The sequence below is a fragment of the Streptomyces sp. NPDC127100 genome (genome assembly GCF_042724095.1).
Classification (GTDB): Bacteria; Actinomycetota; Actinomycetes; order Streptomycetales; family Streptomycetaceae; genus Streptomyces.
The window spans coordinates 1,912-42,864 of the sequence record NZ_JBHXFL010000056.1; the positions used below are offsets into that span (position 1 = coordinate 1,912).

Below are 40,953 nucleotides of genomic sequence, written 5' to 3' on the forward strand. Positions count from 1 at the left end.
GGGGCCCCGGTTTTTTCTTCGCCCCCGCCCCCCCCCCGCTGTGTTCGCGGGGGGCCGGCCGGGGGGGGGCGGGCGGGCCCCCGCCCCCCCCCCCCGCCCCGGCTCTCAGCCGGCGGCCGAGGAGGCCCGCGTCGTACCGGGACCCGGATGGCCCTGGTGGATGAACGCGGCCCAGGCCGCCGGGCGGTCCAGCACCGGGCCCTTGCGCAGCTCGGCGAGCAGGTCGCCGCCGAGCGACGCCGGGGCGGTGCGCCTCGGGTCCAGCATCCACATCTGCGCGGCCCGGAGCGCGTCGACCGGACTGCGGCCCTCGACCGCCAGGTGGTGGTGGAACACGGCCATCATCAGCGCCGAGGCCGAGTCCCGGGTGGCCCAGCGCGAGCCCACCACGTCCCGCGCACCGCCGGCCACGAACGCGGTCGTCAGGGTGAGCGCCTCGTCATGGTCGCGCCGGCTCAGGTCCGTCTCGCAGGCACTGAGCACGACCAGCGGGCCGTCCGGGGCGTCCCGTACCCCCGCCCGGCGGCCGAGCAGCCGGGACACCGTCAGCAGGCCGGGGTTCGGCGACGCCGGTGACCCGTCCCCGTCCGGCGCCGGCTCGGCGCGGCCCTCCGGGTACGCCAGTTGCAGCGCGGACGCCGTCGGGCTCGGGCCGGCCGAGCCGTGGCAGGCGACGTGGAGCAGCGACGGTGTGCCGGCGAGCAGCGCCAGGACCTCGTCGGGCGTGCCGGCGGCCAGGCGCTCCGGGGGCTCGTCGAAGATCTCCCCGCACAGCCGTGCCCGGGGGTAGAAGACGTCCCGCAGCGCCCTGACCTCGACGTCGGCGTGGACGAGGTCCATGGTCGGGTCGGCCACCAGGACGGGATCGTCCCCCGGGACCCGCCGGGCGCGGCGGACCGCGTCCAGGAACTGCCGGCCGGACGCCGCGTAGCTGAACACGATCGCCTGGCAGGCGTACGCGTGCGGTGCCCCGGCCGGGAGCCGTGCCGCGTGCCAGGGGACGATGCCGAGGCGCCCGCACGGCACCAGGACGATCCTGGGCGGGCCGGGGCGGTCCCGGCGCCGGTTCTCGTTGGCGGCGAGACGTTCCGCCAGGCCGGTCATGACGGGCACCACCACCGCTCCGGTCGCCCAGTCGCACAGCTCGGACAGGGCCTCCTCCCACGCGGCGGTGGCCGCGGGATCCCGGGGCTCCGCCTGGTGCCGGGCGGCCGCGTCCAGGTACCGCTCCAGCGGGCCGCTGTGCTCGCCGGAGAGCAGGGGCAGCGCGCGTACGCCCGTGCCGGTGTCCGGCCCGACCACGATCGCCATGCCCGGCACGGTGCCCTCGCCGGCCAGCAGGTAGACCAGCGCGTCCGCGTCGCCCTCCGCGACACCGGCCTTGAGGTCCTCGACCGTCGGCGTGCGGAACAGCGCGCCGCCCGGCTCGCGGTGGCCGAGGGCCTCCAGCGCGCGGCGCCGCAGCGAGCTGGGCAGCTCGCGGGGAAGCACGCCGGACCGCCCGGCGGACGCGGTGTCCGCCTCCCGCCACTCCCGGGCGAGGTCGTGGTGCCCGCGGGACTCCAGCAGGTCGGGCACGGCCCGCGAGGTGGACGCCGCCTGCAGCACCAGGGCCCGGCCCAGCTCCAGCGCGGCCACGGCCTCCTCGACCCGGCCCTGCGACGCGGCCCAGATCGCGGCCCGGATGCCGCGGTCGGCGCCGGACCGGGCGGTGAGCAGACCGTGGTCGGGGCCGTCCTGCAGGACGACGTCGCCGGCCAGTGCCTGGAGGGACTCCAGCGCCGCGTCCGTGGCGGCGTCCCGGTCCGCGGGATCCTGGGTGCGTTCCAGACGGAGTCGGTGGTTCTCCGCGAGCTGCCACAGGGCGGGGGCGGCGATCTGCGGCGACCGGCCCTGCCGGACGCGGTCGCGGACCCGCCCCAGTTCGTCGATGGCGGCGTCCAGGTCGGCCGGATCCCCGGTCGCGGAGTGCCGCATCGTCGCCGCCAGGGCGGAGAGGAAACGGGTCTCCGTGGAGGCGTCCGCGGCGGGAGGGACGTACGCGGGCATCTCGTCCGGCGTACCGCTCACGACGGCCCGGGCCGTGCGCAGCGTGTCCCGGAACGTCGAGGCCAGCGCGTCCGGGAGCCCGAGGGACGTGGTGGGCACGCTCGCCAGGATCTCCTCCTGGTGGGCGAACCCGCGCATGAGTGCCCCGGTGTCGTGGGTGAGCGAACCGAGGCTGGTCAGCGCGGCGCCGAGTGCCAGCCGCACCACCGGGCGGAACGGGTGACCGTCCGGGGCGGACCGCTCGAGGTCCTCGAGTTCGGCCACCAGCGCCGTGAGGTCCGCCGCGGACTCCGCCTCCTCCGCCTCACGCACCCGGGTGAGCAGGTTCATCGCCCGGTTGCCGATCAGGAGTCCGGCGGCGGCGGGGTCGGACGCCGCCTGCCGTTCGAAGTGCTCGGTGACCCGGCTCGCGTGCTCGCGGGCGACGTCCGTGTCCTGGTGGCCGCCGCCCAGCGGCTGCCCGGCCTGGAGCACCAGGCGCATCAGGTTCTCGATCTCGGGGGCCCGGTCGTGGCCCTCCGGCAGCCGGTCCAGGTCCGTGCCCAGCCGCCGGAGCAGCCGGCTGACCTGTTCCGGGTCGCCCGTGCGCAGGGCGTCCGTGGTGCCGAAGATCGCGGCCAGCCAGGAGCCGGCGATCGTGCTTCCGGCATCGTCGTCGGCCTCGGGGTCCGTGGGCGTGGCGGCGTCCGGGGGAGGCTCGGGCAGGTCCTTCGCCAGGTCCACGAGCATCCGGAGCTGATCGGCGAACGGGAAGCCGTCGGGCAGCATGGCCAGCAGCCCCTCCGGGTCGGAGAAGTCGTTCATCGCCGGATGGCCCAGCAGGTTCCGCATCAGCGTGAGCTGCTCCAGCAGTTCCGGCGGCAACGGCAGCTGCCCGGCGTCCGCGGCCTCGCCGGCCAGCGCGGCGAGCCTCGCCGCTTCCTCGGCCGCCGCCCCCGGCCCGAACTGCTGGGCCCGGTCGAAGACGTGCCAGAAGTCCGGAGCGGCCCCCGGCGTGCCGACCGGCATGGAGGACTCGGAGACGGTCATCAGGAGCAGCGCCGCCATCTGCCTGTCCTGCGCCGTCACCGCCTCGCCCGCGGGCGTCGAGGGGTCCCGTGCCTCGGTCAGCAGGTGCCGCGCGCGCTCGCGGTCCTCCGGCGTGCCGTTCCCGGTGGCGTACCGGACGGCCAGCAGCCAGCCGAGCCGTACCGTGACCAGGCCGAGGAGCGGCCGGTCGTGGTCCAGGAGGTCGCGCAGACCCGACAGTTCGGCCACCGGCCCGTCGAAGTCGCCCGGGGACACCGTCCCCTCGCCCGTCCGGACGGCCAGCCGGGCCGCCCGTCCGACCGCGTCCTGCGCCCAGAGCCGCAGCCCCCGGACGCCCCCGTCCGCCTCGTCGTTCACCATGCTCGCGTGCCCCCTGTCCGCCGCGGGACCGTACCCGCCGGCTCACCGGCCCCCGTGGCCCCATGATGGCTCCGCCGGGGTTCCCGCGGAACGGCGATCGCCCCAACTCCCGCGAGACGCCCGGAAATCGGCCAGGAGGCGCCCTGCCCCGCCCGTCGGCGGCCGCGGTGGTCGGCGGCGGGGCGAACACCGGTCGTCGTCCGGGCCGGGGCTTCCCGACGCCGGTGACCTGCTGCTTCGCTGGTCCCGGCGGAACAGCGGAGCGAGTACGGGGGAGGCGGCGGCGTGGATCTCGGGGGAGCGGCCGCACCGGTCGCCGCGGTCGTCGGAGTCGTCGGGACGCTGCTGTCCGCGCTGCTGACCCAGCGCGCGGCGGACCGCGGCCGGCAGCGCGAGCAGGAGCGGGCCGAGGCGCTGCGGGAACGGCGCGGCGAGGAGCGGGAGCGGCGGGCCTGCTACGTGGCGCTCAACACCGCCGGCCGGCAGTATCTCGCCGCGCTCACGGACCAGTTGCACGCCCTGGACCGCGCCGAGGAGCTGCCCTCCGCGCGGCAGCGGCTGACCGGGGCCCGCGACCAGTACCGGGACGTGTACGCGGAGGCGCAGATGCGGCTGCCGCAGCGGGTGCTCGGGCACGCGGCGGAGGTCAGCCGTCACCTGGGCATCGTGTACGGCATGGTCCGGCGGCTGGACGACGGCGTACCGCGGCCGGGGGAGTCGTCCGCCGCCGCGCAGGCGGGCATCGACGCGCTGTGGGAGCGGCTGCGGGAGATGCGGCGCGAGATGCGCGCCGATCTGGGCGCTTCCCGGGCGGATCCCGGGCGCCGTACCCGGGAATCGGGCGGAACGGACCACCGGGCGCCCGGCGGGTCGGCATAGTACGGACCGGCACGCTGGAGCCGGACCCGGCCGGGACCGGGGCGGCCCGACGAGGCGGACGGCCGGGAGGCGCGTCGACGCCCCGGCACGCCCAGGGGCGGCGCCCGGACACGGAGGGAAGCGAGGACGCGGACATGAGGGACGGCACGGCACACGGCACGACGGAGAGGGGGAGCGCGTGAACGGCGACGACACCGGCGGGAACCGCGGCGGCGCGGCGGACCGGCTGCTCGCCCTGATCGGCGAACACCGGGACACCGTCCGGGACGGACTCGACGACGAGCAGTACGCGCTGCTGCTGACCAGGCTGGCCGCGCTCGCCGACGCGCCGTCCGACGACATCCGGGCGGTCCGCAGGGCTTTCCAGGGCGTGCGCCTGGCGCTGCTGCCGCTGCCGCTGGACCATCCGGTGCGCGCCGCGCTGGACCCCGTGCGCCTGGTCACGGCGCCGCCCGGGCCGTCCACGGTGACCGGAGCGCGGGAGCTGATGGCCCGGCTGGTGATCCCGGCACCCTCCACCGGTACGGAGCCCGGCGGCGGTGGCGCGGCCGGCGACCCCGCGCAGGACGAGCTGCTGAGGACGCCGGCCCTGTCCGCCGACGAGGCGCGGGCCCGGTGCGGCGGCACGGCACCGCCGCCCGAGCTGATCAGACTGACGGACGCCCGGGGCGGTGACCGCTACCCGGAGTTCCAGTTCGGCGCGGGCGACGGCAGCCCGTACGAGGTGGTCCTCGAGGTCAACCGCGTGCTCCTCGCCGACGTCGACCCCTGGGGCGCCGCCGCCTGGTGGCTCAGCGGGAACAGCTGGCTGGGCGGGACACCCGCGTCGCTCCTCGGCCGGCTGCCCGACGGCGAGCTGGTCGGCGCGGCCACGGCACTGGCGGAGGGGGACTGATGAGCGGCTTCTTCCCCACCACGCCGTTGGAGCTGCGCCCCAACCGGCAGGTGGTCCCGGCCGGCACGGAGCTGTGGCGGGTGCACAAGTCCCGCTACGCGCCGGACCAGTTCAACCCCAACCTCGCGGACGTCCACGACCACATGGTGGGCAGCCGCTTCGACGGCACGGTGCTGGACCCGTACCACTCCCTGTACCTGGCGGCCGACCCGACGACGGCCCTGGCCGAGAGCGTGCTGCGCTCGCGGCCCTACGACCCGCGGTTCAGCATGCGGTACATCCCCTGGATCACCGTCCGGGGACGGTCGTTGAGCGCCCTGCGCACCAGGTGCGACCTGTGCCTCGTCTCGCTGGTCGGGGAACGGGACCTGGCCGCCGTCTGCCAGGACTCCACGCTGCTCGAGGACGAGCGGAACTATCCGCAGGCCAGGCGCTGGGCGAGCGAGATCCGCGCGCAGGCCCCCGACATCGTCGGTCTGGTCTGGCAGTCGCGGCGCAACCGGCCCGAGCAGGCGCTGGTGCTCTTCCACGACCGGGTCGGGGGCTGCGCGGGCTGCGACGGCAAGCCGCTGGAGGTGCTGCCGGACGCCGGCATCGCGGACCTCGGCTCCGACGCGGGCATCGACCGGGCGAACGAGCTGCTCGCACAGCTCCGTTCGGAGATCTCCCGGCCGGAGCGCCGCTAACGACCGGGGCGGCGCGGCCCCGCCCCCGGGGCCGGTCGTCCCGCTTGTCCGGGTGTGAAACCCGGTGCCATCGTGAGCGCATGGTTTCGACTCCTCCTGACCACGCGTCACTTCACAGCGACCTCAGGGAGGTCAGACGCGCGGGCCTGGTCCGGCTGCGCGGGCGTGCGCTGCCCGCGCTGGAGCCGGCCGCCGAGGCGGTCGGCGCGGGCGCCGCCCGCACCCCGGGTGCCGCCGTCGAGGCGCTGCTGCGGCTCGCCGTGTCGCGCCTGGACGCGGGCACCCTGCGCACCGCCGCCGAGTACACCCTCGGCCTGGCGCAGGGCACCAGGGACTGGCCCGCGTCCTCCCGCCGCGCCAGGGCGGCCGCGGTGTACGGGGTGAGCGTCGAGCGGTTCCGCAAGGACCACGAGGTGATGGTGCTCGGACAGATCGCCGAGCACATCGTGCTGCTGATGGCGGAGGCGGCCGGGGCCCCCGCCGCCGCGCCCGCCGCCGACGGCGGCACCGGCACCCACCGTTCCGTGGCGGCCAGGGTCGCCGGCCGGGACGTGCGGCTCACCCTCCACGTGCACCCCGCGGACCTGCTGCGCGACGTGGACGTGATCGTCTCCCCGGCCAACGTCTACTTCGCGCTGCCCGAGTCGTACAAGTCGTCGGTCGCCGCGTCGCTGCGCCGGGCGGCCGCCGTGCGCGGCGTGACCGGCGAGGTCCTGGACGACCCGGTGCGCGACGAGTTGCGGGCCTGGGCGGACCGGCAGGGCACGTCGGGCCGCGCGGTGCTGCCCGGCACGGTGGTCGCCACCGGCCCGGGCGCCCTGGCGGAACAGGGCGTGCGGCGGATCTACCACGCCGCCGTCGCCGTACCGCGGGCCGGCACCAACGACTACGACGTGCTGCCGGCCGACGTCACCCGGGCCGCGTCCCGGGCGCTCGCCGTGCTGGCCCGGGAGCACGACCGCCACGACCCCCCGCTGCGCTCGGTGTGCTTCCCGCTGCTCGGATCGGGGCGCGGCGGACTGCCGTACCACGTCAGTCTCGCCGCCGTGTGGGCGGCGCTCGAGGCGGAACTGGCGCGCGGGGCGCGGTGGGACGTCCACTTCCTGGTGCGCACCGCGGAGGCGGCGGCGGTGGTGGAACGGATCCAGGCCAGGATCCGCCCGGCCCGCGACCAGCGGCCGACCGGGTGACCCGGTGCAATGGAAGGGTGCCCCGGTCCGCACGGGAAGGTGTGGGAGGCGCCGGCGAGGGCGCGTGAGCGCACAGGGGAGTGCACGGGGATCTTCGGGGGCGCACGGGGAGCACTGGGAGGTGTCGGAGGATGTCAGCACCACTTATTTCCGTCGTGCCAGGGACAGTTGACGGTCCGACACCTAACGTGGGCGCATGAGCGGCGGGATGCGGGAGTGGGCTCTCGGGGCGCCGGGCCGGATCGTCACCTGGCCGATGCCCGACACGTACGTACTGGTCGAAGGTGTGCTGCTGTGCATGCGCCCGGACCCCCCGGGAATGCCGCCGGGAACGGAGGTCGTCGTGGGCACCGACACCGCGGGGCACCGCCTCGTCGCCCGAGGGGCCGCGCCGGGGACCGGGGACGGGCGGCCCGCGCATGAGTGAGTACGGCTTCGGGTTCGCGGAGGGCTTGGACGAACGGCAGCCCGTCGTCCTGCTCCTCGACACGTCCGCCTCCATGGGGCGGCCGGCCGGCAGCCCCCGCATCGACGAACTCAACGACGCGCTGACCCGCTGGTTCGCCGAGGTCAGGAGGGAGCCGAGACTGCGCACCCGGGTGGAGGTCTGCCTGATCGCGTTCGACTCGCGGGTGCGGGTCTTCGATCCGGTCCGCGGCACGATGGCGCCGGCCGGGGAGACCACGGCGGACCGGCTCTTCGTGCCGGTGGACCGGATGCGTCCGCCCCGGCTGGAGGCGTCCGGGCTCACCCGCATGACGGAGGCAGTCGAGACGGCGCTCGACCTCGCCCGGGAGCGCTACCGGTCGCTCCAGGCACAGTGCGTCCAGGTGCGGCGCCCCATCCTGTGGGTGCTGACGGACGGCGCGCCGAGCGACGCCGAGGGGCGGCGGATGGACCCCGCCGCCCTGGCCGGCACGGCGGAGAAGGTGCGCCGCGGCGAGGAGCGGGGCGAGTGCGTGTTCCAGGCCGTCGGAGTGAGCGGCGCCGACCTGGAACTCCTCGAGGTCCTCGCACCCGAGGGCACGCTGATGCTGGACGGCCTGAGCCTCGAGCGGATCCTCGAGCTGATGTTCCTGAGCTCGGACCGCAGCACCCCCCACCAGACCCCCGACGACATGCGCAGGGAAGCGGCCAGGCTGGCGGAACGGCAGCGGCGTATGCAACTGCTCGAGGAGCGGTTCCAGTGATCGTCGCCGGGGCCGTCGTCCAGGGCACCGGACACCTGGCCGCGGGACGGGGATGCCAGGACGCCTTCAAGGCGGTCGACCTGGGGGACGCGGCGGTCCTCGCCGTCGCGGACGGCGCCGGCGGCCGTGAACGCAGCGCGCTCGGCGCCCACATCGCCGCGGACACGGCCTGCCGGGTGCTGGCCGAGGACGCCCCCGGCCCGGCGGACTCCCCGGAGACCTGGACCCGGTGGACCGCCGCGGCCGGCGCCCGGGTGGTCGCGGAGTACGTGCGGTCGGTGACGGCCGTCCTGCGGGCGACGGCTCCGGCGCACCGGCCGGACCCGCCGGACCCGCCGGACGCCGGCACGGTGGACACCGGCGCCCTCGCCGCCACCCTGGCCGCCGCCCTCGTCCGGCCGCCGTGGGCGGCGTTCGTCTCGGTCGGCGACTGCTTCGGCACGCTCCTCACCCGGGAGGCCGCCACCGCCGCGGAGCCGGAACCGGCCGAGCGCTGCCACCTCGTCCTGCCGCCGCCCGGACCCGGCGCACCGGAGCCGGTCTTCCTCTCCTCGCCCGGGGCCGCGCTGCGGGCACGGACGTTCGTGGTCTGGGAGCCGGACCTCAGCGGCGTCGTCCTCGCCACGGACGGCTGCGCCGCGCTGACCCTCGACCACCCCTCCGTACGCGGACTGCCGCCGGAGGCCGGGCCGTTGCCGTCGGAGCGGTTCTTCTGCGGGCTCGCCGCCACCCTCCGCGCCAACGGCGGGGACGCCGAGCCCCTGCGGGCCCTGCTCTCCGGGCCGGGGGCGGCCCGAACCGGCGACGACCTGACCGTGCTGTGCGCCCTGGCCGGCGGGAGGTGACGATGCCCCTCACGGTGGTGTCCGGCACCGGACACGAATGGCGCCTCACCGAGCGGATCGGCAGCGGCTCGGAAGGAGTCGTGTACGGCGTCGACGACGCGCGGCCGCTGGTGGCCAAGCTCGTCCCCGACCCGCCCGACCCGGCCGCCTACCGCCGCCGCATAGCCCGGCTGGTGCGCCAGCGCCGCGAGCCCCGCACGGTCCGGCTGCTCTCCGCGACGCCGGCCCGGCTCGCCTGGCCCATGGTGGGGGTGCGCACCGGAGGTCCGGGCGCCGACGGCGTCGACGGCTACGTGATGGCCGACATGCGCCACGCCCACCGGCCGTTCACGCACCTGCTGACCCCGGCCGCCCGCCGCGCTCTGCTGCCCCGGGCCACCTGGGCGACCGCGCTGACCGCCGCGCACTCGCTGGCCCGCCTGCTGGCCGACCTGCACGCCGAGGGCTATGTGGTCGGCGACCTCAAGCCCGACAACCTGTGGGTCGACGACCGGGGCGGGGTCGGGATGGCCGACGTGGACTCCTGGCAGTTCACGGACGGCGGCGAACTCTTCCCCGGGCGGATGGGCACCACCGGCTACCTCGCGCCCGAACGGATCGGCGCGCCCGCCGGCACTCCGCCGCAGCGGGCCTCGGACGACTTCGTGCTCGCCGTCCTGGTCCACCAGCTGCTGATGGACGGACTGCACCCCTTCGCCGGGTATCCCGCGGACGGCGGCGAATACCGCTCCTACGACGACAACGTCCTGCACGGCCGGTGCCGCCTCCTCGACCGCACGTCGGTGCTGCTGCCCCGTTCCGCGCCGCCCGCCGACCTGCTGCCCCGGCGGCTCGCGGACCTGCTGCGGGCCGCGTTCGGCGGCGTACGGCCCCCCGCGTCGGCCTGGGCCGAGGCGCTGGCCGCCGAGTCGGCCCCCGCGCGGCTGCGGACCTGCCGGACGGACCCGCGGCACGTGCACACGGTGGAGCGGCCCTGGTGCCCCTGGTGCGACCTGGCCGAACGGTCCGGCGACGGGAAGGACACGGAGGAGAACACCGCATGAGCGAGACGACCCGGCTCTCCGTGGCCCGCAGGCTCGGCCACTGCACCGTCCTCGGCCCGGGCACCCGCGCCGTGATCTGGGTGCAGGGCTGCCCCCTGCGCTGCCACGGCTGCGTGGCGGCCGAGACACTGCCCTTTGAGGGCGGCACCGCGTACACCGTGGGCGAACTCGCCGACTGGCTCTGCGCGCTGCCCGACGTGGAGGGCGTCACCCTCTCCGGAGGGGAACCCTTCAGCCAGGCGGCCCCGCTGGCCGCGCTGCTCGACGAGGTGCGCGCCCGCAGGCCCGGCCTCAGCGCGATGGCTTACTCGGGATTCCGGTACGAGGCCCTGCGCCGGGGCGGTCCGGACCGGCAGGCCCTGCTGCGGCGCCTCGACCTCCTCGTCGACGGCCCCTATGTCGCCGCGCGCCACGCCGGCCTGCGCTGGCGGGGCTCGGCCAACCAGCGCATCGTCGCCCTCACCGGCCGCTACGCCCACCTGGCGGACCAGCCCGACACCAGCGCGGGCGTCGAACTCTCGCTGGAGGCAGACGGATCGCTCTCCTGGGCCGGGGTGCCACCGACCCCCGGCTTCCGGGAGGGACTCGAGGAACAACTCGCGGCGCGGGGCTTCGTGCTGCACACCCAGGCACGGAGGGAAGCATGAGCGGATCACCGAAGTACAGCACCGTCAGGGTCACTCCCGCCTACCGGCAGCGCGAGGAACGGCGGCGCCGGGAACAGCAGGCGGCACGCCGCCGCCGCGAGGCCCAACGCGCCCGGGAGCGCGCCGAACTCGCCGCCCGGCGGGCCCAGGAGGCCGCCGCCCGCCGGGAGCGGGCACAGGCCGCGGCCGAGCACCGGCGGCACGAGCTCGCCGCCCGGCGCGCCGCCGAACAGCAGGCCCACGCCTCCCGGCTCGGCCGGGAGGAGGCGGGCGCCGAAGCACGCCGCCTCGACGAGGTGCGCGACCTGCTCGTCCGCGTCCGGACGTCCGGCACGGGCGTCCCGGCCGGTGAACTGGACGAGCTGGAACGGCAGGTGCGCACGCTGCGGGACCGGATCGGCCACGAGGAGCGGCTCGGCGGGGCGATCGAGGAGCTGCGCGGCCGCATCGTCCTGCTGGACCGGCGGCAGGACGACTCCGGCCGGGCGGCCGACCCCGGCGCGGTCCTGGCCGGCTTCGAACGCAGGCTCGCCGGGATCGGGCCGGACGCCGCGGAGCACGACGCGGAGGGCCGGCAGCGGTGCCTGGAACTGCTCGGCCGGCTGCGCGCCTCGGCCGGCCCGGAGGGCCGGACCCGCTTCGAGGCCCTGCTCGGCACGATGGAGCACGCGCTGGCCCGGCACGCCGCGACCGCCGAGGGACGCGTCGAGGCGGAGCGGCAGCGCGAGCAGCAGGTGCGGGAGGCACGGCGGCAGGCCGAGGAACGCGCGGCGGCCGAGGCCGCGGCCGAGGAAGCGGCCGAGGAGGCGGAACGCGAGCGTCTGACGGCCGCGCTCGGTGAGGCGGCGGACCGGCTCGACGTCGTGCGGCGATCCGCGCGGGACGCGGCGGAGGACGCCCGGGAACTCGCCGACCCGGACCTCGCGGCGCGGATCGAGGAGGCTCTGCGCGCCGTCACCGGGCCGCTCGCGGCGGGCGAGGCGGCCGAGGCCCTCGCCGCGGTCACCGCGCTGGAGGAGCTGCTCCCCGAGGCCGAGGCGCGGCTGGACGAACTCCAGCTGGCCCACACCCGGCGGATGGACCTCGGCCAGGCCCTCCAGGACGCCATGCTCGGCGAGGGCTTCGCCTTCCTGGGCGGCGAGGACCAGGGCGAGCGGCTCGTCCTGCGCTTCGAACGCCCCAGCGGCGCGAGCTACGAGACCACGGTCGCCACGGACTCCGGAGGCACGCCCGTCCTCGTCTACCACGTGGACGGCGAGCCGGACGTGGCCGTGGAGCCGGCGCCCGAGGGCGCGGTGTGCGACACGACGGAGGACCTCCTGGAGCGGGTGCACGAGGCGGTCGGCGGACAGGACGGCTTCGTCCCCGACGAGCTCACCTGGCAGGGCAAGCCGCCCTCGCGGCAGGCCCGGCAGCTGCCCGGCACCGAGGAATGGACGTGGAGCCGGTGAGCACGGTCGACTGGGGGAAGCGGGCGAACGGCGTCGGCACGGCCCGGCCCGGCGCGGGCGCCGGCGCCCCGGGCGGTGCCGGACGGGACGGGGAACCGGCCGCCGCGGACGGCATGATGCCGCTGTGGGCGATATCCCTCGGGTGGGAGCTGCGGCGCGGACGCCAGGTGATCCTCAACGGGCAGATCAGGGACCGCTGGTGGTTCCACGACCGGCCCGCGTCCTTCCGCAGGGTCGTCGCGGAGGTGCTGGTGGTGCGCGGCGCGGAGACGGTGGGCTGGTGGGACCCGGTCGGCGGGCTCACGTTCCCGATCCCGGAGCACGCCGAGCACTTCGACCGCCTGGCCGCGGGACTCCCGCCGGGCGACACACCCGGCACCCACGCCGCCACGCCGGGCGGCGCGGCACCGCAGGCGCGGCCCGGCGCGCCGGACGGCCGGGACCGGACACCGCCGGACGGCCGGACGGCACGGCCCTGGGACAACCGCGGCGACGACGGCGGCGACAACGGCGCCGCGTCCGGCGACGGCGAGGCCCCCGCCGCGCGCACCCGGCGCGGCGACGAACGGCAGCGCGGCCGGGACCGCCTGCTGACCCCGCGGACGCCGGGACGGCCCCGGACCTTCGACGACGTCGTCGCCGTCGTGCAGCGCCTCGTCGCCTCGCCCGACGCGGCCACGGCGTTCGTCTTCGAGGACGTCGACCATCACCTCCCGCCCGGCCAGCCCGCCTCGCACCTCGGCTACCTGCGGCTGCGGGCCGCGATGACGGACGCCGTGACCCCGCACTCCGCCGCGGGACCCGCCCCGCACGCCCGCAACGCCGTCCTCTGCGCGGTCGGCGACGTCGGACGCCTGCCCGGCTGGTTCCACCTGGAGGACCCCCGCATCGCCGCCCTCCACATCGGCCCGCCCGACCCCAGCGAGCGCCGGCTCTGGCTGAGCTGGCTGCACCGGCACTTCAACGGCGGGCAGGACGCCTCGCGCGCCGACCTCGAGGGCCTCGTGGGCGCCACCGACGGCATGACCGGCTGGGACATCGACTCCCTCGCCCGGACCTCGTGGCTGCGCGACGTCCCCCTGCACAAACCCGACAAGCTCCTGGAGCAGCACCGGCTCAACGTGAGCGTCGACCCGTGGACCCAGCTCGACCGGGAGACCGTCGCCGGCGCCGCCGGCGTGCTGGGGACGCGGGTGGTCGGCCAGTCCAAGGCCGTGGACGCGGTCGCCTCGGCCCTGCAGTCCGCCTTCGTCGGCGTCGACTTCGGCAACTCCGGGAACGCGCGGCCCCGGGGCGCGTTCTTCTTCGTCGGGCCCACCGGCGTCGGCAAGACGGAACTGGCCAAGTCGGTGGCCGAGCTGATGTTCGGCGACCAGAGCGCCTACGCCCGCTTCGACATGAGCGAGTACCAGCAGGAGCACGCGGCCGAACGCCTCGCCGGCGCCCCGCCGGGCTACATCGGCCACGAGCAGGGCGGCGAGCTGACCCGGCGGGTGCAGGAACGGCCGTTCAGCGTGCTGCTCTTCGACGAGATCGAGAAGGCCCACCCCAAGGTGCTGGACAAGTTCCTGCAGATCCTGGAGGACGGCCGGCTCACCGACGGACGCGGCCAGACCGCCTACTTCTCCCAGTGCCTGATCATCTTCACCTCCAACACGGGGGCGGAAGCGGTGCAGGACCTGCTGGGCGAGCGCGGCGACCGGCTCACCTACGCCGAGCTCGAGGCGCACTTCACCCGGGCCGTGGAGGAGAAGTTCCGGCAGATCGGCAGGCCGGAGATCTACGGGCGGCTCAAGCCCGGCGTGGTCGTCTTCGACATGCTGCGCCGCGAGCACATCGTGCGGATCGCCGACCGGCTCCTCGGACAGCTCACCGAGTCGGTCCGCGAACGGCACCGGGTCGAGCTGGACTTCGACAGGGACACCCTGCATCCGTGGATCACCGAGCGGATGTCGGACCCCGAGCACCAGGCGTACGGCGGACGGCAGATCCGCAACGAGCTGGAGCGGGTACGGGCGGCCGTCGTCCGCCACCTGCTGGAGCACCGGCCGGCCCCGGGCAGCCGGATCCGGGCCGGCATCGCGGCCGACGGCACCGCCCGCGTCACGGCCGACGGGACCGCGCCCCGCGCGTGGGAGGGGGGCGAGGACACGTGATCGGCATCGACCTCGGGCACCGTTTCGGACGCCTCGGACGGATCGGCCCCGACGGCGGACCGGTCGTGACCACCACCGGACTGGACGGCGCGGACGGCGTCCTGGAGCCCCGGCGGGCGCTGCCCCTGCTGTTCGGACCCGCCCCGGCCGGCACGGCCCCCGCGGCCGCGGAACCGGACCGGCAGGCGGTCCTCGGCATACAGGCGTCCGGCGGCCGTGAGGACGAGCTGCGGCGCGCGGCCGAGAGCGCCGGACTGGACGTCGCGCGCGTCGTGCCGGACCCGGTGGCGGTGGCGCTGCACTACGGGGCCGTCGACGAGGGCGTGGACCGCACGGTGCTGGTCTGCGACCAGGGGGCGACGACCCTGGACCTGACCGTCCTCGCCGTCACGCCCGACCTCACGGTGCACCTCGTGCGGACCCGCACGCACCGGCTCGGCGGCGACGACTGGGACGCGGCACTCGCCGGCGTCCTCGCCGGGCGGCTGCCGGACGGGGTGGACCCGCTCCGGGCGGCGGAGCTGCTGCGGCGCGCCCTCGGCGCCTCGGACTCCGCCGACGAGACCGTCGAGGACCCGGCGGGCGGCCGGCACCGGCTGACCCTGGACCGCGCCGGCTTCGAGCGGGCGGTGGCGCCCCTGCGGCAGCGGACGCTGGACGCCGTGGCGGAGCAACTGACCGCGCCCGGACCGGAGGTGGACACGGTCCTGCTGGCCGGCGGCCTGTGCGCGGCGCCCGGCCGGCGGGCCGAGATCGAGGCGCTGCCGGCCGCCCAGGGCCTCACGGTCCGCGGCCACCTGCCCGAACTGGCCGTCGTACGGGGGCTGCTGGCGCTGGGGGACTTCCCCGTCCTGCGCATCGTCGACGGCCCCGCCCCGGGACCGGGCCGGGTCGGCGACCGGTACCCCGTGCCGGAGCGCGTCACCGCCCCTCTCCCGGACCTGAGCGCGGACCGCCCCGGCGCTCCCGCGAGGGACCCGGACTCCGCCGCCGTACCGCCACCGGAGCTGGACCCGGACCCCCTGCCCCGGCGCCCACTGCCGGAGGACCCCGAACCGGCGGTGTCCCGCGACGCACCCCGGACCGCTCCCGGCGGCCCACGGACCACCACGGACGTCCGGCGGCCGCCGGACGGCCCGACGCCACCGCAGCCGCAGCCGCAGCCGCAACGACAGCCGCGGCCACCGGCCCCGGACGCCGGGCCCGTGCCCGAGCCTCCCACCGTCACCGTCCCGGGCCCCCGCCGTGCACCGGAGCCGGCGCCGGTCCCCGAGCCGCCCGAGCCGCCACCGGCCGCGCGCGCCCCCCGAGCCCCGGAGACCCCGGACGCCCCGGCCACCGCCCCCGGCGCCCCGGCGGCGGGCACCGCCGAGCCCGTCACCGACCCGGGGGACCACCTCGCCGTCCCCGTCGGGCAGCTCCAGGCCCTGCGCCGCGGCGACCACCTCCTCGTCCTGTGGGCCTGGCCCGACGGCGCCCTCAGCGCCCGCGTCCGCTGGCGCCGCGAGACGGGACCCGCGGGCGAGGGACCGCACCACGGCGTCCCCGCGGAGGGCGACCTGCTCTGCCGGCGCCGGGTCTACGAACACGACGGCGGTCTCGACCTGGCCGTCGGACGGGGCGCGGTCACCCTGACCGTCGAGGCCCTCGTGACCGGCCCCGTGGCGGACTGCGAGGGCGCCTCGTCCCTCCAGGTGCCCGCCGAGGCACCGGTCGTGGAGTACGAGCCGACCGTGCGCCGGCGCCTCAGGGGCCGGGTCGCCTCGGTCGCCTTCACCTCCGCCACCGGCTGCGACCTGCCCGCGCTGCGCATCGTCCACAGCCTCGGCCGTTTCCGCCCCACCAGCACCGCCGAGGGCACCGTGCTGCACGAGGTGCCCGCGCAGCGGCTGCCCGCCGGCACCCCGCTGACCGTGGAGTTCCCGCTGCCCGCCACCCGGGGCCCCTCCTGGCTGGTCTGCTTCCCCGCGGACGCCAACACCGCCACCGACGCGCCCGTCGACATCCGCCCGACGGCACTGCACAGACTGCGAGTGACCTGATGGCCAGACGACTCACCTGCCCCTACTGCTACGAGAACTTCGCGCCGCGCGAGATCCGCTTCCGCTGCAACAGCCGCCTCAGCCGCACGGGGAAACAGTGCCCACGCCGCCGCGACCAGGTGCTCGACGAGCGCCGTGGCCCGCGCCCGAGCCACGACCTCGGCCCGGACTTCGCCGCCGACGGCCGCAGACCGACCGCCGTGTGCTCCGGCTGCGACGGCGAGACCACCTACCGGATCTGCCCGGTGTGCCACTCCGAACTGCCCGTCCAGTTCGGCCGGGTGGACAACCGCCTGATCGCCATGGTCGGCGCGAAGGCGTCCGGCAAGACCGTCTACATGACGGTGCTGCTGCACGAGATGAGGAACAGGGTGGGCGAGGCGTTCGGGGCCGCCCTGATGGGCCTGGACGACGCGACGATGCGCCGCTACAGCTCCGACTACGAGGACCGCCTCTACCGCGACAACCAGATGTTCCCCGGCACCCAGACCGCCTCCACCAACCTCAACCGGGTCGACCCGCTGGTCTTCCGGTTCAGCCTGGGCCGGCGCACCTTCCTCGGCGAACGCCCCCAGCACACCGTCCTGTCCTTCTTCGACACCGCCGGCGAGGACTTCAGCTCCCGGGAGAGCGTGGAGCTCAACACCCGCTATCTCACCGGCGCCGACGGCATCATCCTGCTCCTCGACCCGCTCCAGATGTCCGACGCCCGGGCCGGCGCCCTGCCGGGCACGCCGCTGCCGGGCACCGAGGGACTCGACGCGCCCGTCAACGTCCTGTCCCGGGTCACCGGTCTGCTGCTCGCCCCGCGCGGCGGCCGCTCCGCCCAGAAGATCGACACGCCGATCGCGGTGGTCTTCTCCAAGATGGACGCCTTCTGGCACCAGCTGGACGCCGGCAGCCCCCTGCGCGACTACGCCCCACGGGGCGGCCGGTTCGACGTGAGCGACAGCCTCAGCGTCCACGAGGAGGTGCGCCGGCTCCTCAAGGACTGGGACGGCGTCCAGATCGACCAGCTCCTGGACAACCACTACTCCCGCTACCGCTACTTCGGCGTCTCCGCCCTCGGCCGCAACCCCACCCCCGAGGCCCGGGTCGCCGACACCGGCATCCAGCCCTACCGGGTGGCCGACCCGCTGCTGTGGCTGCTCGCCGAGTTCGGGTCGGTACCGAAGGCGGGACGCGGATGACCGGCCGGGCCGCGTCCGGGCCGGCCGGCCCCGGGGCGCACTTCCAGCAGCTCTACTACACCTCCTGCGAGCACGGCCTCACCGGCTTCTCCGGGTTCCAGTTCAACGCCGTCAGCGCGGGGGTCAGCCTCGAGACACGGCAGGCCGTGGAGGCCCTCGCCGGATACGAACCACCGCGCGCCCTGGTGGAGTCGGACACCCCGGAACTGCTCGCACGCTGCCCGGTCAACCTCTGCTACCGGCCGTACGACCCGCAGGGCCGGACCGCCACCGCGCTGTGCGTGGCCTACGTGGGCCGGGACTCGGCCCGCCGCTTCGGCAACTACTTCGCCCACGCCCTGCACAGCGACGACTTCCCCGCGGCCGGCGGCGGGGCGCTCGCGATCGAGCTGTGGGACTCGCCGGTGTGGACCCGCTCGGCGTCCCCGGACACCGAGATCCCGGTGCTCGCGGCGCCCCCGCGCGGCCCGCTCGACGCCCGCGCGGTCCGCGACTTCCTCCGCGCCCACCCGCACGCGGCGCGGCTGCCGGACCTGCTGGCCGCCGTGTTCGCGACGCTCACCGACCACGGCTCGGTCGTGGTCGTCGACGACTCGACCGACCGGATCGCGCACTGGTTCGCCGCCGTCTCCTACCTGCTGCCGCCCCCGCTGGCCCGCCGCCTCTCCTTCGCCACCTACGTCTTCCGGCCCGCCCGCAGCCGGCTGCACCTGATCGGCACGGTGCCCGGGGCGCAGCTCGACTTCGGCACGGACGACGAGGCCGCCTACACCGTCTTCGACTTCTCCCGGGGCCACTTCCCGGAGGTGGCCGTCCCCGGCCTGGTGTCCCTGCTGACCCGGATCGGGGTGGGCTCCGTCCGCCCCGTCTGGTCCTGGACGGCGGACTACACCCGCGGTGGGGAGGAGCGACCGGCCGACTGGCACGCCCCGGTCGCCGCCGCGGCGGCCTCGGGCGGCATCGCGCTCACCGGCGCCGACGTGCGCGCGGTGATCGGCTGGCTGGCCGGCGCCGACCACCTGGGGCCGCGCCGGGCCGCCGTCGCCGCCGATCTGCACCGCAAGCACCGCGACCTGGACGACGCGCAGCTGGCGGCGCTCAGCGACGCGGCGAAGGCCGGCGGCGACGCGGCCGTGCACCAGGAGATCGAGGGCAAGCTGCACGAGTCCCGGATGCGGGCGTACATGACCGGCGCCGAGGACGCGGCCGCGCCGGTGCCGCTCACCGACCCGGCGGAACGCGAGCGGGCCACCGCCCTGTGGGAACGGCTGCTGGGCGGCGAGGCGGCCACGGCCCGGCAGCGGGTGCGGCTCCTGCTGTGGGCGCTCGGCGCCCGACTCGCCCCGGAACCCGGCCTCGTCGAACGCGAGACCCTCGCCGTGGCCCGCACCCTGCTCGGCGTCGCGAGCCCCGGACCCGGTCTGCGGCGCGAGGTGGTGGAGCTCGTCGCCGGCATGCCGCGGATGCGCGAGGCCCTGGCGGAGGCGGTGCAGGAGGCCCTCGAAGGGCGGGACGGACAGGAGCAGCTCTTCGCGCAGTTCCCCGCCGAACTGCTCGGGGAACGGGACCTCCGGGACCACCCGCTGCTCCTGGAGTACCACTGGCGGGCCCGGGCCGAACGGGAGCCCTCGCGCACGGTCGACATCATGTTCGCGATCCTCGAGGTCCGCGGCCGGACGTCCCCCGACGCCGAACTGCTGCGCGGCCTGTGGCGGCACCCCTCACGGACCTGGACCCACCGGGAGGCCCTGCGGATCGCCGCCCGGCTCGCGGACGCCGGGCAGGTGGACGAGGCGGTCGGCGCGTGGCTCGACCGGGCGGTCAACCAGCGGATCGACGACGAGGAGGGGCTGTCGGCCTGCCTGGCGCTGTGCGCGGAGCTCGCAGCGCCCGGCCGCACCGCCTGGCTGCCGCCGGCCGCGCGGGAACGGGTGCGCATCGTCCTGGAACTGGACAGGGCGCTGCGCACGGAACGGGAGGCCGTCGCGCTCGCCGGCGCGTTCCGGGTGTCGGGCACCGCCACCTGGACGGCGGTGCAGGCGCTGAAGCGGTACCGCCTGGTGCCGGCCATGCTGGCCCTGCCCGTCGACGCCGGCCGGCTCCGCGACGAGCTGCCGGAGTTCGGCCACTCCCTGGCGGAGCACTACCTGGCGGCCGTACGCCGCGCCGCGATCGGCGCCGAGCGGTGCGACGACGTCACGCTCGGCCACGTCGCCGCCGTGGCCGCGCTGCCCACGGCCGGCGGGCGGCTCTCCCAGGCCCAGCAGGACCTCGTCCTGCTGATCCGGGGGCACACCGCCGCGTACTGGCGGACCGCCGACCTCAGACGGCTGGAGGGCGCGGTACGCCCCCACCACCCGCAGCTCGCCGACCACTACCGGGACGCCGCGGAGGCCCGTCGCAGCGGTGCGCAGAAGCTGGCCGGGAAGGTGCGGCTGTCCCTGCGCCGCGGCCGGGGCGGCTCCCCGGACGAGGTCCCGCCGGGCGAGGGTCCCCGGCGAGAGAAGAAGGGACGGTGACGTCCGGTGGCCGAGATCGTCGCCTGGGTCCTCATACCCGTGCTCTACCTCGCCGCGCTCACGGCCTACCTGGTCGTCGTCCCGGCCGTCGTGCTGCTGCGGGGCCTCGCGCTGACCATGGAACTCCTGTGGGGCCACGTCCGGTTGCTGATCGGCGTCCTGTACCGGCGCACCCCCGAGTTCCGCACGATGCCGCCCTACCGTCCGCAGGACGAGGCGGTGAAGGCGTACCGCAACTACTTCTTCGGCCCGGGCTACCGGGACCTGCGCCAGCTCCTCACGCTGGAACGCCGGTCGTACCTGAGGACGGCCGGCGACTCCTTCCGGGCCGTGACCTCACGGCAGTTCACGGCCCCGTCCCGGCACCGGGCGTTCACGGTGCCGTACGGGGTGACGCTGTACCTGGGCCTCTGCCTGGGCGTGGTGCTGGCGGTGCCGCCGCTCGCCGTGCTGCTGGCGGCGCACGCCCTCGTCCTCGTCCTGCTGACGGGCGGGGCGCGGACGGTCGCCGGGACCCTGCGGGCGGCCGACCGGGCGGTGCTGAGGGTGAGGCGGCTGCGCACCGGGATGCTCTGCCCGCACTGCTTCGAACGCGTCCCCTACCCGGCGTACGACTGTCCCCGCGCGACCTGCCGGCGCCGGCACGCGGACATCCGGCCCGGCACCTACGGCATCTTCCGGCGCCGCTGCGAGTGCGGGCAGCGCATGCCGACCCTGCTGATGCTGATGAGCAGGGACGCGCGGCTCCAGGCGTACTGCGTGCACCCGCACTGCGAGAAGCCGATGAACACGGACGCGGGGCACATGCCCGAGGTGGTCCTGCCGCTCATCGGCGGACGGGCCGCGGGCAAGACGCAGTTGATGGCGGCGATGCTCCTCGCGCTGGAGAACGCGGCGGCCGACGGCGGACCGGCGATCACGCTCGCCGACGAGGACTCGACCTCCAACTACCAGGTGCTGCGCGAGGTCCTGCGCATGCAGGGCCACACCCGGGCCACCCAGAAGGAGCTGCCCCGGGCGCACTCCTTCGTCCTCGGCAGCGGCCGCTCCGAGCGGCTGGTCCACCTCTTCGACACGGCCGGCGAGCGGTTCGTCGACCGCGACGAGACGGACGCGCTGCGCTACGCCCGGGCCGCGCGGACCTTCCTCTTCGTCCTCGACCCCATGTCGGTGAAGGCGTTCTGGACCTCGCTGGAACCCGCGCCGGGACCACTGCTGGACCGCACCCTCGCCTCGACGGTCGACCCGGAGGAGGTCTTCGGCCGGTCGGTCCAGGCGATCGCCGCGATGGACGCCCCGCTGCAGCGCTCGCGGCTGGCCGTCGCCATCAGCAAGACCGACCTGCTGGCCGGGCACGGCCTGGTGCCCGACCGCCTCGACGACAGCGACGGCGCCCGCGCCTGGCTCTGCGAGGGCCTCGGCCTGCGCACTCTGGTCCAGGCGATGGAGCTGGACTTCCAGGAGGTCCGCTACTTCTGCACGGCGGCGGTGGCCGACGAGGACGCCCGGGTGGACGGCAGCATCACCCGCTTCGTCGACTGGTGCCTGCGGGACTGAGGGCGGCGACCGGGCCGGGGGAGCCCCCCGTGCCAGAATGGGCGTCCCGCCGTCCGACCCGCGTCCCTCCGCACCGATGCACCGAGGTTCTCCCGTGTCCAAGCCCGTGGCCCGTGAGCCGCAGCGACGCAACGCGCGCTCCAACCGCGCGCGCATCCTGGCCACGGCCCGCCGGGAGCTCGGCCGGAACCCGGACACCACCCTGGAGGAACTGGCCCGGGCCGCCGGTGTCGTGCGGCGCACCCTCTTCGGTCACTTCCCGGGGCGGGCGGCGCTGCTGGAGGCCCTCGCCGAGGAGGCCTCCGAGGTGCTGCGGAGCACGATGGCGTCGGCCGGGGAGGGGGCGGGGCCGGCCGAACCGGCCGACCGCGCGCTCGCGTACTTCCTGCTGCTGATGTGGCCCGTCGGCGACCGCTACCGGATGCTGCTGGCGCTGGCCCGGCACGACCTGGGCGCGGAGCGCGTGGCCGAGATCCTCACACCGGCCCGCGCCGAGGTCACCGCCATCCTGGAGCGCGGCCAGCGCGACGGCACCTTCCCCGCCCACCTGCCGCCCGCCGTGCTGAGCGCCGGGCTGGAGGCGATGACGGTCGCCCTGCTGGAGCAGGTCAACACGGGCGCGCTGGAGGACGACGGCACCCGGGCCGCCGTCGCCTCGCTCGTCGCGGCCGGCGTGCCGCAGGACCGGGCCCGCACGGTCGTCGAGTCGGTGGCCCCGACGGTCCCGGCGCACCCGTCGGCCGACGACTGACCCCACCACCCCGCAGGCACCCGCCCCGCCCAGGCAGCAGCGCCGGGGCGGGCGAAGCCGTGCCGTGCCGCCTCTGCGGCGGACCCCCTCGACCGGCGCCGCCGCCGTGAAGTGACCGTGCGCGGACGCGTGGGCCGGCCGGCAGCGGGTACCCCGAGGACTGTTTGCACATCGGTGGGCAAGAATCTAACCTGAAAGTAGTCTGCACACCGATGGGCAATTAAGTCGCCCTCGTACCCGGGAGCCCTCATGCCCCTACTGGCCACCACACCCGTCGAGAAGATGGCCGGGCCGTACCCACGGCGCGGGTGGGCCCTGATCGTGCTGTGCCTCAGCCTGCTCATCGTCGTCATGGCCAACACGTCCCTGATCGTGGCCGCCCCGGCCATGACCACCGACCTGGGCCTGAGCAGCAGCGACCTCCAGTGGGTCATCGACGGCTACACCGTCCCGTACGCGGCGCTGATGCTGGTGCTGGGCGCGATCGGCGACAAGTACAGCCGTCGCGGCGCCCTGGTCACCGGCCTGGTGATCTTCGCGGGCGGTTCGGTGATGGGGAGCCTGGTCCACGAGACGGGCCTGGTCATCACCGCCCGGGCGGTGATGGGCGTCGGCGCCGCCGTCGTCATGCCGGCCACGCTGTCGCTGCTCGTCGCGATCTTCCCGAGGGGCGAGCGGGCCCGCGCCATCACGGCCTGGACCGCCACGTCCGGACTCGCCATCGCCGTCGGCCCGCTGGTCGCCGGCTGGCTGCTCGGCGACCACGCCTGGGGCTCGACCTTCCTGGTCAACGTGCCCGTCGCGGTCCTCGCCGTCGTCGGCGCGCTGCTCCTCGTGCCCCCGTCCAGGGCGGCCGGCATGGGCCGCATCGACTACGTGGGCGGCCTGCTCTCCATCGTCTCCGTCGGCAGCCTGGTCTACGCGACCATCGAGGGCCCGCACTTCGGCTGGGGCGCCGGTCCCGTCACCGCGGCCGTCGTGGCGGGCGCCGGCCTGGTGGCCTTCGTCGCCTGGGAGCTGCGGCACCCGCAGCCCATGCTGGACGTGCGCAGGTTCCTCCAGCGGCCGTTCAGCGGCTCGATGCTCGCCGTGCTGTTCTTCTTCTTCGGCACCTACGGCGCCATCTACTACTCCACGCAGTTCCTGCAGTTCGTCCTCGGCTACGGCGCTCTGGAGACCGGCGTACGGCTGCTGCCGCTGGCCGGGGCCGTGTTCGTCGGCGCCGCCGTCACCGGGCACCTCACCCCGAAGCTGGGCGTCAAGGCCATGATCGGGTCCGGCATGGTGATCGGCACCGCAGGCGTCTTCCTGCTGGTCCTCGTCGACAAGGACTCGACGTACTCCGGCTTCCTGGCCCCGATGCTGCTGCTCGGCCTCGCGATCGGCCTCAGCGTCTCCCCGGCCACCGACACCATCATGGGCTCCTTCCCGGAGAGCGAACTGGGCGTCGGCGGCGGCGCCAACGACACCGCGCTGGAACTCGGCGGCTCGCTCGGCATCGCCGTCCTGGGCTCCCTGCTCGGCACCGCCTACCGCGACGAAGTGGCCGACCTGGCGGGCGACCGGCTCCCGGCCGCCGCGCTGCACACCGCTCAGGACTCCGTCGGCGGCGGCCTCGCGGTCGCCGAGCAGATCGCGAGGACGCCCTCCGCCGGACCCCAGCAGGCCCAGGCCCTGGCCGACGCCGTCCACCAGGCCTTCGCCCACGGCGTGGCCACGACCAGCCTGATCGGCGGGATCATCATGGCCGCCGGCACCCTGATCGTCGTCGCCGTCCTGCCCGGCCGCCGCGGCGGCGCACAGCGGCGGACCGAGGAGCAGCCGGCACCCGCCCGCGACGCGGAGTACAGCGACTCCACGAGCTGACCGGCGCTGCGGCGGTCAGTCGGCCGGCCCGGCCAGGGCCGCCAGCTCCTCCGCCGTGCGCGGGCCCCCGGCCGGGTCCGCCAGCAGTCCCCGGGCGCACAGCAGCCGCGCCGCCGCCACCCCCCACGGCAGCCGCAGTCCCGCCGGGCCGAGCAGGTCGGTGCGGGCCAGCGTCGGCGCCGTGGGGCCGGTGTGCACCCCGGACGGGGTGAGCAGGGCGGCGTCGTCGGACCAGCGCAGCGCGAGATCCACGTCGTGGGTCGCCATCACCACCGTGGTGCCGCCCGCCCGCAGCCGGTCGAGGGTGTCGAGCAGCCGCTCCTGCCCGTCCGGGTCGAGCCCGGCGGTCGGCTCGTCGAGGACCAGTACCCGGGGCCGCATCGCGACCGCGCCGGCGATCGCGGCCCGCTTGCGCTGCCCGTACGACAGCAGGTGCGTGGGCCGGTCGGCCAGCCCGGCGATGTCCAGCGCGGCGAGCGCCTCCCCGACCCGGGAGCGGACCTCCGGATCCGGCAGCCCGAGGTTCAGCGGCCCGAACGACACGTCCTGGGCGACGGACGCGGCGAACAGCTGGTCGTCCGGGTCCTGCACCACCAGCTGCACGGTGGTCCGCAACCGGGTCAGCCCGGCCCGGTCGTACGTCACGGGCCGCCCGTCGACCGTCAACCGCCCGGCGCCCGGCCGCAGTCCGCCGCTGAGCAGCCGCATCAGCGTCGTCTTGCCGCTGCCGTTGCGGCCCAGCAGCGCGAGCGCGCGCCCCTCGCGCACCTCGAAGTCCAGGCCGGTCAGCACCTGAGGCCCCTCCTCGTACCCGAAGGACACACCCCGCAGGGCGACGAGGGCCGGTTCGGTGGGCTCGTTCACGTCAACGGCCTTTCCAGTACGAAGGTGAGCACGGCCAGCGCCGCCAGCAGCGCGACGCTCGCCGCCGTGAACGGCACGGAGACCCGGGCCTCGGGCACCAGGACGCGCAACGTGCCGTCGTAGCCGCGCCCGGCGAGCCCGGCCTGCAGCCGCGTCGCCCGGTCGAAGGCCCGCACGAACGCCGTGGCGCCGAGCCCGCCGAGCGAACGCCAGGCCGCGGCCCGGGTGGTGTGCCCCAGCCGCGCGGCCTGCGCCTCGCGGATCCGGCGCACGGAGTCCAGCAGCAGGAAACTCATGCGGTACGTCACCAGCGCCACGTCCACCACCGGCGCGGGCACCCCGGCCCGCACCAGCCGGGGCAGCAGGTCGGACATCGGCGTGGTGAACGCGAACAGCAGCACCCCGAGGGACGCCGCCGACGTGCGCAGCAGCAGCTCCCCGGCACGCACCGCGCCGCCGTCCGCCGCACCCACGAAGCCGCCCGGACCCCCGACCCGCACCAGCAGCGGCAGGGCACCGGTCACGCAGAACCCCAGCGGCACCCGGTACGCCCGCCACAGCCGCCGCCGGGGCACACCCGCCGGGCCGAGCAGCACCGCCAGCGCCGCGACCAGGACCAGTGCCGCGCCCGGCCAGGGCGGCAGCGAGATCGCGAGCACGGTCAGACCCAGCCCGAGCACCGCCTTGTCCACCGGGTGCCGGTGGCGCCACCGGCTGCTGTGCGCCGCCGCGTCGATCGGCAGCACTCAGTTCCCTTCGGGTGCGTTCGCGTCCTGCCGGGCGGCCGCCCGTTCCTCACCCTGCCGCCGGCCCCGGCGCAGACCGAAGTAGTAGGCCAGCACCCCCGCGCCGAGCGCCGCCTGCGCGGCGAACAGCGCGGACTCGATCTCCCCGGACGGCGGCTCGTACAGCGGCGAGAACCACGGCTCGTAGTCCGGCTCGATCTCCGTGATGGCCGTCTCCGCCTCGGCGTCGGCCCCGGTGAACGGCTCCTCCTTGTGGTCGCCGAGACCGAGCGCCAGCGGCAGCACCGCCAGCGCGGCCACGGCGAGCAGCAGCAGGAGGTTGATCTTCGTGTTGCGGTTCATCGGACGACGGCCTCCTCACGCTCGCCGGCCTTCGCCGGCAGCACGCCCAGACGGGTCAGCTCTCCCTTGCTGGACTGCACCAGGAGCCGCATCACGACCACCGTGAGCAGGCCCTCGCTCACCGCGAGCGGGACCTGTGTGACGGCGAAGATGGATCCGAACTTGCCGAGCGCGCCCAGGAACCCGCTCGCCGGGTCGGGGAAGGCCAGCGCGAGCTGCACGCTGGTGACGCAGTAGGTGGACAGGTCGGCGACGAACGCCGCGCAGAACACCGTGACCATCAGCGGCGCCCCGTACCGGCGCAGCAGGCGGTAGGTGCCGTAGCCCGCCCAGGGGCCGGCGATCGCCATCGAGAAGGCGTTGGCGCCGAGCGTGGTCAGCCCGCCGTGGGCGAGCAGCAGTGCCTGGAAGAGCAGGGTGATCGTGCCCAGGACCGCCATGACGGGCGGCCGGAACAGGACGGCGCCCAGACCGGTCCCGGTGGGGTGCGAACAACTCCCGGTGACGGAAGGCAGTTTCAGGGCCGACAGCACGAACGTGAAGGCTCCGGACGCCCCGAGCAGCAGCGTGCTCTCGGGATGCTCCCTGACCTCACGGGTGAGTGACCGTACTCCGTGGACGACGAACGGCGCGGACGCGACACCCCAGGCGATCGCGTGCGCCGGAGGCAGAAAGCCCTCGGCTATGTGCATGGCTCAGCAGACCCTCTCCAGCACCTCGTGGATGGACGACGCGCCTTGGCCGGTCTCCTGGCTGACGGGTACCACCGCCCGAACTCCGCCTTCCCGGGTCACAAGGACCCAGTGGCTGCCCGCGAGGGCCGGAGCCGGACTTCCCGATCACAGTGGCGAGGGCCGCACCGGTACTTCACCGGATTTCCCGTTCACCAAGGCGTGGCGACAGTAGTGCGCCCACGAGGGTGGTGACAAGCGGGCCTCCCGGCGGCCGGCACCGGGGGCCGCGGGGACTTCCGCGCCGGCACTGCGTCGTACGGGGCCGCGCGCCCCCGCCCGGCGTGTCGAAGATCTCAGCCCGAGGTGCCCCTGCCGTCGGGGGCGCCGCCGTCGGTGTCCCGGACCACCCGGGAACGCAGCTGCTGGCCCAGCGCCGTCCCCGCGGCGGTGAGGAAGACGAAGCTGTAGACGATCTGCAGGATCGTCACGAGCCGCGCCGTCTGGCTGTGCGGGGTGATGTCCCCGTACCCGACGGTGGCCAGGGTGACGACGGTGAAGTACAGGGAGTCGACCCGGGTGTGCAGCCCGTCGAACGCACCGGGCTGCTTGGCCAGGAGGTAGTAGGCCGCGGCGAAGACGTGCACGGACAGCAGGATCAGCAGGGAGATGGCCACGCCGGGGTGGGTGTCCGTGCGGCCGGTGAGGACGTGGCGGATCTGCCGCAGCAGCAGTACGGCCACGGCCGCCAGGCCCACGGCGAACAGAAGCCAGCTCGACACCGGGTGACGGGGGCCCAGCCGGTCGAGGGGCAGCAGGAAGTAGGCGGCGACGAGGCACACGACCGCTCCGCCCCTCGTCAGCCAGGGGCGCGCCGAACGCCAGGAGACGCCGGACCCGGCCCGGTCCGCCCGCCCGGTGCCCCCGCGGCCGGTCACCGGTCCGGCCCCGGGCCGGAACGCGCCTCCGCTCCCGCCCCTTCCGCCGGTCCGGGCTCCGGGGGGCTGCGGCGGACCGCCTGGGCGACGACGAAGGCGACCACCGACGAAATGACGATCAGCGGCATCTGTTCGTGCGCGTCCGCGCCCATCAGCAGTACCGCGAGCACCGAACTGGCCAGTGGCAGCCCCGTCACCGCGGCCATGGCGGCGGGCATGCCGAGGGCGAGGGCCGGGGTCACGCCGAAGCCGGGCAGGCCGGAGCAGGCCATGGCCGTGGCCGCGCCCAGCAGCAGGGAGGGGAAGATCGGACCCCCGCGCAGACTGCCCAGCGCGATGCCCCACGCCAGTCCCTTGCACGCGACGAGCGCGACCAGCGCGCCCACGGACCAGGCGTGCGGATGCGCGGCGAGCTGGGCGAGGGCGGCCTGCCCGGACAGCGCCGCCTCCGCCGGCGAACGGCCGGTGATCAGGGCGTACGCGGTGATGCAGACGCCGACCGCCGTGGCGCACAGGACGGTGCGGACGGCTGTGCGGTGCTCCGTCCAGGCCCTGGTGCGGCGGCCGAGCGCGCGGGCCAGGGTGACCAGGACCGCGATCAGCGCCGCCGTCGGGATGCCCCACAGGAAGTCACCGGCGTCGGGGGCGGTGCTCGGCGGCACGTCGGGCAGCGACAGAGCGCCGATGGTCAGGCCGGTCCACTGCCCGAAGCCGGTGAAGACCAGGGCGCCCGTCGCGCTGGCCAGCAGGCAGGGCAGCAGCAGGGCGACCATCCGGGTGCCGGCCAGCCCGGCGCCCTCCAGGAGCAGGACGGCAGCCGCCACCGGGCCGCCGAGGATGGTGGAGATCGCGGCGGTGGAGCCGGCCGTCGCCAGGATCGCGCCCGCCTTCGGATCCGCGCGCGCACCGGCCCGTCGCACCGCGAGCAGGGCGAGACCGCTGCCCACGGCCATCAGGGGCGCCTCGGGGCCCAGGACCACACCGAGCGGCAGGGTGGCCAGCGCGGCCAGGACGGCACCGGGCAGCGCCTCCGGCCCGACCGGCGCCTGGCCCAGGCCGTTCACCGGCACGTGCCCTCCGCCGCCCGGCATCCGGGTCACGATCGGCGCCAGGATCAGCCCCGCCAGCACCAGCGCGGGCAGCGGCCACCACCAGGGCGGGGTGGCGTACCCGGCGGCCTTCGGCAGCGAGGTCCACACCCAGTGCTGGAGCTCGTGCTGGAGGCCGACGAAGAAGAAGCAGGCCAGCGCGATGGGAATGCCGATCAGCACGCACAGCAGCAACAGCAGCAGGTAGCCGGGGCTGAGCAGGGTGTCGCGCAGGGACTGCTCGGCCCGGTCCGGGGCGGCGTTCTCCGGTGCGGCGGCCCGTCCCTCCGGCGCCGTCACGGGGCCGTCCGGCGCGGTCCCGGCACGGGCCCGGCGGGCGGCGGCAGGGGCTGTGTCGTCACGGGCCCTCCCCATGAAGCATGGTCCGCCCACCTCCCGGCGCGGACCGGCGGCCCGTCGCGCGTACGTGTGCATCGTGTGCGCTTCAGTTAACGCGAGAGCCCCCCACCCCGCATGCCACGCACCGCCCTCCGGGTCGCCGCCGCCCCGGGCGCCACGCCACCGCCCGCTTCCGGTCACACGTCCGGCGGGCCGCCGGACGTGGGTGCGCGCGGCGCCGGGGGAGGGCCCGCGTCTCTCCGGGCGACGGCGCGGTGGCGTTCAGCGGCGCAGCAGCCGGCGGGCCAGCACGGTCGCCGTGCCGGCGGCGGCCAGTCCGGTGACCGCGAGGGCCAGCGCCCGCGCCCGGCGGCCGGGCGGTGCGGGGCGCACGTCCGGTCCGGTGCCGTACGCGCTGCCCGGCACGCCGGTGTCCCCCGCGGAGCCGGGCAGCGCCGAGGCCAGCAGCTCCGCGAGGTGCACGCCCTCGTGCCCGCCGCTGTCGAACTCGTGGATCTGGGTGCGGCAGCTGAAGCCGTCGGCGAGCACGACGGTCGCCTCGTCCTCCTCCCGCAGCCGCGGCAGCAGCACCCGCTCCGCGCAGGCCTCGCTGACGTCCAGATGACCGCGCTCGAAGCCGAAGTTGCCGGCCAGCCCGCAGCAGCCGGAATCCAGCCGCTCGGCGTCCACGCCGGCCCGGCGGAGCAGTTCGCGGTCGGCGTCCCAGCCCATCACCGCGTGCTGGTGGCAGTGCACCTGCGCCAGCGCCTTCGCGGACCGCTCGGGCACCCGCGGCGGCTCGTAGCCGGGGGAGTGCCCGGTCAGCAGCTCCGACAGCGTGACCGTCCGCTCGGCCAGCCGGCGCACGTCCTGGTCGCCGGGGAACAGCTCCGCCGCGTCGGCCCGGAACACGGCCGTGCAGCTCGGCTCCAGGGCCACCACCAGACCGCCCGCCCGCACGTGCGGGGCCAGTTTGCGTACGGTCCGGGCGAGGACCCGCTCCGCCGTGCCGAGCTGCCCGGTGGAGATCCAGGTCAGCCCGCAGCACAGCGGTTCGGCCGGCAGCTCCACCCGCCAGCCCGCGTGCTCCAGCACCCGCACGGCCGCCCGGCCGACGTGCGGGTGGAAGTGGTTGGTGAAGGTGTCCGGCCACAGCAGCACGGTGCCGCGCCGCCCGTCTCCCTCCGGTTCGTGCCCGGCGAACCACTGCTCGAACGTCTGCGCGGCGAACAGCGGCACCTCCCGGTCCGACACCCCCGCGACGGCCACGGCGGCCCGGGACAGGACGGGCGTGTGCGTGAGCGCGTTGACGACCGGTCCGAGCCGGGTGCGGGCCACGACCCGTGCGAGCGCCGGCAGCCAGCCCATCGACCAGTCGGAGCGGGGCCTGCGCCAGGGCCGGCGCGCGTAGTGGTGGGACAGGAACTCCGCCTTGTACGTGGCCATGTCCACGTCCGCCGGACAGTCCTTCCTGCAGCCCTTGCAGGCCAGGCACAGATCGAGGGCGTCCTTGACCGCCTCCGAGCGCCAGCCGTCCCGGACCGCCGCGTCCCCGTGGCCGTCGAGCATCTCGAACAGCAGCCGCGCCCGGCCCCGCGTGGAGTGCTCCTCCTCCCGCGTCACCTGGTACGACGGGCACATCACCGTGCCCTCACTGGTGTGCTGGCGGCACTTGCCGACGCCGACGCACCGGTTGGCGGCCTGGGAGAACGAGCCGCCGTCGTGCGGGAACCGGAAGTGCAGGTCGCGGGGCTCGTAGGGGGCCCAGCCGGCACCGAGCCGCAGGTTCTCGTCGAGTCCGTGGGGCGCCACGACCTTCCCGGGGTTCATCCGGTCCAGCGGGTCGAAGACGGCCTTGAGCCGCCCGAACGCCTCCACCAGCTCGTCGCCGAACATGCGCGGCAGCAGCTCGCCCCGGCTCTGCCCGTCCCCGTGCTCCCCGGACAGCGATCCGCCGAACTCCACGACCAGGTCGGCGGCCCGCTCCATGAACCGGCGGTACGCCGCCACCCCGTCGGCGGTGTACAGGCCGAACGGGATGCGGGTGTGCACACAGCCCTGCCCGAAGTGGCCGTACAGACTGGGTCCGGTGTCGCCGAGGTAGCCGAACTCCTCGAACAGGGCCCGCAGCCGGCGCAGGTAGCCGCCCAGCTTCTCCGGCGCCACCGCCGAGTCCTCCCAGCCCTCGAAGGTGTCGTGCCTGCCCGGGACGTGGGCGGTGGCGCCGAGGCCGGCCTCGCGGACCTGCCACAGGTCCTGCTCGTGCGCGGGGTCGTCCATGAACGCGCAGTCGGCGTCGTGCTCCGAGCGGTGCACCGCCTCCAGCATCCGGTGTGCCCGCGCGTCCGCCTCCTCGGCGGTGTCGGCGCCGAACTGCACCATCAGGAACGCGTTCCCGTCGGGCATCCGGGCCAGCGCCTCCGGGTTGAGGCGCTTGATCCGTTCGTCGCGCACCAGCCGGGCGTCGACGCCCTCCAGGGCGATCGGCTCGTGCGGCAGCAGGTCGGGCACCGCGTCGGCGGCCAGCTCGACGCTGTCGAAGCCCAGCACCACCAGCGTGCGTTCCTTCACCACCGGCACCAGCTCCAGCTCCGCCCGCAGGACGGTGACCAGTGTCGACTCGCTGCCCACCAGCAGTCCGGCCACGTCGAAGCCGTGCTCCGGCAGCAGGGAGTCCAGGTTGTAGCCCGACACCCGGCGCGGGATGTCCGGGAACCGGCGGCGGATCTCGTCGGCGTAGGTGTCGCGCAGGGCCCGCAGCCGCCGGTACACCGTCGCCCGCAGGTCGCCCTGCCGCTCGATGGCGGCGTACTCCTCGTCACCGGTCTCCCCGCACCAGAAGCGGGTGCCGTCGTAGAGCAGCACCTCCAGGCGGGCGATGTTGTCGACGACCTTGCCGTGCGCCTGTGCGGTGGCCCCGCAGGAGTTGTTGCCGATCATGCCGCCGATGGTGCAGTTGGCGTGGGTGGCGGGCTCGGGCCCGAAGCGCAGGCCGTGCGGGGCGAGCCGGCGGTTGAGGTCGTCCAGCACGATGCCGGGCTGGACGACACAGGTGCGCGCGTCGGGGTCCACGGACTCCACGCGGGTGCAGTACTTCGACCAGTCGAGCACCACGCCGGCGTTGGTGCACTGCCCGGCCAGGCTGGTCCCGCCGCCCCGCGACAGCACCGGCGCGCCGAACTCCCGGGCCACTGCCACCGCTTCGGCGCCCGCCTCGGGGGTACGCGGGACGACCACGCCGATCGGCGTCTGCCGGAAGTTCGACGCGTCCGTCGAGTACGCGGCCCGGCTGCCCGCGTCGAACCTGACCTCGCCGTCGACCCGCTCGCGCAGCGCCGCCCGCAGCCCGGCCGTGTCGACCGGTGGCGGCGCTCCGTCCCGGACGACGGGTTCGGGCAGGTCCAGCGCGCCCATGGGCCCTCCTCGGCGAGATGTACGGTGCGACTCACGGCCTGCCGCGGGTACCCCGCCGCACGTCACGGCAACCTCCGGGTGGCGGTGGGCGTCCGGAAGGACGCGGTCCGTGTCGTTGTTGGGCCGAACGGGTGAGTTGACGTAAGAATTGGCTGGTGCACGCATTGAAGGCGAGTGGAATCGGGGGAGCCGGTGAACAGCTACGACGTCACCGATGAACAGTGGGAAGGGCTCGCCCAGGTCGTTCCGTTGCGCGGGCGCGACGCCTGGCCGTCGTCGGTCGGCCATCGCGCGCTGCCGGAGGCGGAGACGGAGGCACGCCGGCGCTTCGTCGTCCTGCGGGTCAACGTCTTCGCGGACGCCCGCGAGGTCGCCGAGACGCTGATGGCCGGCATTCCGGTGCTCCTGGACCTGACCAACGCCGAGACCGAGGTCGCCAAGCGGGTGCTGGACTTCAGCACGGGCGTCGTCTTCGGCCTGGCCAGCGGTATGCACCGGGTCGACCGCAACGTGTTCCTGCTGACACCGGCGGGGACCGAGGTGAACGGCCTGATGGAGGGCGCGGCCGGGGTCCCGGGGATGTGACGGCGGTGGGCCCCCGCACCCTCGGGGGCCCACCGGGCACACCCAGGCCCCGCGCGCCGGAGACGGACGCCCCCGGGGCACGGACACCCCGCTCGCGCCCCTCGATCGTAGGAACGCCGGCCAGGCGGAACGGTTCCGCGTGCGGGCGGCGTCCTACGGTCCGCACATGGCCGTGTCACCCCCGTCGACGGCGTCAGCGTCGACGGCCTCCCCAGCCCCAGCCCCCGCCCCGCCGCACCCGGACCGACCGTGCGTCACGGAGCTGCGGCTGTCCGCCTTCGCCCGGCACCGGCGTGCCCGGATCCCGCTCGCGCCCCTCACCCTGCTCGCCGGGCCCAGCGGCTGCGGCAAGACCAGCGCGCTGCGCGCGTACGAGGCGCTCGCCCGGCTCGGGGGCGGCGCGGAGCTCGGCACGGTCTTCCCCGACCCGGTCGCGTGCGTCCCCGAGCGGGCCCGGCCCGACGCCCAGCGGCGCCGCGGCTTCCGCATCGGCTGCACGGTCGACGGCCCCGAGGGCCCGGTGAGCCTCGACGTGGCCGTGCAGGCGGAGCCCGAACTGCGCATCGTGGGGGAGCGGCTGACGGCCGGCGGACTCGTCCTGCTGGAGACCGCCCTGCGCGACCCCGGCCGGCGCGTCGTGCAGGCCGCCTGGCACACGGCCGGGTCGGCGCCGGTCACCCGCGCCCCGCTGCCCGACGACCGGCTCGGCACCCCGCTGCTCCCGCTGCGCGTGGCCGGCAAGACGGACGGACAGCGCAGGGTGCTCGCGGCGGCCGAGCAGACGGTGGTCGCCCTCCGCTCCGTCTTCGCCTGCGACCCGCGCCCCGCCAGGATGCGCGCGCCCGTGCCCAGCGGTGCCGGACGGCTGCTCGGCGGCTGCGACAACCTCGCCGACGTCCTGTGGCGCACCCGGACCGAGTGCGGCCGGCGGCACGCCCAGTTCGTCGCCGCCGTACGGGCGGGATGCGCGGGCCCGGTCGAGGACGTCCTGGCCGAACCGGCCGCCGGCGGTGCGGTCCGCGCGCTGCTGGACCGGGGCGACGGCATCCGCACCGGGCTCCCGCGCCTCGGCTACGGCGAGCTGCGCTACCTCGCCCTCGCGCTGGTGCTGTTCACCGGTCCCGGCGTGCTGGAGGTCGACCCGGCCGGCGAGGTGCCCGCCGCGCTGCAGACGCTCACCGTCCTCGCCGACGGCCTCGACCGCGGCCTGGACGTGTGCCAGCGCGCCGAACTGCTGCGGCTGGCGGCGCGGATGTGCGACCGCGGGCACATCCGCCTCGTCGGCGCCGTCGCGGACGCCTCGTGGGCGGCGGCACCGGGCGTCACGGTGGTACACCTGGGGCCGTGACCGACCGACCCCACCCCTCACCGGACCTGGCGGCGCTCCAGCGCAGACTGGCCGCGTTCGCCGCCGCGCGGAACTGGCAGCCGTACCACACCCCCAAGAACCTCGTCGCCGCCCTCAGCGTGGAGGCCTCCGAGCTCGTCGAGATCTTCCAGTGGCTGACGCCCGAGCAGTCGGCCCGCGTCATGGACGACCCCGGGTCCGCGCACCGCGTCCGGGACGAGGTCGCCGACGTCCTGGCGTACCTGCTCCAGTTCTGCGAGGTGCTCGGCATCGACCCGCTCGCCGCGCTGGACGCGAAGATCGACCGCAACGAGTCCCGGTTCCCGGCGGCCGGCGGGCACGACCGGCGGGAGGGGCACGGAGGCTGACGCCGGGGTGAAATCGGGGAGTCGCACACTCCGTTATCACTCTCCGCAGTCGAATGCGGGTCCGTATCCTCTTTGTTGTCCGAATATTTCTGCCCAGCTCTGGCTTTTCGCCCCACACGCCTTCACTCTGGGTAGTGGACAGCGAAGTTCGAGTGGACGCGCCGCACGCGCGTCCGGGCAGACGGGGGCAGCGCATGGACGCGGTGCGGCTCATCGTGACGAGTGGGCGGGCCCTGGCCGCCGGCGGCGAGGTGCCGGACATACTGACGGAGGTGTGGCAGGCGCAGGCCCTGGCCCAGGCGATCGGCAGCCGGCTGGCGGTCCACGGACCCCCCGAACTGCGCGGCGAGGCCCTGGGACTGACCGAACTGGCGGGCCGTGGCTGCGGGGTGCTGAGCACCCCGGCCCTGGCGCCGGGCGAACTGCGCGCCGCCCAGCTCACCGAGCTGGGCGACGCCCGCCAGGCACTCATGTGCCTCGGCACGCTGCTCGGCGAGATAGGCATCGCCCTCGTCGGCATCGCCTGCACGGTGGAGGACGAGGGCACGTACTGGCAGTGCATGGAGGCGATCGACGCGGCGGACGAGTCGCGGGACCGGGTCCTGGAGATGCTGCGCAGACTGGCGGACCGGGACGCGGCGGCACCGGCGCGGGAGGCGGGCTGACCGCCTCCCTCGGGACGCGGCGCGCGCCCGTCGCCCGTTCACCCGACGGCGGCCGGGTCCGCGATGTGGCACGCCGGAGCCTGTCCGGAGGACGCCGCCCGAGCAGGCAGGATGGAAGGCATGGAACTCCGTATCTTCACCGAGCCCCAGCAGGGGGCCACCTACGACACCTTGCTCACCGTGGCGAAGGCCACCGAGGACCTCGGCTTCGACGCCTTCTTCCGCAGCGACCACTACCTCGCCATGGGCTCCGCGGACGGCCTCCCCGGTCCCACCGACGCCTGGATCACCCTCGCCGGCCTGGCCCGCGAGACCCGGCGCATCCGGCTCGGCACGCTCATGACGGCCGGCACCTTCCGGCTGCCCGGCGTGCTCGCCATCCAGGTCGCCCAGGTCGACCGGATGTCCGGAGGCCGCGTCGAGCTCGGCCTGGGCGCCGGCTGGTTCGAGGAGGAGCACAAGGCGTACGGCATCCCCTTCCCCAAGGAGAAGTTCGCCCGCCTCGAGGAGCAGCTGGCGATCGTCACCGGCCTGTGGGCCACGGAGGCCGGCAAGACCTTCGACTTCCACGGGAAGTACTACGACCTCACCGAGTCGCCCGCGCTGCCCAAGCCCGCGCAGGCCAAGGTCCCCGTGCTCATCGGCGGCCACGGCGCCACCCGCACCCCGCGGCTGGCCGCGCAGTACGCCGACGAGTTCAACATCCCGTTCGCCTCGATCGAGGACACCGAGCGCCAGTTCGCCCGGGTGCGGGCCGCCGCCGAGCAGGCCGGCCGCGGCGCCGACGCGCTGACCTACTCCAACGCCCTCGTCGTCTGCGTCGGCAAGGACGACGCGGAGGTCGCCCGCCGGGCCGCCGTCATCGGCCGCGAGGTCGACGAGCTGAAGGCCAACGGCCTGGCGGGCTCCCCGGCCGAGGTCGTCGACAAGATCGGCCGCTACGCCGCCGCCGGTGCCCAGCGGATCTACCTCCAGGTCCTCGACCTCGACGACCTGGACCACCTGGAACTGATCTCCTCCCAGGTGCAGACGCAGCTGTCCTGACCTCCCGCGATAAACGAAGGCGCCCCCCGGCCGCCCTGTGCGATGGTGTGACCGTCGTCCTGCCGAGCCCCCAGGATCACCACCCCTGGGGGCTTTCGCGTACGAACGCGCAGTCGTGTCCGCCCAGCCGGAGAGGCCCTCCGCATGTTCCTGACCATCACCACCACCGGCACCCCCGAGCGCCCCGCGACCGACCTCGGCTACCTGCTGCACAAGCATCCCGACAAGGCGCAGACGTTCTCCACCTCCTTCGGCACGGCCCACGTGCTCTACCCCGAGGCGGAGGAACAGCGCTGCACGGCGGCGCTCCTGCTGGAGGTGGACACCGTGGCCCTGGTCCGGCGCGGCAAGGGCAAGGGCCGGGGCGGCGCCCCCGACGCGGCACTCGCGCAGTACGTCAACGACCGCCCCTACGCGGCCTCCTCCCTCCTCGCCGTGGCACTCGGCAACGTCTTCTCCAGCGCCCTGCGCGGTGTGTGCACGGCACGCCCCGAGCGGGTCGCCGAGCCGCTCCCGCTGCACGTCGAGGTGCCCGCACTGCCCGCCCGCGGCGGCCCCGACCTCGTACGGCGCCTGTTCGAGCCGCTCGGCTGGGCGGTGACCGCGGAGCCCGTCCCGCTGGACACCGAGTTCCCCGAGTGGGGCGACTCCCGCTACGTGCGGCTGACGCTCCGGGCGGACACGCTCACCCTGTCCGACGCGCTGCGCCACCTGTACGTCCTCCTCCCGGTGCTGGACGACGCCAAGCACTACTGGGTCGCCCCGGACGAGGTGGACAAGCTGATGCGGGCCGGCGGAGCCTGGCTGTACCACCACCCCGAGGTCCGGCTCATCACCAACCGCTACCTGTCCCGCCGCTGGTCGCTGACGCGCGAGGCGATGGCGCGACTGGAGCTCGTCCGGCTGGCCGAGACCGACGACAGCGAGGTCGGGGAGATCGACAACGCCGTCGCGCAGGAGGTGGCCCCGGAGGCCGAGGAGAAGCCCACCCCGCTCGCCGTGCAGCGCCGCGAGGCGATCCTCGCCGCGCTCCGCGACGCCGCCGCGGCCCGCGTCCTCGACCTCGGCTGCGGCGAGGGCCACCTGGTGCGCGAGCTGCTCACGGACCCGCGCTTCACCGAGATCGCCGGCGTGGACGTGTCCGTGCGTGCGCTCACCATCGCCTCCCGCCGGCTGAAGCTGGACCGCATGGGGGAGCGCCAGGCCGCTCGCGTGCACCTCTTCCAGGGCTCCCTCGCCTACACCGACAAGCGCCTCAAGGGATACGACGCCGCGGTGCTCAGCGAGGTGATCGAGCACCTCGACCTGCCGAGGCTGCCCGCGCTGGAGTACGCCGTCTTCGGCTCGGCCCGCCCCCGCACCGTCGTCGTCACCACGCCGAACGTGGAGTACAACGTGCGCTGGGAGTCCCTCCCGGCCGGCCACGTCCGCCACCGCGACCACCGCTTCGAGTGGACCCGCGAGGAGTTCCGCACCTGGGCGCGGACGGTCGCCGAACGGCACGGCTACGGCGTGGAGTTCCGCCCCGTCGGGCCCGAGGACCCCGAGGTGGGCCCGCCCACCCAGATGGCCGTGTTCACCCTGACCACCGTCCACGAGAAGAACGACAAGGAGGCGAAGGCCGCATGACCACCACCGGCACCACCGCGCGGGACCGCGCCCTGCCCGTCACCGACCTCTCCCTCGTCGTGCTGATCGGCGCCTCCGGCAGCGGCAAGTCCACCTTCGCCCGCCGCCACTTCACGCCCACGGAGGTCATCTCCTCCGACTTCTGCCGGGGACTGGTCGCGGACGACGAGAACGACCAGAGCGCGAGCCGCGACGCCTTCGACGTCCTGCACTACATCGCGGGCAAACGGCTCGCCGCAGGCCGCCGGACCGTCGTGGACGCGACCAACGTGCAGCAGGACGCCCGGCGTCAGCTGATCGACCTGGCCAGGAAGCACGACGTCCTGCCCATCGCCGTCGTCCTCGACGTGCCCGAGCAGGTCTGCGCCGAGCGCAACGCCGGCCGCACCGACCGGGCCGACATGCCCCGCCGGGTCGTCCAGCGCCACACCCGCGAACTCCGCCGCTCCCTGCGCCACCTGGAGCGCGAGGGCTTCCGCAAGGTGCACGTCCTGCGCGGGGTCGAGGAGATCGAGCGCGCCACCGTCGTCACCGAGAAGCGGTACAACGACCTGACCCACCTCACCGGCCCGTTCGACATCGTCGGTGACATCCACGGCTGCGCCGCCGAACTGGAGGCGCTGCTCGGCAAGCTGGGCTACGCGGACGGCGTCCACCCCGAGGGCCGCACCGCCGTGTTCGTCGGCGACCTCGTCGACCGCGGCCCGGACAGCCCCGGCGTGCTGCGCCGCGTGATGTCCATGGTCAAGTCGGGCAACGCGCTGTGCGTGCCCGGCAACCACGAGAACAAGTACGGCCGCCACCTCAAGGGCCGCAAGGTCCAGCACACCCACGGACTCGCCGAGACCGTCGAGCAGATGGACGGCGAGAGCGACGCGTTCCGCGCCGAGGTGCGGGACTTCATCGACGGCCTGGTCAGCCACTACGTCCTCGACGGCGGCCGGCTCGTGGTCTGCCACGCCGGCCTGCCGGAGAAGTACCACGGCCGCACCTCCGGCCGGGTCCGCAGCCACGCCCTGTACGGCGACACCACCGGCGAGACCGACGAGTTCGGCCTGCCGGTGCGCTACCCGTGGGCCGAGGACTACCGCGGCCGCGCCGCCGTCGTCTACGGTCACACCCCCGTCCCCGAGGCCACCTGGCTCAACAACACCATCTGCCTCGACACCGGCGCCGTCTTCGGCGGCAAGCTCACCGCGCTGCGCTGGCCGGAGCGCGAGCTGGTCGACGTACCGGCCGAGCGCGTCTGGTACGAGCCGGCCAGGCCGCTGCGCACCGAGGCACCCGGCGGGCACGACGGCCGGCCGCTGGACCTGGCGGACGTCCGGGGCCGCCGGGCCGTGGAGACCCGGCACGCGGGGCGCGTCACCGTGCGCGAGGAGAACGGTGCGGCGGCCCTGGAGGTCATGAGCCGCTTCGCGACCGACCCGCGGCTGCTGCCGTACCTTCCGCCGACCATGGCGCCGACCGCCACCTCGGAGGTGGACGGCTACCTGGAGCACCCGGAGGAGGCCTTCGCCCAGTACGCGGCCGACGGGGTGGCGCGGGTCGTGTGCGAGGAGAAGCACATGGGCTCGCGGGCCGTCGCCCTGGTGTGCCGCGACGCGGAGGCGGCGCGCCGCCGCTTCGGGGTGGAGGGCCCCACCGGCGCGCTCTACACCCGCACCGGCCGCCCCTTCCTCGACGACGAGTCCCTCACCGAGGGGGTGCTCGGCCGGCTGCGCACGGCGATCGGCGAGGCCGGACTGTGGGACGAGCTGTCCACCGACTGGCTGCTGCTGGACGCCGAGCTGATGCCCTGGTCGCTGAAGGCGTCCGGGCTGCTGCGCTCCCAGTACGCCGCCGTGGGGGCCGCCTCGGGCGCGGTGTTCCCGGGGGCACTGGCCGCCCTGGAGAGCGCCGCGGCGCGCGGTGTCGACGTCTCCGCGCTGCTGGACCGCCAGCGCGCCCGGGCGGCCGACGCCGCCGCGTTCACCGACGCCTACCGGCGCTACTGCTGGCCCACCGACGGCCTGGACGGCGTCCGCCTGGCCCCGTTCCAGGTCCTGGCCGTCCAGGGCCGCAGTCTGGCCGCCCTGCCGCACGACGAGCAGCTCGCCCTCGTCGACCGGCTCGTCGAGCACGACGCCACCGGCCTGCTGCGCACCACCCGGCGGCTCTACGTCGACACCGGCGACCCCGAGTCGGTGCGCGCCGGCACCGACTGGTGGCTGGAGATGACCGGCCGGGGCGGCGAGGGCATGGTCGTCAAGCCCCTGGGTGCGCTGGTGCGCGACGGGAAGGGCCGACTGGTGCAGCCCGGCGTCAAGTGCCGGGGCCGCGAGTACCTGCGGATCGTCTACGGCCCCGAGTACACGCGCCCGGAGAACCTGGCCCGGCTGCGGCAGCGGTTCCTGAACCACAAGCGGTCCCTGGCGGTCCGGGAGTACGCCCTCGGCCTGGAGGCCCTGGACCGGCTGGCGGACGGTGAGCCGCTGTGGCGGGTGCACGAGGCGGTCTTCGGCGTCCTGGCGCTGGAGTCGGAGCCGGTGGACCCGCGGCTGTGAACCCGCTCACCCGCCGCGGCG

At 75.4% G+C, this 40,953-nt stretch carries 32 protein-coding genes and 1 riboswitch; of the genes, 24 read left to right on the plus strand and 8 right to left on the minus strand.

Translation table 11 applies throughout. The features are described 5' to 3' along the window. Positions 1-105: 105 nt before the first annotated feature. Positions 106-3,438 carry a CHAT domain-containing protein gene (locus ACFWJB_RS31945; protein ID WP_386926574.1) on the minus strand — a complete coding sequence of 1,111 codons (3,333 nt, stop codon included), beginning with the start codon at positions 3,436-3,438 and terminating at the stop codon, positions 106-108. Positions 3,439-3,723: 285 nt separating this feature from the next. Between ACFWJB_RS31945 and ACFWJB_RS31950 the strand changes: the two genes are divergently transcribed. From ACFWJB_RS31950 to ACFWJB_RS32030, 17 genes are all read left to right on the plus strand, one after another. After that, positions 3,724-4,317, plus strand: coding sequence for a hypothetical protein (locus ACFWJB_RS31950; protein WP_385471716.1), 594 nt, complete (start codon positions 3,724-3,726; stop codon positions 4,315-4,317). A gap of 178 nt (positions 4,318-4,495) precedes the next feature. Further along, positions 4,496-5,212: a hypothetical protein gene (locus tag ACFWJB_RS31955; protein ID WP_385471719.1), complete on the plus strand. Its 717-nt coding sequence runs from the start codon at positions 4,496-4,498 to the stop codon at positions 5,210-5,212. Further along, the gene (locus tag ACFWJB_RS31960) at positions 5,212-5,898 is read left to right on the plus strand and encodes an RES family NAD+ phosphorylase (RefSeq protein ID WP_386926577.1); all 687 of its coding nucleotides are present in this window, start codon (positions 5,212-5,214) and stop codon (positions 5,896-5,898) included. Before ACFWJB_RS31955 ends, ACFWJB_RS31960 begins: the two co-directional genes overlap by 1 nt. Before the next feature lie 80 nt (positions 5,899-5,978). Next, positions 5,979-7,088: a macro domain-containing protein gene (locus tag ACFWJB_RS31965; protein WP_385471725.1), complete on the plus strand. Its 1,110-nt coding sequence runs from the start codon at positions 5,979-5,981 to the stop codon at positions 7,086-7,088. 196 nt (positions 7,089-7,284) lie between these two features. Continuing rightward, complete coding sequence (locus tag ACFWJB_RS31970; protein ID WP_386926579.1) at positions 7,285-7,515, plus strand: hypothetical protein; 231 nt, start codon at positions 7,285-7,287, stop codon at positions 7,513-7,515. Further along, entirely contained in the window at positions 7,508-8,278 is a 771-nt protein-coding gene (locus ACFWJB_RS31975) for a VWA domain-containing protein (protein ID WP_386926581.1), read from the plus strand. Before ACFWJB_RS31970 ends, ACFWJB_RS31975 begins: the two co-directional genes overlap by 8 nt. Next, positions 8,275-9,123 (plus strand): protein phosphatase 2C domain-containing protein, encoded by an 849-nt coding sequence (locus ACFWJB_RS31980; protein ID WP_386926583.1) that lies wholly within the window; start codon positions 8,275-8,277, stop codon positions 9,121-9,123. Before ACFWJB_RS31975 ends, ACFWJB_RS31980 begins: the two co-directional genes overlap by 4 nt. A 2-nt stretch (positions 9,124-9,125) precedes the next feature. Continuing rightward, positions 9,126-10,166 (plus strand): hypothetical protein, encoded by a 1,041-nt coding sequence (locus tag ACFWJB_RS31985; protein ID WP_386926585.1) that lies wholly within the window; start codon positions 9,126-9,128, stop codon positions 10,164-10,166. Further along, positions 10,163-10,813, plus strand: coding sequence for a 4Fe-4S single cluster domain-containing protein (locus ACFWJB_RS31990; protein ID WP_385471737.1), 651 nt, complete (start codon positions 10,163-10,165; stop codon positions 10,811-10,813). The genes ACFWJB_RS31985 and ACFWJB_RS31990 overlap by 4 nt, the downstream gene beginning before the upstream one ends. After that, the gene (locus ACFWJB_RS31995) at positions 10,810-12,264 is read left to right on the plus strand and encodes a hypothetical protein (protein ID WP_386926587.1); all 1,455 of its coding nucleotides are present in this window, start codon (positions 10,810-10,812) and stop codon (positions 12,262-12,264) included. The genes ACFWJB_RS31990 and ACFWJB_RS31995 overlap by 4 nt, the downstream gene beginning before the upstream one ends. After that, the gene (locus ACFWJB_RS32000; protein ID WP_386926617.1) at positions 12,261-14,420 is read left to right on the plus strand and encodes an AAA family ATPase; all 2,160 of its coding nucleotides are present in this window, start codon (positions 12,261-12,263) and stop codon (positions 14,418-14,420) included. Before ACFWJB_RS31995 ends, ACFWJB_RS32000 begins: the two co-directional genes overlap by 4 nt. Continuing rightward, positions 14,417-16,462: an Hsp70 family protein gene (locus tag ACFWJB_RS32005; RefSeq protein WP_386926589.1), complete on the plus strand. Its 2,046-nt coding sequence runs from the start codon at positions 14,417-14,419 to the stop codon at positions 16,460-16,462. Before ACFWJB_RS32000 ends, ACFWJB_RS32005 begins: the two co-directional genes overlap by 4 nt. Continuing rightward, entirely contained in the window at positions 16,462-17,652 is a 1,191-nt protein-coding gene (locus ACFWJB_RS32010) for a hypothetical protein (protein WP_386926591.1), read from the plus strand. Before ACFWJB_RS32005 ends, ACFWJB_RS32010 begins: the two co-directional genes overlap by 1 nt. Next, positions 17,649-20,171, plus strand: a complete 2,523-nt coding sequence (locus tag ACFWJB_RS32015; RefSeq protein WP_386926593.1) for a GTPase-associated protein 1-related protein — start codon at positions 17,649-17,651, stop codon at positions 20,169-20,171. Before ACFWJB_RS32010 ends, ACFWJB_RS32015 begins: the two co-directional genes overlap by 4 nt. Before the next feature lie 6 nt (positions 20,172-20,177). Beyond that, positions 20,178-21,728, plus strand: a complete 1,551-nt coding sequence (locus ACFWJB_RS32020; RefSeq protein WP_386926595.1) for a hypothetical protein — start codon at positions 20,178-20,180, stop codon at positions 21,726-21,728. Positions 21,729-21,822: 94 nt separating this feature from the next. Next, positions 21,823-22,479, plus strand: a complete 657-nt coding sequence (locus ACFWJB_RS32025; RefSeq protein WP_385468163.1) for a TetR/AcrR family transcriptional regulator — start codon at positions 21,823-21,825, stop codon at positions 22,477-22,479. A 249-nt stretch (positions 22,480-22,728) separates the two neighbouring features. Beyond that, on the plus strand, positions 22,729-24,345 hold the full coding sequence (locus tag ACFWJB_RS32030; RefSeq protein ID WP_386926598.1) for an MFS transporter: 1,617 nt from the start codon (positions 22,729-22,731) through the stop codon (positions 24,343-24,345). Positions 24,346-24,360: 15 nt separating this feature from the next. Here ACFWJB_RS32030 and ACFWJB_RS32035 read toward each other — a convergent pair whose 3' ends face one another. From ACFWJB_RS32035 to ACFWJB_RS32065, 7 genes are all read right to left on the minus strand, one after another. Beyond that, the gene (locus ACFWJB_RS32035) at positions 24,361-25,209 is read right to left on the minus strand and encodes an energy-coupling factor ABC transporter ATP-binding protein (protein ID WP_386926600.1); all 849 of its coding nucleotides are present in this window, start codon (positions 25,207-25,209) and stop codon (positions 24,361-24,363) included. Next, a complete protein-coding gene (cbiQ, locus tag ACFWJB_RS32040) occupies positions 25,206-25,955 on the minus strand; it encodes a cobalt ECF transporter T component CbiQ (protein ID WP_385468154.1) in 750 nt (249 codons plus the stop codon). The genes ACFWJB_RS32035 and cbiQ overlap by 4 nt, the downstream gene beginning before the upstream one ends. Next, positions 25,956-26,297 (minus strand): energy-coupling factor ABC transporter substrate-binding protein, encoded by a 342-nt coding sequence (locus tag ACFWJB_RS32045; protein WP_386926602.1) that lies wholly within the window; start codon positions 26,295-26,297, stop codon positions 25,956-25,958. Next, the gene (locus ACFWJB_RS32050; protein ID WP_385468148.1) at positions 26,294-26,989 is read right to left on the minus strand and encodes an energy-coupling factor ABC transporter permease; all 696 of its coding nucleotides are present in this window, start codon (positions 26,987-26,989) and stop codon (positions 26,294-26,296) included. The genes ACFWJB_RS32045 and ACFWJB_RS32050 overlap by 4 nt, the downstream gene beginning before the upstream one ends. Positions 26,990-27,018: 29 nt before the next feature. Beyond that, positions 27,019-27,203, minus strand: a riboswitch (cobalamin riboswitch). 121 nt (positions 27,204-27,324) lie between these two features. Further along, positions 27,325-27,906 (minus strand): potassium channel family protein, encoded by a 582-nt coding sequence (locus tag ACFWJB_RS32055; RefSeq protein ID WP_385468145.1) that lies wholly within the window; start codon positions 27,904-27,906, stop codon positions 27,325-27,327. Then, positions 27,903-29,369 carry a chloride channel protein gene (locus ACFWJB_RS32060; protein WP_386926605.1) on the minus strand — a complete coding sequence of 489 codons (1,467 nt, stop codon included), beginning with the start codon at positions 29,367-29,369 and terminating at the stop codon, positions 27,903-27,905. The genes ACFWJB_RS32055 and ACFWJB_RS32060 overlap by 4 nt, the downstream gene beginning before the upstream one ends. Before the next feature lie 246 nt (positions 29,370-29,615). Next, positions 29,616-32,747 (minus strand): FAD-binding and (Fe-S)-binding domain-containing protein, encoded by a 3,132-nt coding sequence (locus ACFWJB_RS32065; protein WP_386926607.1) that lies wholly within the window; start codon positions 32,745-32,747, stop codon positions 29,616-29,618. 192 nt (positions 32,748-32,939) lie between these two features. On the opposite strand from ACFWJB_RS32065, the gene ACFWJB_RS32070 reads away from it, so the two are divergent. The 7 genes from ACFWJB_RS32070 to ACFWJB_RS32100 all read left to right on the plus strand — a co-directional run bounded on the left by ACFWJB_RS32070 (position 32,940) and on the right by ACFWJB_RS32100 (position 40,932). After that, entirely contained in the window at positions 32,940-33,332 is a 393-nt protein-coding gene (locus ACFWJB_RS32070) for a cell division protein SepF (protein WP_385468137.1), read from the plus strand. A gap of 166 nt (positions 33,333-33,498) precedes the next feature. Then, positions 33,499-34,680 (plus strand): ATP-binding protein, encoded by a 1,182-nt coding sequence (locus ACFWJB_RS32075; protein ID WP_385468134.1) that lies wholly within the window; start codon positions 33,499-33,501, stop codon positions 34,678-34,680. Continuing rightward, positions 34,677-35,048, plus strand: coding sequence for a nucleotide pyrophosphohydrolase (locus ACFWJB_RS32080; RefSeq protein ID WP_386926609.1), 372 nt, complete (start codon positions 34,677-34,679; stop codon positions 35,046-35,048). Before ACFWJB_RS32075 ends, ACFWJB_RS32080 begins: the two co-directional genes overlap by 4 nt. Positions 35,049-35,242: 194 nt before the next feature. Next, on the plus strand, positions 35,243-35,713 hold the full coding sequence (locus ACFWJB_RS32085) for a DUF6099 family protein (RefSeq protein WP_385468128.1): 471 nt from the start codon (positions 35,243-35,245) through the stop codon (positions 35,711-35,713). Positions 35,714-35,833: 120 nt separating this feature from the next. Next, positions 35,834-36,757, plus strand: a complete 924-nt coding sequence (locus ACFWJB_RS32090; protein WP_385468125.1) for an LLM class F420-dependent oxidoreductase — start codon at positions 35,834-35,836, stop codon at positions 36,755-36,757. A 144-nt stretch (positions 36,758-36,901) separates the two neighbouring features. Next, complete coding sequence (locus tag ACFWJB_RS32095; protein ID WP_386926611.1) at positions 36,902-38,386, plus strand: 3' terminal RNA ribose 2'-O-methyltransferase Hen1; 1,485 nt, start codon at positions 36,902-36,904, stop codon at positions 38,384-38,386. Next, a complete protein-coding gene (locus ACFWJB_RS32100) occupies positions 38,383-40,932 on the plus strand; it encodes a polynucleotide kinase-phosphatase (RefSeq protein ID WP_386926613.1) in 2,550 nt (849 codons plus the stop codon). The genes ACFWJB_RS32095 and ACFWJB_RS32100 overlap by 4 nt, the downstream gene beginning before the upstream one ends. The last annotated feature ends 21 nt before the right edge of the window (positions 40,933-40,953 follow it).

Coding starts and splice junctions, on each gene's coding strand:
- ACFWJB_RS32060 (WP_386926605.1), bottom strand. CDS start 29,369: ATGGGGAGGGCCCGTGACGACACAGCCCCTGCCGCCGCCCGCCGGGCC.
- ACFWJB_RS32030 (WP_386926598.1), top strand. CDS start 22,729: ATGCCCCTACTGGCCACCACACCCGTCGAGAAGATGGCCGGGCCGTAC.
- ACFWJB_RS32075 (WP_385468134.1), top strand. CDS start 33,499: ATGGCCGTGTCACCCCCGTCGACGGCGTCAGCGTCGACGGCCTCCCCA.
- ACFWJB_RS31995 (WP_386926587.1), top strand. CDS start 10,810: ATGAGCGGATCACCGAAGTACAGCACCGTCAGGGTCACTCCCGCCTAC.
- ACFWJB_RS31970 (WP_386926579.1), top strand. CDS start 7,285: ATGAGCGGCGGGATGCGGGAGTGGGCTCTCGGGGCGCCGGGCCGGATC.
- ACFWJB_RS32050 (WP_385468148.1), bottom strand. CDS start 26,989: ATGCACATAGCCGAGGGCTTTCTGCCTCCGGCGCACGCGATCGCCTGG.
- ACFWJB_RS32085 (WP_385468128.1), top strand. CDS start 35,243: ATGGACGCGGTGCGGCTCATCGTGACGAGTGGGCGGGCCCTGGCCGCC.
- ACFWJB_RS31965 (WP_385471725.1), top strand. CDS start 5,979: ATGGTTTCGACTCCTCCTGACCACGCGTCACTTCACAGCGACCTCAGG.
- ACFWJB_RS31975 (WP_386926581.1), top strand. CDS start 7,508: ATGAGTGAGTACGGCTTCGGGTTCGCGGAGGGCTTGGACGAACGGCAG.
- ACFWJB_RS32010 (WP_386926591.1), top strand. CDS start 16,462: ATGGCCAGACGACTCACCTGCCCCTACTGCTACGAGAACTTCGCGCCG.
- ACFWJB_RS32100 (WP_386926613.1), top strand. CDS start 38,383: ATGACCACCACCGGCACCACCGCGCGGGACCGCGCCCTGCCCGTCACC.
- ACFWJB_RS32065 (WP_386926607.1), bottom strand. CDS start 32,747: ATGGGCGCGCTGGACCTGCCCGAACCCGTCGTCCGGGACGGAGCGCCG.
- ACFWJB_RS31985 (WP_386926585.1), top strand. CDS start 9,126: ATGCCCCTCACGGTGGTGTCCGGCACCGGACACGAATGGCGCCTCACC.
- ACFWJB_RS32045 (WP_386926602.1), bottom strand. CDS start 26,297: ATGAACCGCAACACGAAGATCAACCTCCTGCTGCTGCTCGCCGTGGCC.
- ACFWJB_RS32015 (WP_386926593.1), top strand. CDS start 17,649: ATGACCGGCCGGGCCGCGTCCGGGCCGGCCGGCCCCGGGGCGCACTTC.
- ACFWJB_RS31990 (WP_385471737.1), top strand. CDS start 10,163: ATGAGCGAGACGACCCGGCTCTCCGTGGCCCGCAGGCTCGGCCACTGC.
- ACFWJB_RS31960 (WP_386926577.1), top strand. CDS start 5,212: ATGAGCGGCTTCTTCCCCACCACGCCGTTGGAGCTGCGCCCCAACCGG.
- ACFWJB_RS31945 (WP_386926574.1), bottom strand. CDS start 3,438: ATGGTGAACGACGAGGCGGACGGGGGCGTCCGGGGGCTGCGGCTCTGG.
- ACFWJB_RS32095 (WP_386926611.1), top strand. CDS start 36,902: ATGTTCCTGACCATCACCACCACCGGCACCCCCGAGCGCCCCGCGACC.
- ACFWJB_RS32090 (WP_385468125.1), top strand. CDS start 35,834: ATGGAACTCCGTATCTTCACCGAGCCCCAGCAGGGGGCCACCTACGAC.